The organism is Shewanella basaltis (genome assembly GCF_023283885.1).
Taxonomy (GTDB): Bacteria; Pseudomonadota; Gammaproteobacteria; order Enterobacterales; family Shewanellaceae; genus Shewanella; species Shewanella basaltis.
This window is the reverse complement of sequence record NZ_JAKILA010000001.1, coordinates 230,687-288,357: the sequence shown is the minus strand read 5'-3', so window position 1 is coordinate 288,357 and position 57,671 is coordinate 230,687. Positions and strand designations below refer to the sequence as shown.

The following is a 57,671-nucleotide window of genomic DNA, read 5'->3' as shown; positions in this document are numbered from 1 at the left end:
AGGTTAATATCATCATGTTATCGGGTCATGGCCGTGTAACAGATTTTGTCTGATACCAATCAGGATAAATAAATGATCAGAAAATGCGGCGAGCGAGTTGTTACACCTTCAACTGTTGAACGCAGTGATAAGTGATGTTATCCCGTAAGCATGATCACATTATTGTGCTTATTGGGATTAAAACAGTCGAAAATTGAGCCTTAAATTCGTGGTATGCTATGGTGTAAAATGTAAGCGTTTACTTTAAAGTCATCATTAACATAAAAGACAGTGATACATTAAAACCGCAATGGTTTTTACCCTTACTGATCAGGTCAAATGACTGTGAGCAAACGGTCAAAACAGCGTAAAATCAGTAGGAGAATTAACAGAAATGGGTCAAAATAGTCATGGTGGTAATGTGAGATTGATCTCGTTTTTAAGTTTTTCTTCCCGGAGTTCGTGTACATGAGTGATTCAGTAGAATCAAGCAATGTCATTAAGATCCCTGTTGATAAACTTGCCCTCGGCATGTTTGTTACGGCCATCGATCGCCAGCAAAATAAAGTCGACATTCGCAATCCTGGTCAAATTAAGCATCGGGACGCGATTGTTAAACTTAAAAAGAACAATATTGCAGTTGTGTGGGTCGATATAGAGCGATCGTCAGATACCTGTGGGTTAAAGAAAAGCGATCGAGCTAGTGGCTCATCGAACCCATTGGCTCGTAAAGCGACGTCAACTCGCGATGGGCAACAGGCTCAAGCTAAAAAGTTGCTTGCAGAAGCCAAGGGCTTAATTAAAAAGGTGATGTCTGAAACCTTCGAGGGTAAAGCAATCGAAGTCGGAGAGTTTGAAGACGTTGCCGATAAAATGATTGAGTCGGTAATGGCCGATGCCGATGCGTTTAAATGCATTTCGGCGCTGCGTACTAAAGACGCCTACTTGCTTGAGCACTCTATCAATGTTGCGTTCTTACTGGTGACGTTCGGTAAACATTTAGGGCTTGATCGTGAACTGCTTAAGCAAATGGCAGTGGGCGGTATTTTGCATGATATTGGCAAAATTAAAGTCGACAATGAAATCTTGCATAAGCCTAGTCGTTTGACGCCCGAAGAGTTTGAACACATGAAATTGCATCAAGTGTATGCAATAGAGATTATGAATGACACTCAAGGCTTGTCGCAGGTCAGTAAAGATGTGTGTTTAATGCATCATGAAAAGCTTGACGGCAAAGGTTATCCTAATGGTTTAACGGAAGACCAGATCCCTTTACACGGTCGTATGAGTTGCATTGTTGATATTTTTGATGCATTAACCGCGACGCGTTGTTACAAAGAAGCCATGAGTCCTGCTGCAGCATTTAAAATTTTACTCAGTTTGACTCCGTTTCATTTGGATCAAAAGTTGGTTTATGAGTTTATCCGATGCGTGGGAATTTACCCTGTTGGTTCGCTGGTACAATTGTCTGACGAGCGTATAGGTATTGTATGGGACTCAAAGGGGCGTGATGCATTACACCCCATTGTAAAATGTTTTTATTCTTTAAAACATAAGCGCTATACCGATGTGACCATGATCGATTTGAATAAAGAAGAGGTGTACATTGAGCGTGGCGTCTCACCGGGGGCACTCGACGTCGATCCAAGTCCTTTTTATTAACGATTCTGGTGTTACGACCAACTGCAACGGGCCACGTTAATGGTAGGTAATGTCTTGGTACATTGGTGCCAGTTTGGCAAGTAATGCGTTACGGGTTGCAATAGGTACATTTTGTTGCTTGAGCGCGTTAATTAAGTGGCCGACAACGGCGTCAAAATCCGCTTGATTAATGTGCAACCCAATATGAGCATCATACATAGACGCCCCGTTGTACTGACACTCCCCGCCACTAATTACACATAAATGTTCAATTAACCGTTGACGAAATATCTCAATATCAGTTTGAGCAAAATGGTGCACTATGCGTTTATCTTGTGACAAGTTGACTAAAAAGCGATCGGTGATTTGCGCTATCCCCTGGGTGCCGCCGAGTTGTTGGTAAAGCTGGCTGGGTTGGCTTGCGCAAGCCGTTAGCAGCAGTAATAGCCCAAGCATTAACGCGCTAAAATAGTGGCGGGTAGTCAACATTACAGCGTCCCCTCAATCGATAAATACCACCCTTTTTGCCGCTCAAAGCCTGCAATGCTGCCTAAATTGGCATAAGCACCTACAAGGGATAGGTGTTTGTTGATAAACCAGGCCATAAATATATCCTGCCAATCGTCTTCTTTAGCAAAACTCAGTTGATTTGGTTTTTGTTTATACTCATACCCCAAAGCAATATTGTCGGTTAATAACAGTGCAACTGAAACTTCAGTTTGTAGGTGATAATCATTATTGGTTGTGGTGCCAAATCCCAGTAATCCGGTTTGATTCGCTTTGGTCGCCCTAAGTGTTAAATTTGTCACCAGGTTGCGGCCCGCTATCGCGTCAAAATACACTTTACTGGCTGCTAGGTAGGCATCGAGCCCCCAATCATTACGTGCACCTACCGCGTTGGGAATCGTAAAGTCATCAACGCGTTTATACTGCAAGCCTACGCTAATTTGTGGCAGGCTAGTGTAAAGTAACTCACCTGCAAGTTTATATTTAATGCCAATAATATCCTGGCCAAGCTTGCCGCCCATGGTGTCGAGGTCAAAAGTTTGTTTGGTTAAGCTTACCTCAAAGCGATTATCGACACTGAGCGAGGCTCCTACTGCTTGTAACGTAAAGTCATCAACTGTCACCAAAGTGCTCATTGCCGTTGCAGACCATTGTTCTGTGCTGGCATAACCGTTGATAACAGCCCACGGCACTATTCCGCCGCCCGCGGCACCTTCAATGGTGGTGGCACCAGCAGTTGCAATCACTTTACTGGTATCTGCTATGACGGGGTGATGAATACCTGCCACAACACACAGACAGAGTATTAATATTTTTTGCAACATTAGTTCACCGTATCCTTGATGTTAGCGCTCAGATTGGGCTGATTAAATTGGCTAAACCATGTTGTAAATTCATCGGCTTTGAGCGGTTTTGAATACACATAACCTTGTACAATATCGCAATCGAGTCGGCGTAAAATATCGATACCTTCAGCGGACTCGACCCCTTCGGCAACAACAGATAAATTGAGCCCTTTTATTAGCCGAATACTGGTGTCTACAATCATTAAGTCTGTTGCATCTGTATGAATATCTTTAATAAAGCTGCGATCAATCTTAACCTCGTTTACGGGCAACATTTTTAAATAGGCCAGTGACGAATGGCCTGTGCCAAAATCATCAATGGCAATAGCGATACCTATGCCCTTAAATTGTTGCAACACCGCAATCACCGTTTGAGCGTCTTTCATTACCGCGCCTTCAGTTACTTCTATCGACAGCGCTTCAATAGGTAAATGGTTATCGGCTAAAAGCTGTTTAATGTCCAGAGGCAACTGGGCGTTGGTCAGGTCGTGGGCCGATAAATTGATGGCTACGGTTAATGCTATTCCTTGCGCTTGCCATTGGGCCAGTTGCTTAATTGTTGTGTTAAGCACCCAGTCACTGATCATCGAAATATTCCCCGAGTTTTCCGCTAGGCGAATAAATTCATCTGGCGGAATAAAACCCAGTTGCGGGTGTAGCCAGCGAATGAGCGTTTCGGCGCTGTTACAGCTATTACTATGGATATCCACTTTGGGTTGAAACACCAAGTGCAATTGTCCCTGGCTGATGGCAATAGGTAAATCGCGAATAATCATTAATTCGCGAAGATAGCGTTCATCCTCACCTTGCAGGTATGTGGCAATGGTTTGAGATTCGATACGCGCCTGATTTAATGCAATTTCTGCGTGACGGATTAATTTGTCGATATCATTGTGGTTATAGTCACAGCTCAACTCGACCAGACCAACCCGAACATTTACGCTGATTTTAGAACCCGCAATATCATAAGGTTTAGTCAGTTGGCGTAAATACATGTCGAGCTGTTCACGGCTAATGCTTGGTTGAAATAACAATAAAAACGAGTCGCCATCTAAACGCGAAAGTAATGTTGGTAAAGGGGATAAACTTTCTAAACGGCTCGCAAATAGCATGAGTAAGTTATCCGCATTCGCAAAGCCGATAATGTTATTTAAATGACGAAAGTTTTTAATGTCTATCATTGCGATACAGCCATGCATTGACATTAATAGCTGACCGAGTTGCTGTTTCGCAGCAGCGCGATTATATAAGCCTGTTAAGTTGTCGTGCTGTGATTGATAGACCAACTCATGCTCACGGGACTCGATATTTTCGCGCATCACCGATAGGGTATTGGCTAACACTTGCAACTCTGCAGGGGCGCCCGTTATGGGTTGTGGGTTTTCGCCTTGACCCACTTTACGGGCAAAATTGACCAGCGCGTAAATTGGCCGTGTTATGCCGCCAGCAAACCACGCAGCAATTAAGAATGCCAATAAACAGGTGAGTGCAAATATCATCAGCATATTATTGCGCAGTGCATCGTAGCTTTGTTGCCATTTTGCATTTGACTGGTGCAACACCGCCCATTGGTGATTGCTGTTTCTATCGAGGGCAATGGTTGTAGATAAATACTCGTTTGGAAGCGTATCGCTAAAGTTACCGACATTTTGCGCTAATTGAGCGATATTGCTTAACACCTCTTGCTGCAACCCTTCTGGCAAGGTTGACACTATGTCGACTCTACCCGATTGGTTAATAAAGCTAATATCTATTCCTGTTATGGTTTTAGCTTGGTCGGCAACGGTTTTGTCCATCGTAAAGCCCATGCCCACCCAAGCGATTAAGGTGGGGGCTTTTACGGGTTGTAGCACAAATTGGTAGCTACTATGGTCAAAGTTAAAAATATCGAAACTGGTTGAGCGGTTTTGCGTTAGGGCAAAAAGCTCATTAATGTTTTCTGACGTCAGCCCTTGTAAACTTGATGATAATAATTTGCCTTCTGGCGACAGTAAAATCACGGCACTGGCATTAATTCGTCGCCCATGATTGGCTAATACCGATGAAATGGTGTCTTGCTCGCCTGTAGCAACCGCACGCTTAAAACCAAAGTCTGCGCTTAATAAAGACAAACTCTGGCTGAGCTGGTTATTACGATTTGACAGCATTTCAACAAAAATATTAGAACCAATATTGAGGTTTTGAGTTTGCTGCTGTCGATAGTCTCGTTGGGTTGCGGTCAGCACAAACAGCGCCGTAGTTAACTGCATCAGCGTTAGTATCAGTAAAAAAGCAATTATCAGCTGGTTGCGAAAACTATTTGGCATGTTGTCCTGCGTGTGAGCTTGCATTGAAGGAGGCGCCAAAGCCGCTAGGCGGTGAAGAAGGCTTATTTTGTCTATTTACATCGAGTGTTAAGGTCACCGCGTGACTCGACTCGTTAATGATGATATTTGTTGGTTGTGGCTGAACATTTTGCCAGGGGTGCCAAAGCGTGACGGTATATTCGCCAGTGGGCAAATCGGTAATGCTGGCTAATCCGTTGTCATCGCTTGAGGCAAAATAAGGGCTTTTTGCCACGTAAATAAAGGCTTGCATATAGTCGTGAATATTACAGCCAATAGCGACTAAACCTGGTTGGTCAAATAAAATGGGCGCTTCTGCTTGGCCAACATACAACTTTAATTCAAATTGCTTGGCTGGAGAAAAAGAATAAACATGATGGCGAGTACGGTCTAGGTTAGGAAAATCGACTTTAGCGCCTTGAGGTACAGCAAGCACAAACGGTGAAAAAACGCGATTTTCTTGGCGCATTTCGTAGTGCTGTGGGGCTTTAGGAGGCATTGCCGATGCCGTAACAGGGGTTAGTTCTACAACGGTATCACCTAAGGCAACGCCCTGAGTATCAGTCATGTTTACCGATAACGAGGCAGCAGTTAGCGAGGTGCAAACAAAATACGATAAACACAATAAACAGTCTGTCAGTCGAATCATTGGTTTTTATATGCCTTCTTCGTTTGTGTGACACACAAAAGTTAACCCTCTACGCTGGTAGTTATCATAACTCACAATACGGATAAATACTTCATTTCTATGTGGTTTAGACTACGTAATACAGCCAACATCAGTACATGATATTGACCGCTAACACTATAACAATAAAACCAGCGTTTCTTTTAGTTTAGCGTAAATATTGAAAAGGTCGTGTGTCAGGGTGGCTAAGTAAAGTGATAAAGGCACAATGACATTACTGCAGTGAGTATTAGGTCGCGATATTTCGTGACTTGGCTATACTATGGTCATTATTGATTTAACTTGTGGCGATTATGGCTGATTCAAAAAACGATTTAACAGCACCGGCTAACCACTTTTTACCTGAAAACACCTTGTTGTTAAATGCTATGACCGAAGGGGTATACGGTTTTGACTTGGCTGGAAATGCGGTATTTATTAACCCTGCCGCAGAGCAAATGACCGGCTGGAAGAGTGAAGAACTGATAGGCAAAAATATCCATGATTGTCACCACCACAGCCATGCTGATGGTAGCCATTACCCACAACATGACTGTCCTATTTACCGTACATTACACGACGCCATACCGCGCCAGGTATCTGATGATGTTTTTTGGCGCAAAGACGGTAGCAGTTTTCCGGTATATTACAGCTCGACCCCTGTTTATCATCAACAAAAGCTGGTTGGTGTAATCGCGATATTTCGTGATGTCAGTATGCAAAAACATACCGAGCAATCACTTAGGCAAGCCTTGGCGCAGGTGCAAGCCTTGTCTGAGCGCCTCGCATCTGAAAACCAATACTTACTCACCGAACTACAAGGTCAGCAAGGCGCGTTAGGCCTTTCAGGTAATAGCCAACCGATTAAGCAGTTAATTCAACAAATTAATTTGGTGGCAAATACCGACAGCACGGTACTTATTTGCGGTGAAAATGGCACAGGCAAAGAGTTAGTGGCTCGCAGTTTACATCGCTTGAGTCATCGCAAAGATCAGCCCATGGTCAGTGTTAACTGCGCGGCTTTTTCCAGTGCATTATTAGAAAGCGAGCTCTTTGGCCATGAAAAAGGTGCCTTTACTGGGGCGACAACAAGACGTAAAGGTCGGTTTGAGTTGGCCCATAATGGCACCTTATTTTTAGACGAAATTGCCGAGCTGAGTTTATCTGCCCAATCTAAATTGCTACGAGTGATTCAAGAGCAAAGCTTTGAGCGTGTTGGCAGTAGCGAAACCATCCGTGTCAATATTCGCTTAATTGCAGCAACTCACCATGATTTAGCCGCGCGAGTTGAACAAGGCTTATTTCGCATGGATTTATATTATCGCTTAAATGTGTTTCCCATTACGGTGCCGCCGCTGCGGGAGCGACGCGAAGATATTCCCCAATTAGTGAGCGATTTGACGGCATCATTGAGTAAAAAGTTAGGTAAAAAAATCACCAAAGTGAGCTCAAAAGGGCTGCAAAACTTACAGCAGTACAGTTGGCCCGGTAATGTACGAGAGCTGCAAAACTTGATTGAGCGCGAAATCATTTTGTCGACTCATGGCCTGCTCTCTTTTCATACCCTGCCTGCCACAGTGACATCACCACAAGCAACGGGCGCCCTTACCATGGCTCAAGCGGAAGCGGCCCACATTGTCTCTGTGCTCAATATGACGCACTGGCGCATCTCAGGTCCTCAAGGCGCCGCAGCCATGCTCGACATGCCTGCCAGCACCTTGCGCTCACGGATGAAAAAGCTCGCCATAACACGATAAATCACCCAAGAGTGGAAATGTCAGCCACGATATATCGCTACTATCGCGGTATATCGTGACTTGTTGCGGCCGGGATTAATTTTAAATCTATTTAAATCAGTGGGTTGAAACTTATTTTTGGTTGGCTTGGTCTTTGCTATAGCAGGGGATTACTGTGTTATAGGAAATCCGTTATGCCCAATTCATCAACTCACGCCGCATCTCCGGCTCAGCCGAATACCCATGTCGGTACATCGCAACGTATTCCGGTGGTTGAAATCGCCCCAGTGTCGAATAAAATCCATGTCCGGGAACAAAAAGGACTATTCCAGCGCTTACGCCAATACAGTAATAGTTGTTTGATTGCGATTTTTTTCATTTTGCCGTTTATCAATTACCAAGGCCGACAAGCGATTTTGTTTGACGTGACCGAGCAGCAATTCTTTTTCTTTAATCTCACCTTATGGCCGCAAGACTTTACCTTACTCGCGTGGTTTTTTATGGCTGCCGCGTTTGCACTGTTTTTTGTCACCGTGTATTGGGGTCGAGTGTGGTGTGGATTTTTGTGCCCACAAACCGCCTGGACCTTCATTTACATGTGGATAGAAGCCAAAATAGAGGATAATCATCATCACCGCGCCGCATTAGATAAAGCGCCATGGTCAATCAGTAAATTTCGTAAAAGACTGACCAAGCATGCATTATGGATTGTGTTTGCCTTACTCACAGGTTGCGGGTTTATTAGCTATTTTATGCCTGCCCGTGAACTGTATATTGATATATTTACTGCAAGCAGTGGTTTTTGGACCGGTGCCTGGGTATGGTTTTTTGCCCTCTGCACCTACTTAAATGCCGGTTGGATGCGCGAAATGATGTGTTTGCATTGCTGCCCATATTCACGTTTTCAGGCGGTGATGTTTGACGCAAACACTAAAACGGTTAGTTATGATACTGAACGGGGTGAGTCCCGTGGGCCACGTAAACGTGCTGAAAAAACCGAGTTAGGTGACTGTGTTGATTGCAATTTATGTGTGGATGTTTGCCCCACAGGCATTGATATTCGCAATGGCTTGCAATACGAGTGTATCAATTGTGGCGCTTGCGTTGATGCCTGTAATCAAACCATGGAAAAGTTTGGTTATGCGCCAAATTTAATTAGTTTTACCAGCGAAAACGCCTTAAAAGGCCAGCCGCAAACCAGTGTGTTTTCACTCAAAGCCCTAGGATATGCCAGCGCACTGCTAATAATGATTAGCTTAATTATTATCGATTTAAGCCAATTAAGTCATATTCAGCTTAATGTCATCCGCGATCGTCAAACCTTGTACCGTGAAGTGGGTGCAGATAGGGTTGAAAACAGCTATCAGCTTAAAATTCGTAATAAAACTCAACAAGCTGCAGTGTATCAAATTGCAGTGCGCAGCGATAAAACGCCCTCGTTGACCATAGTGACCGACACTGTGGTGCAGATAAAACCAGGCGAGCAATTAGATTATCCGGTGACGGTTAGTGGTCGTCGTAGTGAGCGCGTTGATGGCACTAGCCAGCAAACATTGCAATTTAGTGTGACTCAAATTAACAGTGTGGTTAACTTAACCCCAGTGGAGCCAGAAAATCAGGTGACGCAGCAATCACGTTTTTTTTGGCCGTAAATATCAGTTTATTAATTTGCTACTAACGCAATAGCAAAAGGCTTCTCGCATCATATATGGGAGAAGCCTTTTTATAGGGGTGCGAGCGTTAGCTCAGTATCTATTAACGCTGATGCAAGGCGTAGTCTGTGCCATCTTTAGCGGTGAACACTTTACAGTTACCTTCAGTAGGTTGGCAGCTGGTGTGCAATAAGCTTATCCACTGCTTGTAAGGTGTAGGTAAGTTTTTAATTGGCATAGACACTTGAATATCTTCAATATGTGCACAATCTTTTGCGCCTAGTTTACCAAGGCGGTCAAAACAAATTTCTACATGGGTATCGTTATTTTTTAATACCACAGAGGTCGGTTCATTTTTGTGGCCCGTTAACGCCACAAACTGACATGGATTTTGTAAGCCACACTGGGTGCCATCTTTTAAGAAAGCCAGTAAGTGGTTGTAGTAAACCACGTAACTGCATACATCTTGATGTGAACCATTGGCTAATGGAAATTGCGCATCCAAAAAGTCTTTTGCATTTGCACTACGATCATCTTGATTGGTGGTCGCCACAAATTGCTCACCGATGAAGCGGTTAAGGTTTTGGGTGGCTGTGTTGCTTGCTTGAGTAGACATATTCATCGCCTTATCCTCTTCTTGTGTTGTAGGTCAGAAATTAATTTTGTTATTTGTTTATTATTAAGCCTTGTTAGCAGCTTGATTTTTAGTCTATGCTATTTTTACAAAGAATTTCACAATAAAAATTTTACACTGTGAATTATACAAAATGAGAAATGAAAAAAGCTTAATGCGAAAGACCCATTTTTTGGGCACAAAGATAAGAAACTTGCGTAAACGCAATAACTTAACCATGGAAGACTTGTCGGCTCGCTGTGTGCGAGTCGATTCGAGCAATGCACCTTCTGTGTCATATTTGTCGATGATAGAGCGCGGAAAACGTGTTCCTAGCGCCGATATGTTGGCTGTTGTGGCGACGGTTTTTCAAAAAGAAGTGGAATGGTTTCTTGATGATGTGCCAGAAGATGAAGCCATTACACCAGAAAAAGGCAATAAAGGTGGCGTGAGCGGAATGCCGCTGGAGCCGAGCTTTCTGTTTTCGAATGACATTTTGCAAATCGCCATTCCTGAAATGTTATCGCAAACCGGCACAAGTGGTCGTCAATTTGCGCATTTGCTTATTCGTGCACACCAAGAACATCACCAAAACCACTTTCCTGATTTAGAGCGTGCTGCTGAAGAGGTTGGCTTAAAACGCATGCCATTGGCCATAGAAGACATTATGGATATTGCCAAAGGTATGGGATTAAAAATTAAGTGGATTGATCGTGCGCCAAAAGAAGTGATGGACGAAATGGGCATGAGTTCAAAACAGTTGGTTACCTCCTTTTTTGAACCGCCTGGCACCATTTACATCAGTAACATTCTCAAAACGCGGCCTAATCGGCTTAAATATGACTTGGCGGTGCATATTGGCCACTGTGTTTTGCACAACAAAGACGGTTTAAAAAGCGTGATGATGTCGGGGCGCCGAGAAGACTCAGAAGATGCCTACGCACCACAGTCTAACACCTTAAATGCGCAAGATATTTTACACGCCTGGCGTGATTTTGAATCCAGCTTTTTTGCAGGTGCGTTATTGTGCCCCAAAGTGCCGTATCGGCAGTTACTTGACCGTCACGGCTATGAAATTAGCGTACATAAACAATTGCAGGTTTCTGCCTCTGTTGCCATGCGCCGCATGACAGTTGTGTCGCCTTATCCTCACTGGCATTACTTTGATGCCTATGCACCAGGTAAACTTAAAGCAGTGTATCGCGGTAATGGTATTCCATTGCCATGGGGCAATATGCGTCTGGTGGAAGATCCGTGTCAGCATTGGGCGGTATTTAGAATGATTAACGAGCCGGTTGTTGGTACGTCGGCACAGATTTCCATTTTAAATGTCGGCAATGAGCCGCGGATCTATTGTTGTGAGTCGATTAAGGTTGATGACTCGGCAGGTAACCCACATGTGTTGTGTGCCGGTATTGATTTAAATCCAGCAATTGAGGCGCAAGGTAAAGACGCGCAGTCGCTTGCTCACGACTTAAAGCAGGCGTGTGCTGGTAATGGTGGCTCAATTGACATCCCTAAACACATTAAAAAAGACCTCACCAGTGTCGCTAAAATATTGAACATTAACTGGATTGAACGTGGGATTAAAAACGAAGCTCGGTTAATTTGTTCTCGCGGCGCAGTATGCCCGCGTCAACCCAGTTGTTACGCTGCTGGGCGCAATTTGTGTGAAGATAATTAATTCACACCAAATTGCGCATCAAGTAACTCAAACAAAAATTGTTCAACTGGGGGGTGATATTGCTCGGTATGTGGCCCTATGGTTATTGGGCATTCATCAGCAAAAACCTCAGTTAATTGCTCAATTTGTTTAGTATCCCACTCGGGGTGAAACTGTAAGCCAATAGCATGCTGGTGGCGAAACATTTGCACTGAGCAACGTGGGCTAGAGGCTACTATATCGATAGAAGTCGGCAAGGTAATGGCTTGATAATGCCATTGTGGAACGGTTAACACGCTGGCGTCATTAAAGCGAATATCTTGCCATCCAAGTTCGGGCTCAGGCATCTCAACCACCTGTCCACCAAGTTGTGTTGCCAGCAATTGTGCCCCTAAACATATGGCTAAAATTGGTCTTGGTAATACTAGCGCCTGTTGGATGAGTGTTAACTCAGCCTGCATCCATAGCGGGTTATCTGCTACATTCATTGGCCCGCCCAATACCATCAACCCGTCATAGTCTGCCAACGATTTTGGTAAATCATCAGGTGCATAAAAGCAAACCAGCTTAATGTTGCGATGCTGCGCCCATAATCCAATGCGGCCGACCCCTTCTGCAGGGTGATGCTGAAATACAGCAAGAGTACGATGGCTCATTTTAATTCACCGAGCTCAAGGTATATCCGCTGCACACTGGTGTGAGCTGGCAATACTGATGACAATTGCGCTTCAGTGTTAAATAAGTGCGGCTCTGCGGCGAGAATTATCGTTTTAGCCAAGGGAGTTTGTACTTCATCAAGGCGCACAATGTGGTCTGCATCTGGGCGAGATGTGAGTGTGTTAACTAAAAATTGAACCTTGTCATTTGGCTGATAATTGAGGTTAAGGTAATGATTGTTAGCCTCTTTCACTAAACCGCTTTCAAGAGGTAATGGATTAAATAACTCCATTTTATCGACATTGATTGTTTGCGCCTGCCATTGCATTTTACCGCCGCGCTCAAAGTGCCCTTTTACTACATCTACCGTAAGTTGAGAGATGTGTTGTGGATGCTTGGGATCTAATAGCGATAAATCAAAAGTGGTAGGTACTATGGTCCACACGGGGTCATTACTGTTTGCGGACGCGCGGATCCCCTTAACGACTTCAGCCTGGATTTTGGGGTCCGCAAACGACAATTTATACACAACTTGGGCATTATGTGGTTGATGAAACATAGGTAAATGTGAGGCAAAAAGACCGTATTGGCTGCCAAAGAGTAACATTCCATGCAAGCCCATTTTGACCGGATACTCATCATGTTGACCGTGATCTTGTCGCCCTGTTGCATGGCTATTTATGCTCGACAAGCTCAATATCAACATCAAGTAGGGTATGAATTTAAACGCTTTTATTATAGGGGATTGGCCGATATCGCCAATTTTATTTAAAGATAACATTGCAGTGAATTTGCAATAAAGCAGCATGGTGATGGCTCCTGTCTGAAACTGAACAGATGGGGCCGTCCCCGGGTGAAATCCTAAAGATGTGCTTAGGCTGAGGTCGTCCTCAAGGTAACTATGTTAACGTTTTGCAGCCTAAAAAACCAGTCGCACAACTTGGACTTTATTCCAAAACAGTCACCAGTTAACAGTTTCTCGTAAAGTAATACCTACAATTGATTAGTTAGCATTGAGCCGTCTTTTCACCAAACATTAACATTAGTTCCCATTTTGGAATTGATTCCATCGTTATGATGAATCGTCAATTATACAAAAGGGGTGATGACCTATGAGCAATGTAGATCTGTTGGGGCGCCGTAAGTTTATTGCAGGGCTTGGTATTGCTGCAGGTGCAGCAATGGTAGCACCGGCAATGGCAGTGTCTGAAAAGGCTGACGGTGTTAAGTGGGACAAAGAAGTTGAAATCGTTATTATTGGTTCTGGCTTTGCAGGTCTAGCGGCCGCAATTGAAGCCACCAAACATGGCGCAAAAGATGTCCATATTTTTGAAAAAATGTCGTACTTTGGCGGTAACTCAGCCATTAACGGGGGCTTATTTGCAGCACCTGGTACGCCAATGCAAAAGAAAGAAGGTATAGAAGACTCCGTCGATAGAATGGTTAACGACCAATTGCTATCTGGTCGAGGTATTGCTGACGAAGCGTTACTAAGACACGTTGCTTCTCATGCCGTTGAAGCACTACAAATGACCTTAGATGCCGGTGCGCAATACCACCCATACTTACAACAATTAGGTGGTCACTCGGTCGCACGAACTTACCAAACATCAGTTAGTTGTGGTGCAGGTATTACCCAACCTTTATTTAAAGAATGTAAGCGTATCGGCGTACATACTCACAATCGTTCAAAATTTGAAGGCTTCCTTGTGGGTAAAAATGGCGAAGTGGTAGGTGTTAAAATGCGTACCAACTACCACTTTGGTGAAGACCAGCCAGGTAAAGTGTTAACTATTCGCGCCAAAAAAGGTGTGATTATGGCAACAGGTGGTTTTGCACAAAACGTTAATTTACGCATGGCACAAGACCCAACCTTAACTGCCGAAGTGGGGTGTACCAACGCGCCAGGCGCGACCGGTGAAGGCATGTTCGAAATGTTTCGTCTAGGTGCTGTGCCTGTGCATTTAGCCCATATCCAGTCGGGTCCCTGGGCATCGCCAGACGAAGGTGGCTTTGGTTATGTGTCTAACTATGCCATTTTTAACTTTCCGCATTCAATAGCGATTAACCGTTTAACCGGCCAGCGTTTTATGAACGAAATTGCAGACCGTAAAATCCGTGCTGACGCCGAATTAAGTTGCCGTGATGAGCAAGGTAGACCCTATCCGCCAATCTTGATTTCAAGCTTTAAAGATTCTAAAGCTCACCCCAATACTGAGAAAGTGATTAAGTACAATGTGGGTTGGAAGTTCGATACCGTTGAAGCGCTCGCCCAACACTTTAATGTGCCTTTAGCGGCGTTAAAAGCTCAAATTGAAGAATATAACGGCTATGTGAAATCGGGTAAGGATACGCAATTTGGTAAAGACATGACCCTAGCCAAAAATAAGACTATTGAAGCCCCGTTTACTGTGGTTCGTTTATGGCCAAAAGTGCATTACTGCCAAGGTGGTGTGCAAATCAATACAAAAGCAGAGGTAAAAGACAGCTTTACCGGTAAGCCAATTGTTGGCCTATATGCCGCAGGTGAAGTGTGTGGTGGGATTCATGGCATCAGTCGCCTAGGTAGTTGTTCAATTCCTGAGTGTATGGTGATGGGTATGACAGCAGCCCGCAGCATCATGAAAGCTTAACTAGACCAGTAAACAAGAGGAATCATTAATGAAAAATTTTAATATTATACTTGGGCTGGTACTACTTGGATTAACCAGCTTATCAGTACAAGCGGTTGAAATCCGCGACTACCATAAAGAGGTGATTGGTAAAGACTGTAAAGCCTGTCATGACAATGGCATTAAGCAGTTCCCGTCGGATCAATCTTGTCTACAGTGTCATGATGTTGATGAACTGGCAAAGAAAACGGCTAGAAGCGAAGAAGACAAGTGGCAAAACCCACATGATAATCTTCACTATGGTAAAGACTTGCCTTGCCAAGAATGTCATTCAGAGCATAAAACCAAAGAGCCGCTATGCAGCAACTGTCATACTTTTAAATATGACAAGCATAAAAAATAGACTTGGTTTGTTGGGGGCCAGTTGATCTTTCAAGGTTGTTTTTACAGCAAATTGTTGGCCATTACTTAAACAGGCCCTAGGGTGTAAATTATTCAGTGTTACCAAATGCCAATCAATGATTGGCATTTTTCGTGCTGTAGATTTGGCGGCTGTTAAAATGAACGACACTGGCTCGACTCAAATCGGCAACCATCCATTTTTGATACCTAGAGTGGTGATCATTACATTTAGTTATTAGCGTTTTTGTTTGGTTGTGTGATGCTGTATTGACGCCGCAACAACATAGTTGCAAAGGTTAGTCGAGTTGATAACCTTTGTGCTCAACATTGGCTTTGATCAAATTAATCAACTGTAGCGTGGCGTAGGTTTGTGTATCTGGATTGAGGTAAAGCGATTCATTAAACACGGGCAGTGTTGGTAAACCATGCTCAATGGGATCAAGCACCTGCATCTTGTCGGTGATTCTAAATTCGGCTATTGGCGCGACCACTAAGTCATTTTCGACAGCCATGCACAAGGCTTGGGGTGAGGGGGTCGACAGTAGCACATTAATCGGCCGCATCGACAGCCGATGGTTGGCAAATACTTGTGCTCTAATGGGGCAGTTTTCTGGATATAATCCCATCGGAATCGTCTTGCGCGTATGGGCATTGCCTTTGAGCGCGGCAACCCACTTAAAACGCCGAGTAAACAGCAACTCGCCATTTGTTGGTATTTGCCAATGGGTTGCAACAATGACGTCAAATTCGCCTTGGTGTAATTTTTTGTACAGATTACCGCTCACATCGGTGTCGATAACAAGTTCTATGTTAGTAAACTCACGTATAAATTCTAATAAGCAGCTGCTTAGGTAGCATTTTATAAAGTCGGTTGGTACGCCAAGGCGAATGACTTCACGGTTTTGGCCTTCTTTTAATTCATCCAGTGCTTGTGAATTTAACTGGATCATTTTATAGGCGTAATTAAGCAGTGTTTCGCCAGACTCGGTTAAGGTGACGCCTTTGTTGTCTCTTATTAGCAATGTTTGCCCAACACTTTCTTCAAGTTTTTTAACTTGCAGGCTCAGTGTTGATTGGGTTCGGCAAATTTTATCGGCAGCTTTTGATAGGTTGCCGCATTCAGCAACAGCAATAAAACTTTCTAATAATTCAATTTTTAACATGGGCTATTGAAAAAGTTCATAATGGCATCAGTATTACTCAATATGGCGTATCTAAAAAGCTTGCTATGGTGTAACTGTGAAGTTGAAAAGATTTTAGTTGGAGCTTGATATGACGTGCTGGGAAAAACGTGAAAACTACTTAATTGAAGTATCGCAACGTTGTTTAAAAGGGCACAAGACCTTTGATTTGTGCCGCTCGCATTTAGTTGAGGCAAGCCAAATATCCAAAGGTACCATCTATAATCACTTTACCTCTGAAGCCGACTTAATTATTGCTGTTGCCTGTGCCGATTACCACACCTGGTTAATGCAAGCTAAACAAGATACCGTGCAATACCGCGACCCTTATTTACGGTTTATTTTTCATCACTGCCAACGTTTGTATCGTATTTTGTCGGAGCAAGCTTTTGTCATTGCCAGGGTGGTGCCTAACGAGGCGGTGTTGGCCCAGGCGAGTGAATATTATCGTGAGCGCTTTAATCGTGTACTTGAGCAATATAAGCAGTGGAATGCACAAACATTAATGGAAATAGGTGAAGTTAGCGGTTTTAATCGCAGTGAGTTATTGTGCGATTATTTACGCGGTGCGATGATCAATAGTGATGACGCGCAAAAATATTACAACGATGCAGAAATGTACTATCAACATAGTTTTGCGATGACACACCTGATGGGGCATTCACAAAAACGTCCACCGAGTATTAAAGTGTTTTTGCTGTGGTTACAAGATAAAGACAGCAGCAAAGCACTTAGTGCATAAACGCGATATGCATTAGCAAATATGCTGTAATAAAAAAGCCGTGTTAACCCTAACACGGCTTTTTAGTCTTATTTTTAATTGCTTATTTTATCGCATTGTGACGAATTCTTCAGCGCCCGTAGGGTGGATTGCCACAACCGAGTCAAAGTCTGCTTTGGTTGCGCCCATTTTCATCGCAACGCCAAAACCTTGGAGTATTTCATCCATACCAAAACCGATACCGTGAATACCCACAACCACTTCGGTATCGCCAGCACACACCAGCTTCATTTTACATGCTTGGCGATGGCTAGTAACAGCGGTGTACATCGAGGTAAAGGTAGAGGTGTAAACCTTGATGTTGTCTTTACCATATTTCTCGACGGCTTCCGGCTCAGTTAACCCCATAGTGCCTATCGCTGGGTGACTAAAAACCACGGTAGGAATTAAGCTATAGTCCATTTTGGCATTTGGCATATTGCCAAATAAACGTTCAGACAATAAACGACCGGCTTTTACGGCTACAGGGGTTAATTCAACACCGCCTGCCATAATGTCGCCAACACAGTATACCCCTTTAGCTGTTGTATTTTGTTGCTCGTCGGTAATCACATAACCTTTAGCATCCAGCTGTACATCGGTATTTTCAAGGCCAATGTTACCCGTAGCAGGTGAGCGGCCAATGGCCCAAATCAGGCAATCAATTGTTAAGCTTTCACCGTTTTCAAGCGCTAAGGTTAAGCTGCCATCAGCATTTTTGCTCACTGACTTTGGCACGCTATGTGTGTGTAATGTTGGGCCGTCGGTAGCCATTGCCTCAACCAACCCATCAACTAAAATAGGGTCAAAGTTGCGCAATGGAGCATGTTTGCGTACCAATAAATGCGTTTCGCTGCCCAGTGCATGTAATACGCCGGCAACTTCAACGGCAATATAACCCGCCCCGACCACTGCCACACGTTTAGGTTGCTCACGCAGTTCAAAGAAACCGTCAGAATCGATACCGTATTCGGCACCCGGAATATCAGGTATGGTCGGTGCACCGCCTGTCGCTACCACAATGTGATCGGCGGTGTAGTGTTCGCCATTCACTTCAATGGTGTTGTTATTTACAAAGCGGCCATAGCCATTTAGCAGGGTAACTTTATTATTTGCAAAACCACGGCCATAGGCATCATGAATACGGCCAATATAAGCTTCGCGACTGTTAACCAAGGTATTCCAGTCGAATTTGTTGACGCTCACATCAAAACCATAATCTTTGGCGTAAAGGTTCATTGCTTCAGCAATATGTGCGCCATACCACATCACTTTTTTGGGGACACAGCCCACGTTAACGCAAGTGCCGCCAACGTGCTTTGCTTCAATAATTAATACTTTTGCGCCACGCATTGCTGCACGGTTTGCTGAGGCGATGCCGCCACTGCCTGCGCCAAGCGCGATATAGTCAAAATGTTGAGCCATGATGTTCTCCACTGCGGTTAATGCTTCCATTGTAGGGGGGATTAGCTTTGTGATCTAGTTGTTCTATTTGAGGAAACAGTTGCTTATGCCATTGCGTATTAACGTTTATATTGGCATTCACCGCGGTCAACGTCATTAGGGCCGCTGGTGGCGCACTTTAGGCAGGCCCACTCATCTTTTCTAATATCGATTTCATCTTGGTAATGACTAAATCGACTATTTTGCACTTGTTTTTGCTTTTTTTGTAAGTGTTTTATGCGACTGTGAAGCCAGCGACAATTGGGGTCATCTGCGACAGGCGTGCTTGCTTGACGTGATGACGATGCCACGGCTTTATTGTCGTCGATATATTGTTGCAGGCTAGGTTTAATAAAAATGTCGTCGGCATTGTATTTTAAGGCTGCGCGGTCTTCTGTGGGGAGGGTGAGGTGATTGCCCTGACTGTCGGTGGCATATTGTTGTGGTAAATGGTGTGCATGGTCATTATTGAGTTCGGTCGGGTTATTGGAGGTGCCCTCTATTAACTGGCTAAATTCAGAGGCGAGGGGGGTAGGCGTTATCCATAACAGGCCGAGTAACAATACATAACACCATGTGGCGGTTAGTTGCAGACGGGTTAGCATGTGCGTTCCTTGCGCGGTGAAATATTAACCCGTTAGTGTAGTCGCTCAATGTCAAAACGCGAGTAAAAGCCGTTAAAGGATTAAAAGTCCCACGCTAAAGAGACGCCAGCATAGGTTTCATTTAGGCTCCCTTGTTGGTTATTAACAGCAGCTTGTTGTTTGATGTCGTCTAAGGCAATGCTGTGGCTAATGTGGGCTAAAATGCCAAGGTTGTCGCGATATTGATACTGTGTCTCAAGGCCAAACTGAACATGGTTAGCACCGTTGTGGGTGTCGCTACTGTAACCAAAATCAAATCCTTGCTGTACATAAGGGCTTAGCGTTAGTTGTGAGTTTATTTCCCATGGGCTATGAGCGCTAAAAGTGACAAAATAGCCAGAGGCTTCGGTGGCATAAGTGTAGTTCACTGCGGGCACGAGCCAATCAATACCCCTGTAGGTCATTGAACTAAAAAACTCATTATCTGAAGCGCGCTCAGCACCGTAAAATTCTAAGCGCTGATAACCCAAGGTTGCTTCAACGTCATCGCGAAGTGCCAATGTATATTCTAGCCCCGCATTCCACTCGGTGTAGTGCACTTGGTCTGCGCGGCCAACCACAGCAAAAAACACCATGTTATTGCGCTCTACACTGGCAGCTGCCCATGCTATACCGCCTTTCTCAAGGTTATTACGACCCTCGGTAACATAGTGGTTTTCCCAACCCCAATGTAAACCAATATTGGTTTGTGTTTCATCTGCAGCAAAGGCGGGGTGTACCGCCACTAGACTTAAGGTGGCGAGCAAAGAAATAAACACAGCATTAAGATTGTTGGTACAGCAAGTCGTTAACCCAGTTAAGTTCATATTTTGCAGCCCAAGGTAGTGCGCTCTACTAGATAAGAGGTATAAGTAAAGGAGCTAAAAGATTTACATAATGCGTATGGTAGCCTTTTAAATATCAAATTAAATGATAACAACTCTCGTTTGAGATCTTGCTGTCAATAATAAAATGGTAAATTAAGTGTAAAGTAAATCTGTGGTTGTCGTCACTTTTTGATGATGGTAAATCCGATAGGCGTAAAAATAGATAGGGTTATACCATTGCGTATTAAACATGATTGCTGCAAAGCTTGAAAACGCAGTAAATTACCCCAATATATAAGCTAATTGACCTTATTGATAAATGTCACACGCAGTATTTAGAGGAATCTTTAATGAGCAATCCATTGCAAAATAGCGCAGCGTTACCCGAGTTTTCTAAAATTAAACCAGAACACATCCAGCCTGCGGTTGAGCAAGCCATTGCTAAGTGTCGCGACACCATTGAAACGTTATTAGCCAGCAACAGCGAATATACCTGGGATAACCTTATCGCCCCCCTTGAAGAAGTAGACGACGAATTAAGTAAAGTTTGGTCGCCAGTGTCGCACATGAACTCAGTTGTCAGCAGCGATGCTCTGCGTGATGCTCATGATGCGTGTTTACCATTACTGTCTGATTACGGCACTTTTGTTGGCCAGCATCAGGGCTTGTATGACGCTTATAAATCAATTCATCAATCAGCTGACTTTGCCTTGTTAACTCAAGCGCAAAAAAAGGTTATTGAACAAAGCTTACTCGACTTTGAATTGTCGGGCATTGGTTTAGATGATAGCCAAAAAGCACGTTACGGCGAGATTGTTAAGCGTTTATCTGAGTTAACCAGCAACTTCTCTAATCAATTATTAGATGCTACAGAAGCCTGGACTAAACTGATTACCAACGAAGCCGACTTAGCGGGTTTACCTGAGTCGGCAGTGGCGGCAGCAAAAGCCATGGCCGAGGCCAAAGAGCAAAAAGGCTGGTTGTTTACTCTTGATTTTCCTTCCTATTTACCTGTGATGACCTACAGCGAAAACCGTGAGCTACGTGAAGAGTGCTACCGTGCATTTGTTACCCGCGCCTCTGATCAAGGCCCAAATGCGGGTGAGTTTGATAACACCAACAACATGAACGAAATTGTGGCATTACGCCATGAATTAGCCAATCTACTGGGTTTTGCCAGCTATGCTCATAAATCACTGGCGACCAAAATGGCAGAGTCTCCAGAGCAGGTGTTAGGCTTTTTAAATGAATTAGGCCAGCGCTCAAAAGGCCAGGCGGCAACAGAATTGGCTGAACTACGCGCCTTTGCGAAAGCGCACTATGATGTTAGCGAAATGGCGTCATGGGACTTAAGTTTTTACGCAGAAAAACTGCAGCAACATAAATACGAAGTGTCGCAAGAAATCCTGCGTCCGTACTTCCCTGAAGATAAAGTGTTATCGGGCCTGTTTTATACCGTTAATCGCTTATTTGGACTCACGATCAACGAGAAAAAAGGCGTTGATACTTGGCACAAAGACGTGCGTTTCTTTGATATTTTTGACGCCGACAACGTGCATCGCGGCAGCTTCTATTTAGATTTATATGCCCGCAGCGGTAAGCGTGGCGGCGCATGGATGGACGATTGCCGTGGTCGCCGAGTGACGAGTTCGGGTTTGCAAAAACCAGTGGCTTATTTAACCTGTAACTTTAATGGCCCGGTTGACGGCAAACCGGCATTGTTTACTCACGATGAGGTCACCACATTATTCCACGAGTTTGGTCACGGCATTCACCACATGCTAACCAAAGTGGATGTTGGCGGTGTGTCGGGCATTAACGGTGTGCCTTGGGATGCGGTAGAGTTACCCAGTCAATTTATGGAAAACTGGTGCTGGCAAGAAGAGGCCCTAGCAGAGATCTCTGGCCATTACGAAACTGGCGAGCCATTGCCAAAAGCGTTACTCGACAAAATGTTAGCGGCAAAGAACTTCCAGTCAGGCATGATGATGGTGCGCCAACTTGAGTTTTCATTGTTCGATTTTAGAATGCACCACGAGTTTGACCCTGCAAAAGGTGTCGATATTCAAGGTATTTTAGACGAAGTACGCAGCCAAATAGCCGTATTAACACCGCCAAGCTTTAACCGCTTCCAGCATGGTTTTGCCCATATTTTTGCTGGTGGCTATGCCGCAGGTTATTACAGCTATAAATGGGCTGAAGTGTTATCGGCCGATGCGTTTTCTCGCTTTGAAGACGAAGGCATCTTTAACCCAGAAACCGGTAAGAGCTTCTTAAATAACATTCTTGAAATGGGCGGCAGCGAAGAGCCAATGGAGCTGTTTAAACGCTTTATGGGCCGAGAGCCAAACACAGATGCATTACTACGCCACAGTGGTATTGCAGCGTAAGTCATTAACATAAATACTTAAAAAAACCGACATTGAGTGTCGGTTTTTTTATGCCTGCGATTTGAAACTCTAAGGTGTTTTTTGTTGATATAGTCATCTCATTATCGTTTATCGATAATTTATTGTCGAATAAAGTTAATTGTGTTAGCGTTAATTTAACATTTGGCCACGATAGAACCACCATGGATAGAATTGTCTCGCTCAGTAAATGGATTAAATTACTCATCGTTTTATTAGCTCTATTACAAGTCAGTAGTTATTGCGGCGCCATGATGTTTGGCGAGTTTCAAGCGGGCGAATATGTCCTCACCATTGACTGGTGGGGCTGGTTTAGCAGTTACCTTGCGGTCGATTTTGGCTCTCCATGGCAAGCGCTTGCACAACGCCTTTATGATGCGGGTTTTCATCCGGGGCTCATTTTGGGGAGCGTTGAAATACTGCCTTACCTGTTTATTTATTATTTTCTGTATCAACTGTTTGGTTTGTATCAACAAGGGCAGGTGTTCACTGCGGCTAATTTTCGCTGTTTAAGCCATATTGCTTTGGTGTTTTTAGCGTGGATTTTACTCAGCCTTTTTTACCCAATGCTTGTTGCTTCTACCTTGCATTTTAGCGGCATTTCAAGTGCGGTTCCTATGTACTTTAGCCTAGGTAGTCAGGAGCTCAAATACGCATTGTTTGGGATGGTGTTTTACTGCGTCGCATGGGTGATGAAGCACGCGACAGAGCTGCAAGAAGAAGCGGAGTTAACCATTTAATGGCCATTATTATTGAGCTAGACGTCATGCTGGCCAAGCGCAAAATGAAGTCAACAGAACTGGCTGAGTTAGTGGGTATTACACCGCAAAATTTATCGGTATTACGCAGTGGCCGTGCGAAAGCGATTCGGTTTTCAACGCTCGACGCCATTTGCCAGCACTTACAATGCTCGCCAGGGGATATTTTAATCCACAAGGAAGATCAATAATTAAGGACAATAATATGCAAAATACAGTAAAACAATTTATTACAGTAGTGATGATTAGCACGGCGATGTTGATTATTTCTGGCTGTACGGTGCGCTTAACTGAAGCGAGTTTTATTGCCCATGATAAAGCGCCAGTGGCCTTTAGCACTGAGTTTACGCAAGCATTGCAGCTAGCCATGCCAAATAATGCCATTATCCCACTGAGCCTAGAGGCGAGCGATCACGTTAAGCTGAATGGTTTTTTTATCGACAACCCAAACAGCAACACAACCTTAGTGTTTTACCAGGGCAATGGTATGAAGATTCAACCCCATTGTTTATCAGCCTTAACCACGTTGTCGACACTGAATACTGATATTTTAGTCATGGATCGCCGTGGCATTGGCGCCAGTGAAGGCAAGCCGCAGATTAAAAATATTCTCTCGGATGCACAGCAACAACTGGACTACTTACAGCAGCACTTCCAACCAGAAAAAATTATCTTGCACGGTTACTCGTTAGGCAGTTTTATTGCCGCCGATTTAGCCCGAAATAACAAAGTCGATGCACTCGTGTTGCAAGGTTCGGCCACCAATGCCGACGATTGGGTCGATGAAAAAACACCTTGGTATATGGCACCGTTTATGACCCTAGAAATGCCCCAAGACTTTCGTAATATCGATAATCAACAAGTTGTTGCACAATCATATTCTGGCCCATTATTGGTGATTGCCGCAGAAGATGATAAAGAAGTGCCGCCAGCACTTGCTGAAAAACTGTTTGCCGCAAGCAAGTCTGCTAACAAACAGTTAATTATGGTGCCCAATGTCGGTCATCAGGGCATGTTAGATGATGTAACCACCATGCAGCAGTATCAAGACTTTATTACCGAGCTTTGATTTGAGCTGAAAAATCGACATAAAAAAGAGGCGCAATGCGCCTCTTCGTTTGGTTAACAGTTGTTACGCTTTGAGCAACAACTTATGCTAACTTCAAATCATACTGGTTGCGGTACATCACCATGTCTTCGATGGTGAGTACGGGCATATTGTGCTTTAAACCAAAGGCGACGATTTCTGGCGTTTTAGCCATGCTGCCATCTTCGTTGGTCAGTTCACACAACACGCCTGCTGGCATTAAGCCGGCCATTTGCATTAAATCAACCGTACCTTCAGTGTGACCGCGACGAGACAATACACCGCCTGCGCGAGCGCGTAGCGGAAATACATGCCCTGGGCGGGCTAAATCAGATGGTTTAGCATTGCGGTTAGCGGCGGTTTTTATGGTGGTCACACGGTCTTGTGCAGACACGCCCGTTGTTACGCCTTCTTTAGCTTCAATCGACACAGTAAACGCGGTTTGGTTGGCACTGTTGTTGTTGGTCACCATAGGTGGTAACTCAAGCTTATTGGCGTGCTCGTCGGTTAAACATAAACACACAATGCCGCTGCATTCGCGGATCATTAATGCCATTTGCGCTGTGGTTAAGTGCTCAACTGAATAAATAATGTCGCCTTCGTTTTCGCGATCTTCATCGTCGAGTAACAAAACGCCGCGGCCTTCTCTAAGCGCTGCAAGGGCATTTTCGACACGGGTGATGGGTTCGCCAAATTCGGCAAGTAGTGATAGCTGATTCATGGTTGTACTCCTAAAATGACCAGAATCAGGGCTTGTAAAGAGGGATATTAATCCAAAACAAATTGCACCAAAAAGCCGAGGCTAATTGATGTCTCTCTATTCTCTCTCATCCGGACTATAACCGTCGGCTCTGGACTGTTAGTGATTACGTTAAGGTAATACTAAGTCACCAGATCTGCTGACCTCGACGAATCGAGCGCTCGCGGGCTTACTTTTTCAAGTTTACCGCCGGTGGGGAATTGCGCCCCGCCCTGAGAATTATAAATAATCTTGTTTGCGTTTATTTCAGCTTATTGGCTTATTTGCCAGTAAGTAGAAATTGCGTTGCTATGGTAATCAGTTAAGAGTGAGATTAAAAGGGTGTGAGTCGCAAAAAGAGTAACAAAATACCGTGTTGCATAGCCTTGCGCATTCGCCAATCGGTATAAAGATAATAAAGCTTCTTGCTCACTGGTATGACCTTTGTTAGCCTGTCGCGCTAACAATAGGAGTAGTGGTAGATGAATCTGTATTTTCGTTTTGCGTTGTTGTTTTTATGGCGAATAGGCCATTGCAAGCGTATTGATTTTTTAGGCACCAGTAAAATTAATTATCGCGTTTTACCGTTAGATTGCGACATCAACTTACATTTAACCAATTCGCGTTACCCGGCTTTTATGGATTTAGCCCGTACCTACATGATTGCCGAAATCGGTTTAATGAAGCAGTTTTTAAAGAATAAATGGCTGCCAATCGTGAACGCCGCCGAGTTTACGTACATCCGCGATATTAAACCGTTTGAAAAGTTTACTATTGAAACCAAAATTGTTGGTTGGGATGAAAAATATTTTTACATTGAGCACCGTATCGTGACCGCACGTGGCTTGCATTGTATTGCCCATGTACGTGGGGTATTTGTGTGCCGTGGTAAGCAAGTGCCTATCGAAACCTTAATTGCAGCAGCGGGTTACACGGGTGACACGCCAGAACTACCGGCCGAAGTGGTTAAGTGGAAACAATTTTTACAGCTCAAAAAAGAGTGTAATACATAACCAGGATTGATTGTTGGTATCAATATTTATCTATACAGATCAATCAACCTGAGTTTGCCGTATTAGCAAGCCTAGGTTGATTAGGTAATAGATTGATTAGGTAATAGGAGTGACAAGGTGGCATTAGAAACATTCAGTGATATTTGGGCGCGCGCTTGCGAACGTAAAGGCGGGCCTGCAATCGTCAAGTCGCTGCTACCAGACACACTCAGCGCCGCTGAAATCTGTGAGTATTCTGATGCACAATTGCTTTCTGTGATGAGTAAACGTGTGTTTCAAAGTGGTTTTGTGTGGCGAGTGGTCGATAATAAATGGTCAGCTTACGAACAAGCCTTTTTTGACTTTGTGCCGATGAAAGTATTAATGCTGTCACCCGATCAAATTCAGCAGCGCGCTAGCGATCCGGCCCTTATTCGCCACCAAAAGAAAACCCAGGCCATTGTCGATAATGCCTACATGATCCAGCAAATCAGTGCAGAACACGGCAGCTTTGCTGAATTTATTGCCAATTGGCCAACAGATAACATTACCGGATTATGGCAAGTGCTTAAAAAACGTGGTGCACGTTTGGGCGGCAACACTGGGCCATACTTTTTGCGCGCGATTGGCAAAGACACCTTTTTACTTAGCCAAGATGTGCAGTCATATTTAACTGCGCATAAAGTGGTGGATGCTGGCTTTACCTCGCAAACAGCACTGCGCCAAACGCAAGCGGCGTTTAATCAGTGGCAACAAGAGTCTGGCATGAGTTTGGCGCAAATTAGCCGTACGATTTCATTGGGTGTGGGTGACAATCGGGTGTAGTGGCTATCATGTTTGATAGCGACACAAAAAGACCTTCACGATTTCAGCGGCATGCTGATCTTTTTCTTTGTCAGTAAAAGGCTCGTTCATTTGAAAGATTAATGGCCAAAAACATTGGCCTTTAATTAAACTGTGCACTTGGTCCTGAGCCTGTTCAATGTCGTCAACATTGATTCGACCATCTTTGTTGGCTGCTTTAATCCAGCGTGAAATGGCGTTTTCTTCTTTGATGATCTTTTTTATTTCTTTTTGCATTTCAGATGCATAAAACAAATGACCAATCACCATTCTTGACACTTCAATGTGTTCTTCTGACTGAATATATTCAATATCATCGCGGACTAATTGTTGTAACTGCGGCGCCAATGGCTTGTTTGGGTGATAAGGCTCAGAAGGGTGCGACAACGCTTTTTTCCATAAGTCGGTCATTAAGGTCATCACTAATGCTTCTTTGGTCGCGAAGTGGTTGTATACCGTGCGTTTAGACACGCCAGCCTCTTCGGCTAATTTGTCCATGCTCGTCGCTGTAACCCCTAATGCTTTAAAGGTTGTTCTGGCGGCTTCAATAATGGCCGCACGTTTAATTTGGCTACGCGTTTGTTTTTCTTGAGTCATGGTCAGCACAGTATCGAGTTTATGAAAGAGATTTTACACTGAGTAGTTTACTTTTCAATGGGAGATTATTAAACTACACCGTGTAGTTTACTTTATTGGTGTCAAAATGAAAATATTAGCTGGTGTTATTGTTGGATTTGTACTGTTAGTTGCCATTGTGTGGCTCACTAAAACATGGTCAACTGCCAATAAAGGCAAGCCGTTCACGAATAGTGAAAAAGCCTACCAGGCGGGATTAAGCAGTTTATGGCCGATAGCTAAAGCTTATTGGAACACCCAGCGCCAAGCGCCTGCTCCAGTAGATGCTGTACCATTAATGACCTTAACTCAAGACATCCTCGCGCAAACGCAAGACGATGCGATATATCGTTTAGGCCATTCAACAATATTAATGCGCTTAGATGGCGAGTACGTATTAATCGATCCGGTATTTAGCGAACGTGCATCGCCTGTGCAATGGGCTGGGCCAAAGCGCTTCCATGAGTCTCCTATCAGTATTGCAGATTTACCGGCAATAAAAGCCGTCATCATTAGCCATGATCATTATGATCACCTCGATAAAGCCGCCATTGAACAATTAGCAGGCAAAGTGCAGCACTTTGTTACGCCACTAAAAGTGGGCGAATATTTAACCGCATGGGGTGTTGAACCTATTCAGATCACTGAACTTGAGTGGTGGCAATCGGTTGAGTTAAATGGGCTAAGCATTACTGCCACCCCTGCGCAGCATTTCTCTGGCCGAGGTTTACTCGACCGAGACCACACATTGTGGGCCAGTTGGGTTATTCAAGGTTTGCACCATAAGATTTTTTATAGCGGCGACAGTGGCTATTTTGGTGGCTTTAAAGACATTGGCGAGCGATATGGGCCTTTTGATGTGAGCATGATTGAAACGGGCGCCTATAATGAATTATGGAGCGATATTCACATGTTGCCAGAGCAGAGCTTGCAGGCACATATTGATGTGAATGCCGGCGCAATGTTACCTGTACATAACGGTACATTTGATCTTGCATTGCATGACTGGTTTGAACCTTTTGAACGTATTAGTGAGCTTGCAAAACAGCATGGCGTTAACCTATTAACCCCTAAATTTGGCCAAGCGGTTTTGTTAGCGAACCCTCAAGCAAGTGAGCGTTGGTGGCAAGAGATGATGCCCAATGCAGCCACCAAAGCGAGTGAACCAGGTGTGCATTCACCAAAGATGGTTGAATTAAATGAGGTTGTCACGAACAGCCAGTAAATTATGCTGATAATGTGGCTTGTTTCTGTGGCCCACAGAGCTTGAGTTGGTCAATTTGTATGGGTGTCGATAAGTGAGTCGATTGTATTACTTTGTTTAATGACTAATGTGTCTATTAACAAACCATCAACAAAAAACCAAATTATAACCTAAGCTTATTATTTATTTACAATTTATAGCATCAGTCTGTGTTGTTTGAATTTTATACTTGTGCGATAAAGAATACAGAAAATGTAACAGTTTGATTTTAATTATTTCAGATGCGCGCCTCACGGTTGAGAATGCCATATTGAACAAAAATTTGGAGTAGGAGCACACATGCATAAAGCATTAAAAGTCGCTGCGGTGATATCTGCGGCAATATGGATTACCGCTTGTGGCAAAGCAGAGGATGCCGCTCAAGCGCAACAGCAGCAACCTCCTACTCCTGTAGGTGTTATGACAGTTGAAGCCGTATCACAGGCCATTACTGTTGAGTTACCTGGTCGTAGCCGTGCTTTTTTAGAAGCCGAAGTACGCCCTCAGGTGTCAGGCATTATTACCAAGCGCGCCTTTATTGAAGGCAGTGAAGTGACCCAGGGCCAATCGCTGTATCAAATTGATTCGGCCACATACAAGGCCGCATTAGTCAGTGCAGAAGCCGACCTCGCCAGTGCCAATGCCTCGTTAGCCTCGGCAAAAGCCAAAGCGGATCGCTATGCCAAATTGGTCAAAACCAATGCGGTGAGTAAGCAAGACTTTGACGAAACCGAAGCCGCCTATAAAGAAGCTCAGGCTGCGGTGACTGTGGCTAAAGCCGCGATTAACACTGCCAAAATTAACCTTGAATACACCGAGGTAAAAGCGCCTATTTCAGGCCGAATTGGTAAGTCGTCCGTTACTGCTGGTGCGTTAGTGACAGCGAATCAAGCAACAACGCTTGCGACGATTCAGCAACTTGATCCCATCAATGTCGACATTGTTCAATCAAGTGCGCAATTGCTGCGCTTAAAGGCTAAGTTACGCTCAGGGCAATTGATTAAAAGTGATAACGCTAAAGTGACGTTAATACTAGAAGACGACAGTGTGTATGAACATGAAGGCACACTGCAATTTGCTGAGGTCAATGTAGACGAGTCGACAGGTTCGGTAACATTGCGGGCAGAGTTTCCAAATCCAGATGGCACTTTATTACCCGGCATGTATGTGCGTGCACAGTTAAATGCAGGCCAAGACCCTCAAGCGATATTAGTGCCACAGCGAGCCATTACACGTAACAATAAAGGCCAAGCGGTGGCAATGCTTGTAGATAAAGACAGCAACGCTGAAATGCGTATTGTCACAACGGCAGAAGTGATTGGCAGCCAATGGCGAATTGTGGATGGCCTAGCTGTTGGCGATAAGCTTATTGTCGAAGGGTTGCAAAAAATCCGCCCAGGTGCACCGGTTTCTCCGCAAGTGTTAACGGCCGACCAACCACAAAAATAGGGATATATTATGGCTCGCTTTTTTATTGATCGCCCTATTTTTGCCTGGGTGATTTCACTGTTAATTATGCTTGCTGGGGTGTTGGCCATTAAAGGCTTACCTATTGCCCAGTATCCGAGTATTGCGCCGCCAACGGTTGTGATCAGTGCATATTATCCGGGTGCCTCGGCCAAAACCATGGAAGACACGGTAACCCAGGTGATTGAGCAGCGTATGACCGGGCTTGATCACTTACGGTATATTTCGTCCACCAGTGACAGCTTTGGTAACGCATCAATTACCTTAACCTTTAATGCCGAAGCAGATCCCGACATTGCTCAAGTACAGGTGCAAAACAAACTGCAAGCTGCAACGCCGCTATTGCCCGCTGAAGTACAGCAACAGGGGGTGACGGTTAACAAGTCGACGTCTGGCTTTTTAATGGTACTTGGTTTTGTGTCTGAAGATGGCTCAATGGGTAAAAGCGATATTGCAGACTATGTAGCGGCCAATATTCAAGACCCTATGAGCCGTGTTGCAGGGGTAGGGGAAATCACACTTTTTGGTGCCCAGTATGCGATGCGTATATGGCTAGACCCACTAAAACTAACCCAGTACAACTTAACCAGTATTGATGTCACCGCGGCCATTAGTGAACAAAATGCGCAAATATCGGCAGGGCAATTAGGTGGTGCGCCATCAGTTGCAGGGCAAGAGCTTAACGCGACCATCACTGCGCAAAGTCGTTTGCAAACTCCTGAACAATTTAGACGTATTATTCTAAAATCGGATTCTTCTGGTGCGAATGTGTATCTTGAAGACGTGGCAAAAGTCGAATTGGGCGCAGAAAGCTACGCGGTTGATTCTTACTACAACGGAATGCCTGCTTCTGGTTTGGCATTTAGTTTAGCCACCGGTGCCAATGCGCTTGATACCGCTGAAGGGATTAAAGCCAAAATTAACGAGATGAAAGACTTTTTCCCGCAAGGGCTTAAAGTGGTTTATCCCTACGACACTACGCCATTTGTTGAACAGTCTATCGAAGGTGTTGTGCATACATTATTAGAAGCCATTGTGTTGGTATTTTTAATTATGTATCTGTTTTTGCAAAACTTTAGGGCTACGTTAATCCCCACTATTGCGGTTCCTGTGGTATTGCTTGGCACCTTTGCAGTGTTATCGGCATCTGGCTTTACCATTAATACCTTAACCATGTTTGCCATGGTTTTGGCCATTGGTTTGCTGGTGGACGACGCCATTGTTGTGGTGGAAAACGTTGAGCGGGTCATGTCTGAAGAGGGTTTAAGTCCGCTAGAAGCTACCCGCAAGTCGATGGACCAAATCACCAGTGCCCTGGTGGGTATTGGCTTAACCCTGTCTGCGGTGTTTGTGCCTATGGCATTTATGTCGGGGTCGACAGGGGTTATTTACCGCCAGTTCTCCATTACCATTGTATCGGCAATGGCCTTATCTGTGTTTGTGGCAATTGTGTTAACACCGGCATTATGTGCCACCATGTTAAAACCGATTAAAAAAGGCCATACCCATGCAGACACCGGGTTCTTTGGCTGGTTTAACCGCAAATTTGATGCAATGACCTCGCGTTATGAGTCGAGCGTTGGCAGTATTTTAAAACGCTCATTCCGTGTGATGTTAATTTACATTGGTTTGGTTATCGCGGTGGGTTGGATCTTCTTACGTATGCCAACGGCATTTTTACCCGATGAAGACCAAGGTATCTTATTTACGCAGGCTATTTTGCCCACAAACGCAACTCAGGAAAGCACTGTTAACGTACTTAAAGAGATTAATGACTATTACCTCACAGAGGAAAAAGACATCGTTAATTCTGTATTTACCGTAGCAGGTTTTAGTTTTGCCGGTTCTGGTCAAAATATGGGTATTGCCTTTGTTAGCTTAAAAGATTGGTCTACCCGTGAAGCACCAGGCGAAGATGTGCAATCGTTAGCTGGGCGTGCAATGGGACGCTTTATGCAAATTAAAGAAGCCTTTGTATTTGCATTTGTGCCACCCTCGGTGATTGAGCTTGGTAACGCTACAGGCTTTGATGTGTACTTAAAAGACTTAAATGGCCAAGGTCATGACAAGCTGATTGAGGCACGTAATCAGTTGCTAGGTATGGCCTCACAAAACCCTAACTTAGTGGGGGTAAGACCCAACGGCCAAGAAGATGCGCCGATGTACCATATTAATATCGATCATGCCAAACTGCGTGCATTAGACATTGATATTAATAATGTGAATAGCGTGATGGCAACGGCGTTGGGTGGGTCTTATGTGAATGATTTTATTGACCGTGGCCGGGTTAAAAAGGTGTACGTGCAAGGTGAAGCAAAATACCGTATGCAGCCAAGCGACCTAGACACCTGGTATGTGCGTAATAGCCTGGGTGAAATGGTACCGTTTTCGGCGTTTTCTTCGGGTGAGTGGCAAATAGGCTCGCCGCAATTACAGCGCTTTAACGGTGTGCCAGCGGTTAATATTCAAGGCGCCACCGCTCAAGGTTTCAGTACTGGTGCTGCAATGGACGCGCTAGAAGAAATGGCCAAACAATTGCCGCCAGGCTTTGGTTTAGAGTGGAATGGGTTGTCGTACGAAGAACGGTTGTCTGGTAACCAGGCTCCGAGCTTATACGCACTGTCTATCTTGATTGTATTCTTGGTACTTGCGGCATTATACGAGAGTTGGTCGGTGCCGTTATCGGTTATTCTGGTGGTGCCCTTAGGTATTATTGGGGCACTGCTTGCCATGAATGGCCGCGGTTTACCTAACGACGTATTCTTCCAGGTTGGCTTATTAACCACAGTTGGGTTAGCAACCAAAAACGCCATCTTGATTGTGGAGTTTGCTAAAGAATACTTTGAGAAAGGCTCGGGCTTAATTGAGGCAACACTGCACGCTGTAAGAGTGCGTTTACGCCCAATTTTAATGACGTCCTTGGCCTTTGGTTTAGGTGTGGTGCCATTAGCCATTAGTTCTGGTGTTGGCTCTGGCAGTCAAAACGCCATCGGTACAGCTGTACTGGGCGGGATGATGTCATCGACCTTCCTGGGTATTTTCTTTGTACCGTTATTCTTTGTGGTGGTTGAGCGCATCTTTAGTAAGCGTGAAAAACTAACCGAAGAAGATGAGCAAAAGATTGACGATGATAGAAAATCGATTTAATCGTTAGCCAGCTGTAAAAAGCCCAGATATCTGGGCTTTTTTGTGTCTATAGTCATCGGTTTTTTTGGCAGTGATGTGGCCAGAAAAGGATATAGCACGTAAAACCTAGTTTAACGCTAATAAAACGATACTTAAATCGCGCTAATTGATTCATTTTAATAAAGTAAACTTAAAATGTGTTTAAAAAAACACCTTAGCATTTTTGCTTTAGGTTGTTGATAAAAATAATGATTAAAAATGTAACTGTGTAAATATCAACCAGATGGCTGTTGATATTTGTGTTATGATTAAGATCCTAATCAAAACAGTTTTTTAACATTGGTATGCGTAAGGTAAGCATGGATGTGGTTATTTTTTAGTGAAGATATCACCAATAAAGATGAACTTTTGATTAAATTATGATTATGATAGTGAATAACAATAATAAAGGAAAACACCATGCAGGCGCTGCTTATTAGCCTCACTTTAGCCGCTATTCTGGCTTACCTTTGGTATGCCAGCCTACTTAAAAAGCGTACTTCAGCCATTGAAGCGCTCAAGGTTATTGATTCTAAAATTGATAAAAGACTGACATTGTTTACTGAGCTGTGCCAAGAGCGTGAGGCTTACCCGCACCCATTAACCGACGAGCAGCAAGCGCAATTGGCCTATTTAAAGCAATTACAACCTCAACACGATTGGGAACAACCCATTGAAGAGTCTAATGTGGCTGGTGGTTCGTTGTCTGTGTCTATTGCCGCATGGCAGCAAATTGATCAGGGGTTAGAGTCGTTATTGTCAACGGTCAACAAAGACAAACTGGCAGCAGAGAAGCTGGCAGAATACCTTCAGCTAGAATTAGACTTTGTGCACGCAGAAGACTTTTACCGTCAAGCAGTAGAAGAGCTTAACAGCGGGGTGAAAATTTTTCCGGGCTCGGCTGTTGCTAAATTTGCGCGTATTGCCCCAATGCCGATATTTGATCAAGTGCAGGAATAACCCGATGATGTGGCGTAATATGTCGGCGCTCATGATCACCGGTATACTGGCGGTGAACCAACAGGCATACGCTAAGCAAGTGGTTTATCCTGAAGTGTCAGACGTTGAAAAACCACAAATAAAAGCCAAATATACTGCTGAGCAACCCAATATAAAAAAACAATTATCTATTGGGCCAACACAAAGCAATACACCCACAACTTACAATCAGCCCACCCTTGAGCCCTTTAATGTATTGCAACAAACTGCATCTACGTTAGGGAGCCAATCATCGTCTAACAGTGGTGGTTATGTAGGTGAAAAACCGCAAACCCGGGTATTAACTAACGATTATCCATTACGCCAATCGAGTTCAGTGCCAAGCAAACCTACTGTTAGAGCCAAATATTCTGAACACGGCATTGTGAGCGATCTTGGCGTTGAAAAACGCAAAGTGTACCAATACAAGCAGGCCAATGGTGTGATGGTATTTAGCGATCAGCAACCCTTAGATGCCGACTATCAAGTGTTGTTGTACGAGTGCTTTGCCTGCCGACCAGACTCCACCATTGACTGGTACAAAATCCCGTTATTTACGTCGCACTTTGCTAGTGATGTGGCATTAGCCGCACGGCAATACCAATTAGACCCGGCCTTAATTAGAGCCGTGATTCATGCAGAGTCGGCATTTAAACCCAGTGCAATTTCAAAAGCAGGTGCCAAAGGTTTAATGCAATTAATGCCCGGCACCGCCAGTGACATGGGCGTAGACAATCCATTTAATGCCCAGCAAAATATTCGTGGTGGTAGCCGTTATTTAGCACAGCTATTAGCCCAATTTAATGGTGATTTAGACCTAGCGTGTGCCGCATACAATGCTGGCCCAAGCACAGTTACCCAATACCGTGGCATTCCGCCATACCCAGAAACTCAAGCTTATGTGAAGCGCGTAAAAATATTATTCAAACGCTACCAAAAAGCATTAGCCAGTTAATCGAGGTCATATGAAGTATTTTATCCACAAAGCAGCGCCAAAGCGCGTCAAACTCAGCCCTAAGAGCGGTTACTGTTTAGCGGGCCTAGCAGGGTTATTAATTTTAGGTGCGGCCACGGTTCCTGCTATGGCGGCAACCTCAGCAACATCAGTTGCACCATCGCAAGAAGACATGCGCTTATACGACATTGCTAACGCGCCACAAGCGCAGCGCATTGAGCAAGATATTCGTACCCTGGTTGATTTTGGCACTCGTCATACCTTATCTGACACGCAGTCAGACACCCAGGGTATTGGCGCAGCAAGACGCTGGATAGAAGCCGAATTTAAGCGAATTTCAACACAGTGTGGTGGTTGTTTAGAGGTTGTTACCGTAGCCAAAACGGTTGAAGGCAAGCGTATCGCCAAGCCAACAGAAGTGGTCAACGTTATCGCGATTCAACGCGGTAAAACAGATCCTAAGCGTGTGGTGATGATGAGCGGTGATATTGATTCGCGTGTTACCGACGTGCTGGATGCCACTTCTATTTCACCAGGGGCAAACGACAATGCCTCCGGTGTGGCAGGTGCATTAGAAGCTGCACGGGTGTTATCAAAATATCAGTTTAACGGCACCATAGTGTACGCGGCCTTGTCGGGTGAAGAGCAAGGCTTATACGGCGGCAATATTTTAGCCGACTATGCCAAAGCACAAGGCTGGCAAGTGCAGGCTGTGCTCAATAACGACATGATTGGCAACATTGCCGGCATTAATGGCGTGGTCAATAACAGCAGTGTGCGAGTGTTTTCGGAAGGTGTGCGCTTTGCCGAAACCGCCGACGAAGCAAAAGAGCGTTATTTTAGTGGCGGCGAAAACGATTCTGCCTCACGTAATTTAGCCCGTAAAATTAAATCATTAGCCGACCAGTACATGACGAACCTTGACGTCATGTTAGTGTATCGCCTCGACCGATTTGGCCGTGGTGGGCACCATTTACCGTTTAATCAAGCCGGTTTACCCGCGGTGCGCATTATGGAAACCAACGAGCATTACGACCGCCAGCATCAAGATATTCGGGTTGAAAACGGCATTGCTTACGGTGATGTGATTGAAGGGGTCGATTTTGACTTTACCGCCAAACTCACCGCATTAAATGCAATTAGTTTAGCCGCACAGGCGTGGGCACCAGCGCCGCCTACTAAGGTGAGCATTGAAGGTCAGGTGTCACCCAGTACTACGCTAAGTTGGCAAAAAAGCACTGATGACACGGTAGTAGGTTATCGGGTGTATTGGCGCTCAACGACCGCGCCAGAGTGGACCCACAGCCGCTATGTGGGCAAGGTTGATAGGTTTACTTTAGATAACCTAGTGATTGATAATTATTTATTTGGCGTGGCAAGTGTTGCTGCTAATGGCAATGTCAGCCCGGTGGTATTTCCTGGGGCGGCAGGCGCGTTTTTTAAGTAACCTCAGCTCTGGATAACAAACGCCTTTCAAGCAGTCCTTTGCCTTCCTCACTGCGTTGAATTAACTTGCAATAGGCTAGCTATTGACGCGTTAATTCGCCTTGTTAGCAAAACAAATCACAAGCTTGACAGTGGATTTTAGTCAATCTATTGATTTATATCGTTATCAATACATCTCTTATCCAGAGTTGAGGTTAAGTAATGATTTAAGTTCGCTATAAAAAAGCCCGGTTCAATTCATGCACCGGGCTTTTTATTATCTTGTAAGGGATCGATTACTCGCCAACTTCCCATTTGACTGTTGTGTGGCCGTCAGCATGGCCCAACAATGGCGCTAAATACTCGAGTGCTTCTTTGGCCATAACATCCATTTGCCAAGGCGGATTGATAATCCATAAACCCGCAGCTGTCATGCCAAATTCATCGCTATCTGCATGAATGGCTTGCTCAATACGCAGTTGTTTTTTAATGCCGCTGTTTTTAAGCAGTGTCAGCATGGCTTCTGTTTGCTCGCGCTTTACTACCGGATACCACAACATAAAAATACCCGTTGCAAAGCGTTTATGGGCTTTAATCAGGGTTTCTGCGACATCAATATAATCGGTTTTAATTTCATAACTTGGGTCAATTAAAATCACCCCACGACGCTCTAAAGGCGGCACGGCAGCAATTAATCCGGCTAAACCATCGTTATTAATCACTTTTACTTGTTTGTCTTGAATAAAGTAACTTTCAAGTAACTCATGGTCGGTTGTGTGTAGCTCGTGCAATACCATGCGATCTTGCGGACGTAATTCTACATCTACAAATGCAGGCGAGCCTGGATACACTCTAAGCTCACCGTCATATTCAGCATTAAAGTGGCGTACCGCTTCAACATAATCGGCTAAGGCAACAGGCAGGTTTTCATGCTCCCACAGTTTGGCTACGCCCTCTAAATACTCGCCGGTTTTTTGCGAAAACTCATCCGTTAACGAATACGCGCCAGCGCCTGCATGAGTGTCGATATACACATAAGGTTTTTCTTTTTTCTGCATGGCTTTTAATGCTTGGATGAGCATTGAATGTTTAAGTACATCGGCATAATTGCCTGCATGGTAACCGTGGCGATAACTAAGCATGGGCGTTTCCATTAACGAATGAACAGTAAAAACTGTGTAATACCATCATTATAAGTTTTCTCAGGCGTGAGGTATAGGTATTCACTGGTGATGGCTTTTGGCATAATGAGGTAGTTTTTATTTTGGCATGGTATTTATCTTGTTGCAGACACCTATCTTTTTTAATCAGCAGTACCCAACATTGGTGGATATCGCTACTCGCTGGCAACTCGTGTGGGACAAAGACGCCGCATTTGAATTGCGCTTTGAGCAAAACTGTTTGAGTTTGTACAAACGAGATGAACCCAAATTAGATGGTATTAACGTTGATTTTGTCTCAGGTGCTGTGGCACACCGGCGCAAATTTGGTGGTGGGCGCGGGCAGTCTATCGCCAAAGCGGTTGGGTTAAAACAAGGTGTAACGCCAACGGTTGTCGATGGCACAGCAGGTTTAGGCCGCGATGCATTTGTATTGGCAAGCCTGGGCTGCAAAGTGATTATGGTTGAGCGCCACCCTGTGGTTGCTGCACTATTAGAAGATGGCCTGCGCCGCGCCTATGAAGACGCCGAAATTGGCGGGTGGATGCAGGATTTAATGAGTCTGTTTCATGGTTCAAGCTTGGATGCATTAGCTGATGCTGCGCAGTCATCAGGTACCGAAATAGACGTAGTGTATTTAGACCCAATGTACCCACATCGCGAAAAGTCAGCCTTAGTCAAAAAAGAAATGCGCGTATTTCAAACCTTAGTGGGTGCCGACCTCGACGCCGACGGCTTGTTAGCGCCGGCAATGGCACTGGCCAGCAAGCGCGTAGTGGTAAAACGCCCCGATTATGCCGAAGACCTTGCCCGGGTAAAACCCAGTATGGTTATCGCGACTAAAAAGAATCGCTTTGATGTGTACGTGAAAGCCGCGATGAAATAGTGGTGTTGAAATAGCAGCGATTAGGCGTTAACAATAAGGATGTTGCTGTGGATTTAATTGAAATCTTAATGAATGCTGCTCTCAACGTTTGGTATATATTCCCTGTTATTTTATTGACCTATATCACCACAACACCTTGGTTTAAAGGTCTTTGGGGTGAGTTTCAGGTCAATTTGATACTCAAGAGGTTACCGCATAACGAGTATCGCAGACTTAAAAATATTACCCTGCCAACTGACAATGGTACCACTCAAATTGATCATATTGTTGTATCTAAATTTGGTGTGTTCATTATTGAAACAAAAAACATGAAAGGCTGGATTTTTGGCTCTGCTAACCAAAAACTGTGGACACAGAAAATATTTAAATACTCATCTCAATTTCAAAATCCAATCCATCAAAATTATAAGCATCTAAAGACACTAGAAGCGCTGCTTAATATCAATATTGATGCACTCTTTTCGGTTGTTGTATTTATCGGTGATAGTCAATTTAAAACAGAGATGCCGGAGAATGTCACTTATGCAAGTGGTTGCTTATCATACATTCGTTCACACTCTGCTGAACTACTGAATCAGCAGCAAGTTTTAGATATCATCAACAATATTGAATCAGGTCGCTTAGCGCGAGGGTTTTCAACAAACCAAGCCCATAAAGCGCATGTTAAAGAAATCATTAAGCAAAAAACTACCGACAAGCTTTGCATAAAATGTGGATCAGATATGGTGTTACGTGAAGCTAAAAAAGGCCAAAATGCGGGCTCTAAATTTTGGGGTTGCTCGAGCTTTCCTAAATGCAGAGCGGTGGAAAAATTTAATTAACTGTTGTTTTGCTATGGTCTACGGCCAACGAGGTTGTGGTGCTTCGACCTGCTTTATCATTATAGTCACCAAGCGTTGTTTCAATTTGTCAGACTCTGGTTATATCTTTTAGCTAAGCTATTGAAAACTTGAGGCTGCCTATGTCAGGCTTTACTTCCAGCGACACGTCTGCCGCAGCCCCCATACATTGACTTAATGAGCTATGAGTCGCCATTTCTAGCGTTAGAGGGGGATTCATTTGGTGAGATAACATTGATTGTTTATTCTTGTTGACTGACGAGGGTTGTCTTGTCTCTCCCTAAGTGACGCTTGTTGTGACAATTTGTATTAGCCAACCTCATTAACTTTAACCGATAGTGGGATAAAACCATTATGACAACACCAATACCTTTGCGCCCGAGCGGCGTGCTGCGTGGCGATAAAGCGGCTGAAATTACCATAGATGCGTTTATTGATCTTCAATGCCCCCATTCACGTGCGATGTGGCCAACGTTGCTTAGTGTGATGCAGCATTACAACAACAGTTCGGTCAACCTTAAAGTGCATTTAATAACGCTAAGTAATCATCGACAAGCGTGGGATATGAGCCTTGGACTATTTGCTTTTGCTGATGGTGATGCCGAGCGGTTTTACAGCTTTGCCACATACCTGTATGAACGTCAGGAAGAGTTTTACAATGCTGCGTTTACCGATAAAACGCATCATGATTTGCAGCAACTCATTGCCGATAAGGCCGAAGAGTGCATGAGTATCAATCGTCAACAATTTCTCAGTAGAATGAATGACGGTGACATTTACACCTTAGCCAGAACTCCGATCCGCTATGCAGCGACAAAATCGGTCTGGGCAACGCCAACGGTTTTTATCAATAATGGCGGGAATGTACCGCTTAATCACCAATCAAGGTTAGCAGATTGGCAAGGTACTATTGATCCATTGTTAAGTATTGAAAAAGGCTAAACATGGCTACTGCATTGATATCTTAAGAGTGATACAGGCCTGAACTCGTTAAACATCACTCTGATTTATGATGTTAATGTGATTCGCACAGGCATAGCGGTTATGCCTGTGCGGGGTTAAAACTCTCGGTTCATCTTTTCAAAGCAGGTTTTTAGTACATCAATCGCATCGTTGTCTAGGTGGCGAGTAATGTCTTTGGTGAGCTGCATATGCATACGATTATGGTGTGCATGAAGTTGAGTGCCTTCGCTGGTGAGCCCGACCAAAATTGAACGCCTATCGTCTTCGTGTGCCGCGCGGCTCACTAAACCCAAATTGACGAGTTTTTCAATTTGAACGGTTAATGTGCCCGTGGTAATACCAAGCCTGTCGGCTAATTCTTTCATTCTCATTGGTCCGTGAGACCCTAACACTTCTATTGTGTGTACCTGCGCCAATGAATAGCCTGTGTCTTTAACGACCGATTGTTCCCAAGAAGATAATTTGTCGTAAAATTCGATAATTAGGTTATTCAAAGAATGCATAAATGGCCTCAGCAATGATTCACTTCAATCGTAAAGTGGCTTAGCTTATCAAACTTATGTAACGCGTGTTTAATTGATTGCGCACTGGCATCTGTCTTGGTGCAAACAGCAATTGAAGCAGAGTAGTGGTCGGCACTGATTTTCCAGATATGGATATCAGTCACTTGAGTGTTTTCATCTTCAATCGTGTTAATGATGTCTGCCTGATAGGCTTTGTCGATGTTTTCATCTAACAAAATCGGGCTGGTTTGTTTCATCAAGCCTAATGCCCACTTAGTAATAATCACCGCGCCAACGATTCCCATCATTGGGTCTAACCAGTACCAGCCAAGATATTTACCCACTAACAGCGCACAAATAGCTAGCACAGAGGTTAATGCGTCTGCTAATACATGGAAATAAGCCGCCTTGAGATTATGATCGTGGCCGCTATGATGTTCATGGTGTTCATGGTGTTCATGGTGTTCATGGTGTTCATGGTGTTCATGTTCATCATGATGAGCGTGGCTGTGGCTATGATCATGAGAATGGTCGTGGCCGTGATGGTCGTGGCCTAAAATAAACATGCTGGCAATGTTGACGACAAGCCCAATGATAGCCACTAAAATCGACTGGTTAAACTGAATGTCAACGGGTGACAATAATCTATGCACCGATTCGGCTAACATAATGATTGCCACAATCCCTAATGCGATTGCGCTGGTATAGCCGCCAAGTACGCCCACCTTACCAATACCAAACGAGAACTTGTCGCTCTGTGCATGTTTTTTGGCATAACTGTAGGTAAACAGTGTGATACAAAACGCCGCAGCATGTGTACCCATGTGCCAGCCATCAGCGAGCAGCGCCATTGAACCGTATAAGGTGCCGGCTACCACCTCAACAGCCATGGTGATGACAGTAATAATCAGGACATACCATGTGCGTTTGACATTTTGCTCGTTAACGGAGGCAAAATTGTGGTGATGGGTATATTTTGCTGCAATATTGTTCATAATATCTTAGTTTGATTGCCAAATAATTATCGATTTTATGTTGTTTGATTATCAAAGTAAATATTTGATTGAGGCTGACAGATATCGGTATGTTCTGTGAGCGAAAAATACACTGGAGGTTGGTTTAATACCATAGTGTATTAAGACTGTGTTCAGCCGTTTTTGATTAAGACGTATCAGTGGGCCTAAAGACGCAAAAAATAGTCATTATTTAACCTGAGTTCGGGATGATGGATGAACTTATACTATTTAAAATCAACATGTTACCCATTCTCGCTTTCAAGCTTGTCATTTGTTTTGCTAACAAGGCGAATTGACGCGTCAATAGCTAGCCTATTGTAAGTCGATTCAACGCAGTGAGCAGGGCAAAGGACTGTTTGAAAGGCATTTATTATCCCGAACTCAGGTTATTTAAATTACGCCTTTGTAAAATATGGATTAAGGATCAGTTTCGCAGTATGGTGATGTGCAAATCAGTGTCGATGAGCGTTGAACATTAAGGAGTGTGGCATGAGTGATAAAATGAGTGAATCAGCATTACAGGCATTGAAAATTGCCTTTACCTATATGCCAAAAGCAATAGAAGTCACCAAGTATGAGTATGGTGATAATTACCAAAACACATTAGATCATATTGAAACCGTAAGAGAGATGTTATTGATTAATGATGTCGACCCAGAAGAAGTATACGGCGACATTAACCCTGAAAGCACACCTAACTCAACGTACTGATTGCACTACGTTGCATAGCCGGCCAAAGGTAATCCACGGTTAGCTCAGGCAACAAATACTCTACTGAATATGGCGTAGCTCGGACAATATAAAAGGGAGCGGTAAATGAGGTTACGTGGTACATCAAAAACAAAAGAGTCTAAGTACAATTCTACTGTGGGGCTTTTTATTAGTCTTGGTATGCTGATTGTGGTGTTTATGGCATTTGATTTTTCAGAAATGCACGGCGCAGGTAAAGTCTTTTTGGTTTTTTGGGTAGTCGGCGTGTGCGCGCAGGCTTATCAATCTTATCGAAACTCAGTATTTTCAAATAAAAGTTTGCATCATGAAGAAACTGATCATGATTTGCAGCTTGAGGTTACTAAAGCTCGCACATCGGTCAACGTTAAAAATAGTCATGATTTTGCCAAAAAGTTGCGTGACTTGGAGCAGTTGTATCTTGATGGTTTGCTCACTACCGCAGAGTATGAAGCTAAAAGAAAAGATATTTTGGACGAAGATTGGGGTCGTTAGTTGATGTTTAATTGTGGCAGGCCGCTGTTGTGTGTGACTCAGTGCTGGAGAGCAAAGTGAAAGTGTTTAATGCGTGTGTAAGTGCAGTGTTGTTGCTGATGTCTGTGGTTGTGAGTGCGGCAGAATTACCGATACGCGATATTAGTCATATTATTTCTAAAGAAATGTTTTTGTCTTATCACAATGTCGCTGACTTTATTGAGGACTCGCCTAAAGTCACCGTGTTTGTGGCACCTGAAGCTGACGATATCGCAAAGTATGGCTCAGATGTGATGAAGACTTTAACCGGCTCAGACTGCGATAGAGATGGTAAAATGGACAGTAATTCAGTGTGCAATGCGGTTTTTTACACGTTGTGGATGAAGTATCAACGCTAGGCGTAAATATGCCCCCTTTATTTAATCAACAGTCCTGTTTTTAAATGGTAATAACGCCTCTTGCATGGCTAATGGGTCGAACTTAGCCAAACCATTATTGATGATGTCGCGCCATTTTTTTCCTTGCGGATTGTCAATAAAAGCCACGTGTAAGCTTTTATGTTCGATAATCTTAGCGTTGATTTGCAAGCGCTGGGCGACGTTTGCCACCTGCGGATCGGTCGATGCTAAATATTGATAAACATGGGCATCGATTAAAATGGCATCAATACGCCCAGCGGCCAATTTTAAGATGTTTTGCTTTTCATCACTGGCGGTCTCGGATGGCTGGCTGCCATTTAAAATCATTTCATCGATTTCTTCAGTATTAATAAAACCGTTGATGACCCCTAATGTGTATCGGTTTAAATCGCTGACAACATGCCATTTAATGGGGTGATTTTTGCGTTCAAGTAGCACTATTGGGCTAACACCAATAGCGTCTGAAAACAGTAATTCACTTGACGGGTTTAGGTATTTAGGAAAATAGCCTAATGTTTGGCCTGTTTTAACGGTTCTGTATGCTCTATTCCAAGGAAAAACAGCAATTGCTAATGTGTGGTTTTCGTAGCTCAATGCCTGGCTAATGATTTGGCCATTAATGCCGTTTTCTGGCAGGTTACTTCCTGAAAAAGGCGGCCACTCAAGCGTTGCCAACTCTAACGTATCGGCAAAAAGTTCATTTGAAAAGCATAAAGTGATTAGGATACACAAACCTAATCGTTTCATTTTTTTAGCCGTCACAGTCATATTGTGTCAATCCATTGTAAGTCTACTTAGCCCATCAATTGATTATAGGCATAAATCGACGGCTGTTTAGCGCATTTTTACCGGCTTAAATAGGGTAAAACGCAGTGGTTAAGATGTTTATACGCCTTAATGGCAATAAATTGTGTTGATGATGAAAATAGTTGGAGTAAAAGCTTAAAACAGCTGAGTAACCTAACCCGATATTCATGTGGCTTATTCATTACCTTGTTACATATCCTTTCACTCATGCTGATAAAAATAGACGCTCGCAATTTAAACAAGGTGCTGAATATTTTGGATGAAAAGCCAGTAAACACACCATTTTTAGGGCTTGCATTGTTTTTTATCTGCTCTATGTTGAGTGCTCAGTTGTAACAAGATGTATAAATCTGATAACAAAATTATAAAAAATGGTTAACAGCCTGGTTGGTGCTGTTACAGATAAAAATATGAGGACAACCCATGAAAAAATCGATTTTCTTATTGTTAGCAGGCTTACTCAGCGGCGCAGCGCAAGCGGCCGTTGGTGGTTACCCAGTGGTATTAGTGCACGGTTTTCAGCCTGACAACTTACAAAGCAAACCTGTTGGGGCGCAGGTGAGCAATAATGGTGCTGATTATTGGGCGCAATATTGGCGCGATAGAGCCGACGAGCGTATTGATTGGCCTTCGCAAGAGCGTATTGCTAATAAAATTACCAGCCAGTATGTATGGCCTAAATTACAACAAATGTCGCGTGATGGCACCTGTGCCAGTGGTTGTATATTTGTGTCTCACTCAACGGGCGACTTAGTGACTCGTTACATTATTGATAACCAGGCGTTGTGGTTACAAAATGCCGGCTTACAGCCCCTAAATATTGTGGCAACATTTGACTTTGCGGGCGCTGGTGGTGGTGTGGAATTAGCCGATCTTGCAGTAAACGTCGCCAATGGTTCTGGTTTAATTAACTCCACGGTCAAACTCGCGGTATCGTTATGGCTTGGTGCGACACCGTCATCATCTAACATTGGGGTGTTAAATGATTTACGGGTAAATACCGCGCGTCAATTGGCAGCGTTTCCAGATAGCCGAGTACCACGCTTACGCTTTGCTGGCGCAGGTTCTGACTTTTTAGGGGCCACTGGGGCATTTTTGCCGGGTGAAGATGACGGTGTGGTCGCAAGCCATTCTAGTTGTGGTGCGGCTTCTGCAACCAGTTATGACAGTTGTTCACGCAGTGTTGCGTTTGACGGTAAGTTAACCTCGGTAAGCGGTCCAAGTGCATTTATGCCTTATCATTATCCTATGTTGATGAGTGAGGGATATAGCCACAACGACACCATTGGCAGCAGTGCCAAAGACGAAGTCACTACTGCCAATAATAGCTCGGCATACTTAAATGGCGACAACATAAAATTTACCACTTATGATGAAAAACGTGGCTGGTGGGTTTTTAGTTCGCGTTATAGAGTTGTGAGTAATTCGAGCAAAACCAGTATGTCGTCATTGGTATATCAGGCTGCAAATTAATTTATCTTCAATATGGGCAAATCGATGAAGCATAAAAAAGTTGTCTCAGTTGTCGCCTTGCTTGGTGGATGTGCTGCATATTGGTATGTTTCGTCTGAGCCAGCACCAACGCTGGCTCAGGTTGATACGTCGGTGCAAGCTGCAATTGCGACTTCGTCATCTAAGGTGGTAAAGCCGATGGCACCTAAGCAAGTAACCATTAAAGAAACGTTACCTGAGTCGATGAGCGAGCGTTTTTCATTGCTTGCGCAAGCGTATGCAAAAGAGTTGAGCTTGCCAGCCTATTCGTTACCGATTGGGGTTGATGATGTTCATATCCTTAACCCAAATCGTTATGTGTCTCAGCCTGTCTTATTAGAAGGAGGCGCCAGCGCGAGTATTATCATGCCTCAGTATCGCTTTAGTTTTCCTCAGCCTGTCACAATCATGCTAGAGGTTAATGGGTTAACGGCAACAGAGGTTAGCGCTTCTATTTATAGTGAAATGGACGCTGGCGCTGAGAGGTTAGCCGAGGCTGATATGGCCCTAGATGGTGACGGTAAGTGGACAGTGCGACTTGATGCCACACCGCAATGGGATGGCCCAATGGCGGTGAATGTGACTTTTAGCGCCAAAGGTAAAAAGCAAACGTTAACAACGGGTATTGAATACAGTTACCCAACAGCGACAGTCACCGGGGTAGGTGCAGTACATGCTGAAGGGCACGACATGGTAATCCCAGTAAAGTTAGAGGTTGAAAAAGCAGGTTATTATCGGCTTCGCGCCAATTTGTATGCGGCTAATCAGCAGCCTGTTGCCCTGCTAACTCAATCTGAAAAGTTGTCAGAAGGTTCTGCTGAGATAACGCTGAAAGCCTATAAGGGCGTGTTACCAGATCAGGACGGTGAGTTTACACTAGGCAGTTTTGTGCTAGAGCGACGCCCAGCGGTACCCGGTGAGTTAACTCGTTATGGTAGTAGTAATGAGCCCAGCTACAACTTAGGGGAATTTGCCGTACAGCAGTTATCTGACGAGCCTTGGCAGCCAGACGAACAAGAAATGCAGCGTCTGGAGTTTTTACAAAAAATGGCTAATGAATAGCGCTATTTGATTTTATTGTTGAGTTATATGCCCGTGTGAGCAAAGCTAGCGTGTTAATTATGGCATGGTTTTTTGCGATATTTAGGGGTATTAATCGCCAACAATGCTAAATTTACTTCTTCATGTTCAATATTTTCTTGTAAAAATATGTTCAGCCTATAATAATAAATGAAAATTGTTATCATTTGCATTTATTGGTTGGATGATTATGGAACTCATTAGCGTTTCTTCTTTATGGGTTGGGTGTTTGTTTGCTTATTTAGCCTCAGATAAGCAGCAACTTATTAGCCTGCCTTTTCCTAAACTGCTTGCCTGGAGTCTAGGGTGTGCAGCCATGCTATTTTCAGCATGGGGATTTAGCCATACCTACAGTGTGCTGGTGTCTTGTTTGTTAGTGATCATTTGTGTCATGACCATGTGGATAATGATGGTGTTGTTAGCTGCACACTTTAAGGGCCGTAGTATGTGGGTGAGCTCATTAGGTTTTGCTTTATTTGTCAGTATTATGCTGGTTGGTGTTAAGTAAGACTCGGTAAGGTTAATCAAATGTGGTTTAAGTCTTTTGCAGCCTTTGTTTGGGGGTTATTACTGGCCGTCTGCTTAGCGTTGTTGCTTTTTCGTTTGTTGCCCTTTGCGGCAGATACCAAATTATTTGTCGGAATGATGCTGGGTTTTTGCTTATGGGTGGCCGTGATGATTTATTGTTACAGCCGCAATAATGCCAAAGCGGCCAGTATGGTATGTGGCAAGTGGTTTGTTGTAACCGCCATTGCCAATGTGTTGTTGTTTTATATTCCTGTTTATTAATGAAGTCCTCAATGAATCCTCGCATTACCTCACCGCATAAAGTGATTAAAAACCTGGTCGAAGCCCACAGTTGGCTTGGGCTGATCATTTCGCCATTGTTGTTTATCGTATTTTGGGCGGGTGCGATTACCCTGTTCCATGACGAAGTGGCGCAATGGGCAATTACGCCGCATCATCCGGTGCAAAGCAGTCAGCAAGATTTGCCACTTGGCAGCCTAGTTAAACAAAAAATGGCTGAATATCCTGTTGCTGAAGACGGGCGCTTTAGAATAAACATGCCCACTGCATTAGTGCCTTACTATATTTTTTATCTCGAAGTGGTTGACCCAACAACTGACAGCGGACGCCAGTCTTTTCCGATCTTGGTTGACCCTAAAACCGGTGAAACAGTAGCCGGTAAAGATGACTTTTTGTTGTCGCAATTTATCTATCGATTGCATTACAACCTTCATTTACCTGGTGGAAGTTACCTCATCGGGATTGTCACATTAGTGTTTTTGTTTGCCCTGGTGTCAGGGGTGTTTATTCATGCACGTAAACTGTTTAAGCATTTTTTTCAGTATCGAATAGATAAGCAGCGGCGCGATCATTTATTGGATTTACATACTGTGGTGGGCGTCATGTCGCTACCGTTTACAGTAATGTATGCCTTAAGTGGATTGGTGCTCAATTTAGCCATTGTGTTTCAATTGGCATTTGTGACGTTTATTTATCAGGGCGATCAACAAGCCTTGTTTAATGATGCGGGTTTTAAGCGGGTGGTTGAGCCGCGCAGTAAAACCCCGATGGCAATGGACAATGCGTTTACCTTGATTGAGCAAACCAAACAACAAGCCAATTTTGAGTTACGCAATGTGATTTTTCATCATTACGGTGCTGACAATGCATTAGTGCAAGTGCGTGGCACTGATACTGCCAGTTTTGCTCAGCGTGACGAAGTGACTTATCGTGTCGCCAACGGTGCCGTGGTCGATAAAGTTAATGCCGAGCAATACAACGTATTTCGTCAGGGGCGTGATGTGTTAGTGACATTGCATTTTGGTGATTTTGCCGGCATGGATGTGCGCATTTTATACTTTATTTTAGCGATGGCAGTCAGTGCAATGATTGTTGCAGGCAATATGCTGTGGATTAATCAACGTCGTGCACAGCGCCATTCTTCGCCACGCAGCATTGCCATTGCAAGCACCATCACTATTGGAGGATGTGGCGGCATTATTGTCGCTACCGCTGTTGGGTTTTTATGCGAGCGACTATTGCCTGCCACCTTAACGGCTCGCGGTGACTGGCTTGTAAGTTGTTTTGTCGTGGCTTTGTTAGCGACCATGTTAGTGAGTATTAACATTGGCAATATTAAACGTCATATTAGCCGCTTATTACTGCTTACCAGTGCATTGCTATTAACAACATTGATAGCCGATTGGCTGATGTTTGCCGAGCAAATGATCACTCTGTGGCAAAATGGCTTTACTGCGGTAATTGGGGTGCAAGTGGCAATGGTCTTTATGGCGGTTATTGGTGTGTATAGTGCGCTAAAGCTAAAAGATGCAAAGCCGATGGCGACTACTGATAACCTGAGCAATCCACTTGTGAATTAACAGCTTAAGTGCCTGCAATGTTGTTATTGCAGGCATCACGAGTGTTGGTATTAAGGCAAATCAAACAGCAGTGCAGTAGACTGGTCGTCTAGTTCATTTTTAAAGGTGATAGTGTGTCGCTCTGTTATTTTTGCACCATCACCGGCCGCGAGTCTTTGCGACTCGACCATCAGCTCTCCTGCGACTTGATGCACATACACTTTTCGCCCGGCAGCAATGGTGTACGTCAGCTGTGAATTCGGCGCTAAAATCAGTTGTGACAGGGTGGCATTTTGCTTTATGTGCAGGGTGCCATTTTCACCTGTTGGCGTGGCAATGGGGGTTAATCCTACTGGCTGGCCAAAGTTTTTTTGCTGATACCCCGGCGAACTACCTAAGGTATTGGGCTGGATCCAAATCTGTAAAAAGGTTAATGGGTCGGTTTGAGATGCATTGTATTCACTGTGCGTAATGCCGCTGCCGGCAGACATAAGCTGGAACTCACCTGCGGGTAACACTTCAACATTACCTTCACTGTCTTTATGGGCTATTGAGCCTTGCAGCACATAGCTGATGATTTCCATGTCGCGGTGACCGTGAGTGGCAAAGCCTGCACCGGGGGCTACGCTGTCATCGTTAATGACTCGCAGGGCTGAAAAGCCCATGTGCTCTGGGTCGTAATAACGGCCAAATGAGAAGCTGTGTTTGCTGTCTAACCAACCAAAATTGGCGGTACCGCGCTCGTTTGCTGGGCGTAAAGTGATCATGATGTACTCCTAACGCTTAATGTAGCTTGATACCAATCAGATGTGTGTTTGGATCTGATTGGTATTATCGAAATGTAGGTTTGCTCATTAGCACTGAAATTACTTAACCTGAGCTCGGGATAAGGGATGAACTTATACTATTTAAAATCAACAGGTTACAAATTTCTTACTTTCAAGCTTGTCATTTGTTCTGCTAACAAGGCGAATTGACGCGTCAATAGCTAGCCTATTGTAAGTCGATTCAACGCAGTGAGCAGGGCAAAGGACTGTTTGAAAGGCATTTGTTATCCCGAGCTCAGGTTACTTAGCCCATCGACGGGTTAACGCGTTGTCTAGCGCGACTTTTCCTGAGCCTGATAACGCCAATGACACGCTGGCGGCTAATAATGCCAAAGCGAACTCATAACCGTTGTTAGACATAAACAAGCCGTTACTTAAGTGCACACTGGCAATGGCAACCACCATGGTAAAAGCCAGTACAACAGCGGCTGGGCGAGTCAGTAAACCGAGTAAAATAAATAAGCCACCAAACAACTCAGCGCTGCCTGCCATAAAGGCCATTAGCACACCTGGTTCCATACCAATCGATGCCATCCATTGTCCAGTACCTTCTAAACCGTAACCGCCAAACCAACCAAATAATTTTTGGGCGCCGTGGGCCATAAAAATAATCCCCACCGGTACACGCAATGCCAATGTGTTAACGCCTGCCGTAGAGTGGGTAATGTGTTTAACGAGTGCTTTCATGGTATTTATCCTCAATATTTTTAAACTATTCTGTGATGACTGATAAAGGGCTTATTTAGCCTATCTCAGCGATTGATAAGGAGTATATTGAGACTTGATTGGATAAAAAATCGGAATAAACTGAGGTGATAGTTCAATTTTTTTGAATAGGGATAATTTTATGCACCAAGCGATTACCATCGATGCACTACGGGCCTTGGACGCCATTGAGCGCAAGGGCAGTTTTGCTGCAGCTGCGGCATCACTGTACCGCGTGCCGTCAGCATTAACTTACACAATCAAAAAACTTGAAGACGACATGGGTACGGCGTTGTTTGACCGTAGCAAACAACGGGCACAGCTCACCCCTGCGGGTAAATTAGTGTTAGAGCATGGTCGCGATATTTTGTTGGCCACTAATCGACTCATTGACTCTGTACAGCAGTTAGAGTCGGGCTGGGAAACTGAAATTAGGTTGTCGCGCGATACGGTTATTCCGCAAGCACCGCTGTTTCAGTTAATCGAGCAATTTAATCAGCTCGAACACTCAGTAGATATTAGTATCGATGTGGAAGCTGTTGGGGGTGGCTGGGATGCACTGCACAGTCGCCGCGCCGACATTGTGATTGGCGCTTCAGGCGAATTACCTCGGGGTGTATTTCAAACCCACAAAATAGGCGAGATTGAATTTGTATTTGCAGTGGCGCCGCATCATCCATTGGCCTTTGTTGATGGCATATTAGAAGCCGACAAACTTACCGAATATGCCTCGGTTGTGGTGGCAGATACCGCGCAAGTGTTGCCGACACGCAGCAGTGGCCTGTTTAAAACCAAGCAAGTGATTAAAGTGAACACCATGGAAACCAAAATAGCGGCCCAGCGCCAAGGTTTGGGGATTGGTTTTTTACCGCGGCACATGGTGCAGTACTATTTTGACAGTGGTGAGCTAATTGAAAAACAATGCTCAATTCCACGGCCTAACCAGAGCTTGTATCTTGCCTGGCATAAAGATCATCAAGGCCGAGGCTTTGAATGGTTTATTGAGCATTTGCCTAAGATTGATTGGGGATTAAGTTAGGTAGAACTGAAAATACTCAAGGGCATAAACCATGCCCTTGAGTTAACGAGTTCTAGCTCAGAAATATCTATTATGCCGTTGCCTGAGATACTGCAGTGCTATTGGTTTTATTGTCTAGCGAGCCACTGTAGCGGGTTAACGCTAATGCCAATAATACAATCACCGCGCCAACCCAGGGAGTATGCATTAAGCCGGCTTGTTCAACAATTATCCCTCCGCCCCAAGCGCCCAGTGCAATCCCCACATTAAATGCGGCAATATTGAGGCCAGAGGCTACATCCACTGCGTTAGGGGTGTGCACATGTGCCAGTTTTACCACATACACTTGTAAGCCTGGCACATTACCAAATGCAAATGCGCCCCACACCAAAATGGTAATAACCGCTGCAATAGGGTTAACCGCAGTAAAGTTAAATACCACTAAAATGGCGGCTAAACCGATAAAGATAATACTCAGCGCTTTGATTGGGCCTAACTTGTCGGCCATTTTTCCGCCCCAAATATTACCGATAGCCACTGACACGCCGTAAACCAACATGATTAGGCCAATCGCATGAGACTCAAAGCCAGACACTTGCTCTAAAATGGGGGCTAAAAATGTAAACGCGACAAAGGTGCCGCCGTAGCCTAATGCGGTAATGGCATACACTAATAATAATCGTGGCTGAGTTAATACCTTAAGTTGCGCTGATATTTTGGTGGCCGCAGGTTGTTGTAAATTGTTTGGTACCAATAAACTGCTGCCTATCAATGCAATTAAGCCTAGCAGTGCTACCGTTAAAAAGGTGGCTTGCCAGCCAAATGTTTGGCCAATATAGGTGCCCAATGGCACGCCTGTCACCAATGCGACAGTTAAGCCGGTAAACATAATCGCAATGGCACTGGCGGCTTTTTCTTTGGGCACCAACCCGGTCGCAATGGTTGAGCCAATAGAGAAAAACACCCCGTGAGCCAACCCGGTAATAATGCGCGCGGCAATTAAGGTTTCATAGCCTGGGGCTTGCCAGGCTAATACATTGCCTGCCACAAATAATGCCATTATGGTTAACAGTACATGTTTACGATTCCATTTACCTGTCAGTGCGGTTAATACCGGTGCGCCAATGGCGACACCTAGGGCATACAAGCTGACAAGTAAACCTGCTGAGGGCAATGAAACATTAAGGTCGTGTGCCATGGTGGGCAGTAATCCCACAATGACAAATTCGGTAGTACCGATGGCAAAGGCGCTTAGCGTCAATGCGAGTAGGGCTAACGGCATGATGTGTTCCTCGGTGTAAATAATATGGATGGGTGTTGCTTAATGCTGGCTATTATTCACGGTAAGTGTGTTGTAAAAAACAGTGTCTTTAGCAAATGACTTTTGTGTAAAATAAAGGTAATTAGACCGTGTATTAACCCGAGGCGTACATGCTGACTCGCTCAGATGATCTTGATATTTTATTAACTGTGGTCGACAGTGGCGGCTTTTCTGCGGCGGCTGATACGTTAAATATTCAGGTGGCTCGCGTATCGCGCGCCGTCAGTAAAATCGAGCAGCAACTCGGGGTCACCATATTAAACCGCACCACTCGGCGTATTGAACTGACCGACGAAGGCAGGCAATTTGTGGAGTCGGTAAGAACGGGCTTACTGCAATTACAACGGGCAGAAGACGAGTTAGTTAAGCGAGGTGAGTTACCGCAAGGGCGATTGCGTGTCGATGCAGCAAGCCCATTTGTGTTTCATCAACTGGTGCCGCTCATGCATGATTTTAGGCAAGCGTATCCAGACATTATGCTCGAGCTCACTTCAAATGAAGGGTATGTCGACTTATTGGAAAAACGCACAGATGTCGCCATTCGTATCGGTAAATTAAACGACTCTACCTTGTACGCTAGACCATTAGGCAAAAGTGCTTTACATATCGTCGCCTCGCCAGCCTATATTGCCCGTCGAGGCGCGCCGCAAAAAGTGGCCGACTTAGGCAGCCATGAGTTGTTAGGGTTTACCGAGCCAAAGGTGCTTAACCGCTGGCCGTTAAAAGGTAGTGAGGTAATGACACCAACGATGAGTAGCAGTAATGGTGAAACGCTGCGCCAATTGGCATTAAGCGGTAATGGTATTGCGTGTTTGTCTGGTTTTATGATTAACGACGATTTAGCCGCAGGGCGATTGGTTACCTTGCTTAATCATGACAAAATCACTGGCAGCGACCGCGAGCAAGTAAATGCCATGTATTACAAATCATCTACTGTGGCGCGCCGTATTTCAGCCTTTATTGAGTTTATTCAGCCCAGATTAACCTTGTAATACCATTGCGCGTTAGTAAGTGTTCTCTTTGCGAGAATTTAAAAGGGCTTAAACAAGGCGAATGACTGAATGAATAGTGATTCTCTTTCGACGTCATGCAACGCAGTGTAAGCCTTTTTAACACTCGCCTAAAAGGAATGCCCCAGCCGCTTTTGCTTTACGTTCTCGCTATTTGAAAGGGAACCACCATGACGACATAGCGACGCCTTAATCAAAAACCGCTGGACGCATTCTGAGTGGTCACTTATTAATGCGCAATGGTATAATCTGGACCGTAAATTAACATCAGTTTACTTATCGATACAGAGGATGCGTAGTTTACTGATTGGTGATATTGTGGCGTTTGTGAATTTCTCTCTATCTTAGCCGATGACATCATGATTAAACATTTAATGGATTATCTGCGCTTAGTGTTGTTTGTTTGTGGCGTATTGATTGGTATTCAAGTTCCTGGTTTTGTCGATCAATATGGTCAGCGTTTAGAAGCTCACCAACTAGAAGCCAAACAAAGTTTGGCCGAGTTTCAGCATGACGCCGACCGCTTTTTTGCGGGTGATATCAGCAAGCTTATTCGCCATTATCGTCAAAATAATGATCCGGTTTTCAGTGCCGGTGGCGAAAGTATTGAATCAATTTATCAACGTTATGTGGCGCTAACCGACGCATTAACGCGCTTTCGTCAACACAGTTACAGCCCATATCAGCAGTTGATTTTTGCACCGCAAACAGACATTCAAGCTGAAGTGTGGAAAAACTATTCGCATGTGATTTTATTAAAGCCCGAAGCCATTGCCATCGGCATGTTACTTGGGCTGTTGATCGCCATTTTATGTGAGTCAGTATTATCTATTTTGTATGTAGGCTGCCGTAAAGTATTGGCGCCCAAATAACCTATTTATTCACCCTAAGGAAATATGATTATGATCGCTAAAGGACAATCTCTACCAAAAGCTACATTAAGCCAACTGACAAAAGACGGTATGGTGAACCACGATGTAACAGAATTATTTGCGGGTAAAAAAGTGGTATTATTTGCCGTACCAGGTGCCTTTACGCCAACCTGTTCAGAAGCTCACTTACCTGGCTTTGTGGTACAGGCCGATGAGTTTAAAGCCAAAGGTGTTGACCTTATCGCGTGCGTGTCGGTAAACGATGCATTTGTTATGAAAGCATGGGGCGAAGCACAAAATGCCTCTGAATTAATGATGCTAGCCGACGGCGATGCCAGCTTTACTAAAGCGCTCGGCCTAGAAATGGACACCGCAGGTTTTGGCGGTATTCGTTCACAACGTTACGCGATGATTATCGATAACGGCGTAGTGACATTATTGAATGTTGAAGCGCCAAAATCATTTGAAGTGAGCACTGCAGAAGCGGTAATGGCTGCACTGTAAGCCAGGTTTCAACTCGTTTGAATTAACAATGGGCGCCTAATGTGGCGCCCATTTTTATAGAAAAAAGAGTCTACGCTTTGGCTTCGCCGATCCCGAGGTTTTGTTCAATATTGTTAACGCTGTTGCTCACTTCAAGTGCGATGGTTTCACTTTGTTCAAAAGCATCTTTTGCGCGTTGCATTAAGCTGTCCATTGCTGCGACAAACTCATCAAGATAATGCACTTGCTGCTTAGCGTGTTCGCTGCCTTGGCTGGCGCTGTTGGCCATGGCACTGGCTTGTTGTTGTACCTGTTTGGCCACCGTGAGCAGGCTTTGGGCGCGTACCTTTTGTTGTTCAGACGCGGCGCTAATGTCATTTACACTGGTGCTTAGTGCTGTGTTAGACGTGGTGAGCTGAGTTAATATCGCCATAATATCTTTGAGCGACAACTGGGTGCGATGGGATAAGTTACGCACCTCGTCAGCCACAACCGCAAAGCCGCGACCTTGCTCGCCCGCTCTGGCCGCTTCAATGGCCGCATTTAAGGCCAGTAAATTGGTTTGGTCGGCAATGTTACCGATGACATCCACAATTTTAGCGGCATCATTCACCGAGGTGCTAAGTTGATTAAGTGATTGATTACATTGGTTTACTGTTGCCAATGTATGTTCGGTTGCTGTTAATACGCCCTGAGCTTCATGCTGGCTGGCTAACATGTCTGTCATGGTTTGTTGGGCACGGTCGGTTAATTCACTAGACGACTGGTTTACTTGGTTTGCTAATTCAATTAAATCAGTGGTTTGCCCCTGCGCTTGTTGTACCACGTCTTGAGTTTTTTGAGTGCTGTTAGACAGCGAACCAATACGTGACACTAACTCACTTAATGATTGCGACACCGCAGCCATATTGTGTTTTTGCTGCTCGTCTTCTTGCTCAAACCGCTGTAGTAATCGATTAAAATGCGCGGCAATTTGGCCGGTTTCACATTGGCTGGTCACCGCTAAAGGTTCACGTTGATTGGATTCGCTCAGCATTGAAAAGGCTCGATTTAAGCGCCTTAGCGGCGTGACAACACGACGCTGTTGCAAAATAAGGTAACAAACGGCAAATAACGCTAGCACGCCGACCATGCCATACAATAACCACTGCAAGTTGAGCTTTAATTGCTGGTCTGTTTGGTTTTGTATCTCGGCTAGGGCTACCAGTTGTTGCTCTACTTGGCTGGTGGCATTAATCAGCGCTGTTTGTACCGCCTGATTTTCGTTAAGCATGGCCTCAGTGTTGCTGACTTCTTTGCTGTAGCGCTGGCTTAAGCTCAGCAGTTCTGCTCGAGGTGTTTCGCCAATTTCGATTTGCTCTGGCTCATCGTCACCTAGGGCAAATTCGTCGACTTCTTCAGTGCGATAAATCCCCAGTAAAGGCAGTTGTTGTAATTGGTCGTGCCAGGTGTTTAACGCGCCAATGGTAAACGTGACGCTATTGCTAACTCGCGTATCTTTATCAATTAATAGGGCTTGAGTGAGCTGCGATAACTGATACACCATGCTGGGTAATTCTGTGCTGAGGGCAAGATATTGTTGTGCCACGCTATTATCTTGCGGCGCCGATTGTGCGTAACGGCTTAAACTGCGGCTGTAACTGAGCATCTCTGACTCTGCAAACGCCAATAATTGACGCGGATTACCAGCTAACTTACCCGCAGCGCGATATTTTGTGTCTAAATCTTGTGTGAGCTGCACCATTAATTGGGTTAGCGAGGCACTGTCGAGTTGTGGATGAGCTTGCTGTAGTGTGCTGATACTGTCGGTAATATTATTGATGTCTGTGCGGGCTTGCTCGAGATAATTGCTTTGGCCTGTTTGCAAATATTTGTCGATATTACGGCGTACATCA

54 protein-coding genes, 1 pseudogene and 1 riboswitch (1 of these 56 cut by a window edge) are annotated in these 57,671 nt (G+C 44.3%); of the genes and pseudogenes, 34 read left to right on the top strand and 21 right to left on the bottom strand.

Going from position 1 to position 57,671, the window contains the following annotated elements; genetic code table 11:
• The first annotated feature begins 447 nt into the window (after positions 1 to 447).
• Positions 448 to 1,641, top strand: a complete 1,194-nt coding sequence (locus tag L2703_RS01325; RefSeq protein ID WP_248969349.1) for a cyclic di-GMP phosphodiesterase — start codon at positions 448 to 450, stop codon at positions 1,639 to 1,641.
• 36 nt (positions 1,642 to 1,677) lie between these two features.
• Here the strand turns inward: L2703_RS01325 and L2703_RS01320 are convergent, their stop codons facing one another.
• From L2703_RS01320 to L2703_RS01305, 4 genes are read right to left on the bottom strand one after another with little or no spacing between them, the layout of a single operon-like run.
• Complete coding sequence (locus tag L2703_RS01320; protein WP_248969348.1) at positions 1,678 to 2,109, bottom strand: group I truncated hemoglobin; 432 nt, start codon at positions 2,107 to 2,109, stop codon at positions 1,678 to 1,680.
• Positions 2,109 to 2,951: a DUF3034 family protein gene (locus tag L2703_RS01315; RefSeq protein ID WP_248969347.1), complete on the bottom strand. Its 843-nt coding sequence runs from the start codon at positions 2,949 to 2,951 to the stop codon at positions 2,109 to 2,111. The genes L2703_RS01320 and L2703_RS01315 overlap by 1 nt, the downstream gene beginning before the upstream one ends.
• On the bottom strand, positions 2,951 to 5,278 hold the full coding sequence (locus tag L2703_RS01310) for a GGDEF domain-containing phosphodiesterase (RefSeq protein ID WP_248969346.1): 2,328 nt from the start codon (positions 5,276 to 5,278) through the stop codon (positions 2,951 to 2,953). Before L2703_RS01310 ends, L2703_RS01315 begins: the two co-directional genes overlap by 1 nt.
• Positions 5,268 to 5,942 carry a methylamine utilization protein gene (locus L2703_RS01305; protein WP_428848637.1) on the bottom strand — a complete coding sequence of 225 codons (675 nt, stop codon included), beginning with the start codon at positions 5,940 to 5,942 and terminating at the stop codon, positions 5,268 to 5,270. Before L2703_RS01305 ends, L2703_RS01310 begins: the two co-directional genes overlap by 11 nt.
• A gap of 335 nt (positions 5,943 to 6,277) precedes the next feature.
• Between L2703_RS01305 and L2703_RS01300 the strand changes: the two genes are divergently transcribed.
• Together L2703_RS01300 and ccoG are read left to right on the top strand one after the other, a co-directional pair.
• On the top strand, positions 6,278 to 7,720 hold the full coding sequence (locus tag L2703_RS01300; protein ID WP_248969344.1) for a sigma-54 interaction domain-containing protein: 1,443 nt from the start codon (positions 6,278 to 6,280) through the stop codon (positions 7,718 to 7,720).
• Positions 7,721 to 7,893: 173 nt separating this feature from the next.
• On the top strand, positions 7,894 to 9,351 hold the full coding sequence (gene ccoG, locus L2703_RS01295) for a cytochrome c oxidase accessory protein CcoG (protein ID WP_248969343.1): 1,458 nt from the start codon (positions 7,894 to 7,896) through the stop codon (positions 9,349 to 9,351).
• A 103-nt stretch (positions 9,352 to 9,454) separates the two neighbouring features.
• On the opposite strand, the gene L2703_RS01290 is transcribed toward ccoG, so the two are convergent.
• Positions 9,455 to 9,967: an aldolase/citrate lyase/malate synthase family protein gene (locus tag L2703_RS01290; RefSeq protein ID WP_248969342.1), complete on the bottom strand. Its 513-nt coding sequence runs from the start codon at positions 9,965 to 9,967 to the stop codon at positions 9,455 to 9,457.
• Between the two features lie 151 nt (positions 9,968 to 10,118).
• Here L2703_RS01290 and L2703_RS01285 point away from each other — a divergent pair, with 151 nt between their 5' ends.
• Positions 10,119 to 11,648: a DUF3612 domain-containing protein gene (locus tag L2703_RS01285; protein WP_248969341.1), complete on the top strand. Its 1,530-nt coding sequence runs from the start codon at positions 10,119 to 10,121 to the stop codon at positions 11,646 to 11,648.
• Here the strand turns inward: L2703_RS01285 and L2703_RS01280 are convergent.
• Both L2703_RS01280 and L2703_RS01275 read right to left on the bottom strand, forming a co-directional pair.
• Complete coding sequence (locus L2703_RS01280) at positions 11,645 to 12,283, bottom strand: type 1 glutamine amidotransferase (RefSeq protein ID WP_248969340.1); 639 nt, start codon at positions 12,281 to 12,283, stop codon at positions 11,645 to 11,647. The two genes, L2703_RS01285 and L2703_RS01280, sit on opposite strands and share 4 nt — an antisense overlap.
• Positions 12,280 to 13,092 carry a hypothetical protein gene (locus L2703_RS01275; protein ID WP_248969339.1) on the bottom strand — a complete coding sequence of 271 codons (813 nt, stop codon included), beginning with the start codon at positions 13,090 to 13,092 and terminating at the stop codon, positions 12,280 to 12,282. The genes L2703_RS01280 and L2703_RS01275 overlap by 4 nt, the downstream gene beginning before the upstream one ends.
• Before the next feature lie 304 nt (positions 13,093 to 13,396).
• Between L2703_RS01275 and ardA the strand changes: the two genes are divergently transcribed.
• Positions 13,397 to 14,917, top strand: coding sequence for an acrylate reductase flavoprotein subunit ArdA (gene ardA, locus L2703_RS01270; protein ID WP_248969338.1), 1,521 nt, complete (start codon positions 13,397 to 13,399; stop codon positions 14,915 to 14,917).
• Between the two features lie 28 nt (positions 14,918 to 14,945).
• Positions 14,946 to 15,299, top strand: coding sequence for an acrylate reductase cytochrome subunit ArdB (ardB, locus tag L2703_RS01265; protein ID WP_248969337.1), 354 nt, complete (start codon positions 14,946 to 14,948; stop codon positions 15,297 to 15,299).
• Between the two features lie 295 nt (positions 15,300 to 15,594).
• Here the strand turns inward: ardB and L2703_RS01260 are convergent, their stop codons facing one another.
• Complete coding sequence (locus L2703_RS01260) at positions 15,595 to 16,461, bottom strand: LysR family transcriptional regulator (RefSeq protein ID WP_248969336.1); 867 nt, start codon at positions 16,459 to 16,461, stop codon at positions 15,595 to 15,597.
• A 109-nt stretch (positions 16,462 to 16,570) separates the two neighbouring features.
• Here L2703_RS01260 and L2703_RS01255 point away from each other — a divergent pair, with 109 nt between their 5' ends.
• Positions 16,571 to 17,221, top strand: a complete 651-nt coding sequence (locus L2703_RS01255) for a TetR/AcrR family transcriptional regulator (protein ID WP_248969335.1) — start codon at positions 16,571 to 16,573, stop codon at positions 17,219 to 17,221.
• A gap of 87 nt (positions 17,222 to 17,308) precedes the next feature.
• Here the strand turns inward: L2703_RS01255 and gorA are convergent, their stop codons facing one another.
• The 3 genes from gorA to L2703_RS01240 all read right to left on the bottom strand — a co-directional run bounded on the left by gorA (position 17,309) and on the right by L2703_RS01240 (position 20,132).
• A complete protein-coding gene (gorA, locus tag L2703_RS01250; RefSeq protein ID WP_248969334.1) occupies positions 17,309 to 18,664 on the bottom strand; it encodes a glutathione-disulfide reductase in 1,356 nt (451 codons plus the stop codon).
• Positions 18,665 to 18,762: 98 nt separating this feature from the next.
• Positions 18,763 to 19,287 (bottom strand): hypothetical protein, encoded by a 525-nt coding sequence (locus L2703_RS01245; protein WP_248969333.1) that lies wholly within the window; start codon positions 19,285 to 19,287, stop codon positions 18,763 to 18,765.
• An 80-nt stretch (positions 19,288 to 19,367) separates the two neighbouring features.
• Positions 19,368 to 20,132 carry a hypothetical protein gene (locus L2703_RS01240; RefSeq protein WP_248969332.1) on the bottom strand — a complete coding sequence of 255 codons (765 nt, stop codon included), beginning with the start codon at positions 20,130 to 20,132 and terminating at the stop codon, positions 19,368 to 19,370.
• A gap of 350 nt (positions 20,133 to 20,482) precedes the next feature.
• On the opposite strand from L2703_RS01240, the gene prlC reads away from it, so the two are divergent.
• The 4 genes from prlC to L2703_RS01220 all read left to right on the top strand — a co-directional run bounded on the left by prlC (position 20,483) and on the right by L2703_RS01220 (position 24,367).
• Complete coding sequence (gene prlC, locus L2703_RS01235; protein ID WP_248969331.1) at positions 20,483 to 22,522, top strand: oligopeptidase A; 2,040 nt, start codon at positions 20,483 to 20,485, stop codon at positions 22,520 to 22,522.
• 182 nt (positions 22,523 to 22,704) lie between these two features.
• A complete protein-coding gene (locus L2703_RS01230) occupies positions 22,705 to 23,280 on the top strand; it encodes a DUF2975 domain-containing protein (RefSeq protein WP_248969330.1) in 576 nt (191 codons plus the stop codon).
• Entirely contained in the window at positions 23,280 to 23,489 is a 210-nt protein-coding gene (locus L2703_RS01225; RefSeq protein WP_160052104.1) for a helix-turn-helix domain-containing protein, read from the top strand. The genes L2703_RS01230 and L2703_RS01225 overlap by 1 nt, the downstream gene beginning before the upstream one ends.
• Positions 23,490 to 23,503: 14 nt before the next feature.
• Complete coding sequence (locus tag L2703_RS01220) at positions 23,504 to 24,367, top strand: alpha/beta hydrolase (protein ID WP_248969329.1); 864 nt, start codon at positions 23,504 to 23,506, stop codon at positions 24,365 to 24,367.
• 82 nt (positions 24,368 to 24,449) lie between these two features.
• Here the strand turns inward: L2703_RS01220 and ribB are convergent, their stop codons facing one another.
• Positions 24,450 to 25,106, bottom strand: coding sequence for a 3,4-dihydroxy-2-butanone-4-phosphate synthase (gene ribB, locus L2703_RS01215; protein WP_248969328.1), 657 nt, complete (start codon positions 25,104 to 25,106; stop codon positions 24,450 to 24,452).
• Between the two features lie 94 nt (positions 25,107 to 25,200).
• Positions 25,201 to 25,369, bottom strand: a riboswitch (FMN riboswitch).
• A gap of 237 nt (positions 25,370 to 25,606) precedes the next feature.
• Between ribB and L2703_RS01210 the strand changes: the two genes are divergently transcribed.
• Both L2703_RS01210 and L2703_RS01205 read left to right on the top strand, forming a co-directional pair.
• Positions 25,607 to 26,137: a thioesterase family protein gene (locus L2703_RS01210; RefSeq protein ID WP_248969327.1), complete on the top strand. Its 531-nt coding sequence runs from the start codon at positions 25,607 to 25,609 to the stop codon at positions 26,135 to 26,137.
• 117 nt (positions 26,138 to 26,254) lie between these two features.
• A complete protein-coding gene (locus tag L2703_RS01205) occupies positions 26,255 to 26,941 on the top strand; it encodes a DNA-3-methyladenine glycosylase I (protein WP_248969326.1) in 687 nt (228 codons plus the stop codon).
• A 6-nt stretch (positions 26,942 to 26,947) separates the two neighbouring features.
• Here L2703_RS01205 and L2703_RS01200 read toward each other — a convergent pair whose 3' ends face one another.
• Complete coding sequence (locus tag L2703_RS01200; RefSeq protein ID WP_248969325.1) at positions 26,948 to 27,556, bottom strand: TetR/AcrR family transcriptional regulator; 609 nt, start codon at positions 27,554 to 27,556, stop codon at positions 26,948 to 26,950.
• 106 nt (positions 27,557 to 27,662) lie between these two features.
• Here L2703_RS01200 and L2703_RS01195 point away from each other — a divergent pair, with 106 nt between their 5' ends.
• The 6 genes and pseudogenes from L2703_RS01195 (at position 27,663) to L2703_RS01170 (ending at position 36,829) form a co-directional block, all read left to right on the top strand.
• Entirely contained in the window at positions 27,663 to 28,799 is a 1,137-nt protein-coding gene (locus tag L2703_RS01195; protein ID WP_248969324.1) for an MBL fold metallo-hydrolase, read from the top strand.
• Positions 28,800 to 29,117: 318 nt separating this feature from the next.
• Positions 29,118 to 30,266: an efflux RND transporter periplasmic adaptor subunit gene (locus tag L2703_RS01190; protein ID WP_248969323.1), complete on the top strand. Its 1,149-nt coding sequence runs from the start codon at positions 29,118 to 29,120 to the stop codon at positions 30,264 to 30,266.
• Between the two features lie 9 nt (positions 30,267 to 30,275).
• The gene (locus L2703_RS01185; RefSeq protein WP_248969322.1) at positions 30,276 to 33,431 is read left to right on the top strand and encodes an efflux RND transporter permease subunit; all 3,156 of its coding nucleotides are present in this window, start codon (positions 30,276 to 30,278) and stop codon (positions 33,429 to 33,431) included.
• Positions 33,432 to 33,869: 438 nt separating this feature from the next.
• A complete protein-coding gene (locus tag L2703_RS01180) occupies positions 33,870 to 34,409 on the top strand; it encodes a hypothetical protein (protein ID WP_248969321.1) in 540 nt (179 codons plus the stop codon).
• Between the two features lie 343 nt (positions 34,410 to 34,752).
• A pseudogene (locus L2703_RS01175) lies at positions 34,753 to 35,382 on the top strand (lytic transglycosylase domain-containing protein); the annotation flags it as partial.
• A 127-nt stretch (positions 35,383 to 35,509) separates the two neighbouring features.
• Positions 35,510 to 36,829 (top strand): M28 family peptidase, encoded by a 1,320-nt coding sequence (locus tag L2703_RS01170; RefSeq protein WP_248969446.1) that lies wholly within the window; start codon positions 35,510 to 35,512, stop codon positions 36,827 to 36,829.
• 274 nt (positions 36,830 to 37,103) lie between these two features.
• Here the strand turns inward: L2703_RS01170 and L2703_RS01165 are convergent, their stop codons facing one another.
• The gene (locus L2703_RS01165) at positions 37,104 to 37,949 is read right to left on the bottom strand and encodes a 23S rRNA (adenine(2030)-N(6))-methyltransferase RlmJ (protein ID WP_248969320.1); all 846 of its coding nucleotides are present in this window, start codon (positions 37,947 to 37,949) and stop codon (positions 37,104 to 37,106) included.
• Positions 37,950 to 38,076: 127 nt separating this feature from the next.
• On the opposite strand from L2703_RS01165, the gene L2703_RS01160 reads away from it, so the two are divergent.
• The 3 genes from L2703_RS01160 to L2703_RS01150 all read left to right on the top strand — a co-directional run bounded on the left by L2703_RS01160 (position 38,077) and on the right by L2703_RS01150 (position 40,634).
• The gene (locus L2703_RS01160) at positions 38,077 to 38,853 is read left to right on the top strand and encodes a class I SAM-dependent methyltransferase (RefSeq protein WP_248969319.1); all 777 of its coding nucleotides are present in this window, start codon (positions 38,077 to 38,079) and stop codon (positions 38,851 to 38,853) included.
• A 47-nt stretch (positions 38,854 to 38,900) separates the two neighbouring features.
• Positions 38,901 to 39,674, top strand: a complete 774-nt coding sequence (locus L2703_RS01155; protein ID WP_248969318.1) for a nuclease-related domain-containing protein — start codon at positions 38,901 to 38,903, stop codon at positions 39,672 to 39,674.
• A gap of 372 nt (positions 39,675 to 40,046) precedes the next feature.
• Entirely contained in the window at positions 40,047 to 40,634 is a 588-nt protein-coding gene (locus L2703_RS01150) for a DsbA family protein (RefSeq protein ID WP_248969317.1), read from the top strand.
• Between the two features lie 116 nt (positions 40,635 to 40,750).
• On the opposite strand, the gene L2703_RS01145 is transcribed toward L2703_RS01150, so the two are convergent.
• The gene (locus L2703_RS01145) at positions 40,751 to 41,158 is read right to left on the bottom strand and encodes a MarR family winged helix-turn-helix transcriptional regulator (RefSeq protein WP_248969316.1); all 408 of its coding nucleotides are present in this window, start codon (positions 41,156 to 41,158) and stop codon (positions 40,751 to 40,753) included.
• 8 nt (positions 41,159 to 41,166) lie between these two features.
• Positions 41,167 to 42,153 carry a CDF family Co(II)/Ni(II) efflux transporter DmeF gene (gene dmeF / locus L2703_RS01140; protein ID WP_248969315.1) on the bottom strand — a complete coding sequence of 329 codons (987 nt, stop codon included), beginning with the start codon at positions 42,151 to 42,153 and terminating at the stop codon, positions 41,167 to 41,169.
• Positions 42,154 to 42,663: 510 nt separating this feature from the next.
• On the opposite strand from dmeF, the gene L2703_RS01135 reads away from it, so the two are divergent.
• From L2703_RS01135 to L2703_RS01125, 3 genes are all read left to right on the top strand, one after another.
• A complete protein-coding gene (locus tag L2703_RS01135) occupies positions 42,664 to 42,885 on the top strand; it encodes a penicillin-binding protein (RefSeq protein WP_248969314.1) in 222 nt (73 codons plus the stop codon).
• A gap of 105 nt (positions 42,886 to 42,990) precedes the next feature.
• A complete protein-coding gene (locus L2703_RS01130) occupies positions 42,991 to 43,398 on the top strand; it encodes an SHOCT domain-containing protein (RefSeq protein ID WP_248969313.1) in 408 nt (135 codons plus the stop codon).
• A 56-nt stretch (positions 43,399 to 43,454) separates the two neighbouring features.
• Complete coding sequence (locus tag L2703_RS01125) at positions 43,455 to 43,775, top strand: hypothetical protein (RefSeq protein ID WP_248969312.1); 321 nt, start codon at positions 43,455 to 43,457, stop codon at positions 43,773 to 43,775.
• Positions 43,776 to 43,796: 21 nt separating this feature from the next.
• Here the strand turns inward: L2703_RS01125 and L2703_RS01120 are convergent, their stop codons facing one another.
• On the bottom strand, positions 43,797 to 44,543 hold the full coding sequence (locus L2703_RS01120; RefSeq protein ID WP_248969311.1) for a substrate-binding periplasmic protein: 747 nt from the start codon (positions 44,541 to 44,543) through the stop codon (positions 43,797 to 43,799).
• A 483-nt stretch (positions 44,544 to 45,026) separates the two neighbouring features.
• Here L2703_RS01120 and L2703_RS01115 point away from each other — a divergent pair, with 483 nt between their 5' ends.
• The 5 genes from L2703_RS01115 (at position 45,027) to L2703_RS01095 (ending at position 49,561) form a co-directional block, all read left to right on the top strand.
• A complete protein-coding gene (locus tag L2703_RS01115; RefSeq protein ID WP_248969310.1) occupies positions 45,027 to 46,076 on the top strand; it encodes a hypothetical protein in 1,050 nt (349 codons plus the stop codon).
• Between the two features lie 24 nt (positions 46,077 to 46,100).
• The gene (locus L2703_RS01110; RefSeq protein WP_248969309.1) at positions 46,101 to 47,156 is read left to right on the top strand and encodes a hypothetical protein; all 1,056 of its coding nucleotides are present in this window, start codon (positions 46,101 to 46,103) and stop codon (positions 47,154 to 47,156) included.
• Between the two features lie 208 nt (positions 47,157 to 47,364).
• On the top strand, positions 47,365 to 47,682 hold the full coding sequence (locus L2703_RS01105) for a hypothetical protein (protein WP_248969308.1): 318 nt from the start codon (positions 47,365 to 47,367) through the stop codon (positions 47,680 to 47,682).
• Positions 47,683 to 47,702: 20 nt separating this feature from the next.
• Complete coding sequence (locus tag L2703_RS01100) at positions 47,703 to 47,963, top strand: hypothetical protein (RefSeq protein WP_248969307.1); 261 nt, start codon at positions 47,703 to 47,705, stop codon at positions 47,961 to 47,963.
• A gap of 11 nt (positions 47,964 to 47,974) precedes the next feature.
• Positions 47,975 to 49,561, top strand: a complete 1,587-nt coding sequence (locus L2703_RS01095; protein WP_248969306.1) for a PepSY-associated TM helix domain-containing protein — start codon at positions 47,975 to 47,977, stop codon at positions 49,559 to 49,561.
• Between the two features lie 50 nt (positions 49,562 to 49,611).
• Here the strand turns inward: L2703_RS01095 and L2703_RS01090 are convergent, their stop codons facing one another.
• Positions 49,612 to 50,307 (bottom strand): pirin family protein, encoded by a 696-nt coding sequence (locus L2703_RS01090; protein ID WP_248969305.1) that lies wholly within the window; start codon positions 50,305 to 50,307, stop codon positions 49,612 to 49,614.
• Between the two features lie 300 nt (positions 50,308 to 50,607).
• The gene (locus tag L2703_RS01085; RefSeq protein WP_248969304.1) at positions 50,608 to 51,054 is read right to left on the bottom strand and encodes a DoxX family protein; all 447 of its coding nucleotides are present in this window, start codon (positions 51,052 to 51,054) and stop codon (positions 50,608 to 50,610) included.
• Positions 51,055 to 51,214: 160 nt separating this feature from the next.
• On the opposite strand from L2703_RS01085, the gene L2703_RS01080 reads away from it, so the two are divergent.
• On the top strand, positions 51,215 to 52,111 hold the full coding sequence (locus tag L2703_RS01080; protein ID WP_248969303.1) for a LysR family transcriptional regulator: 897 nt from the start codon (positions 51,215 to 51,217) through the stop codon (positions 52,109 to 52,111).
• Positions 52,112 to 52,181: 70 nt separating this feature from the next.
• Here the strand turns inward: L2703_RS01080 and L2703_RS01075 are convergent, their stop codons facing one another.
• On the bottom strand, positions 52,182 to 53,372 hold the full coding sequence (locus L2703_RS01075) for an MFS transporter (protein WP_248969302.1): 1,191 nt from the start codon (positions 53,370 to 53,372) through the stop codon (positions 52,182 to 52,184).
• A 149-nt stretch (positions 53,373 to 53,521) separates the two neighbouring features.
• On the opposite strand from L2703_RS01075, the gene L2703_RS01070 reads away from it, so the two are divergent.
• The 3 genes from L2703_RS01070 to L2703_RS01060 all read left to right on the top strand — a co-directional run bounded on the left by L2703_RS01070 (position 53,522) and on the right by L2703_RS01060 (position 55,797).
• A complete protein-coding gene (locus tag L2703_RS01070) occupies positions 53,522 to 54,403 on the top strand; it encodes a LysR family transcriptional regulator (protein ID WP_248969301.1) in 882 nt (293 codons plus the stop codon).
• 377 nt (positions 54,404 to 54,780) lie between these two features.
• Complete coding sequence (locus tag L2703_RS01065; protein ID WP_238104800.1) at positions 54,781 to 55,293, top strand: DUF2937 family protein; 513 nt, start codon at positions 54,781 to 54,783, stop codon at positions 55,291 to 55,293.
• Between the two features lie 30 nt (positions 55,294 to 55,323).
• Positions 55,324 to 55,797 carry a peroxiredoxin gene (locus L2703_RS01060; RefSeq protein WP_238104798.1) on the top strand — a complete coding sequence of 158 codons (474 nt, stop codon included), beginning with the start codon at positions 55,324 to 55,326 and terminating at the stop codon, positions 55,795 to 55,797.
• Between the two features lie 70 nt (positions 55,798 to 55,867).
• Here L2703_RS01060 and L2703_RS01055 read toward each other — a convergent pair whose 3' ends face one another.
• Positions 55,868 to 57,671, bottom strand: partial view of a methyl-accepting chemotaxis protein gene (locus L2703_RS01055; protein WP_248969300.1) — the 3' portion only. 152 nt of this gene lie beyond the right edge of the window; the window shows 1,804 of its 1,956 coding nt (coding positions 153-1,956); its start codon lies off the right edge, out of view; the stop codon is at positions 55,868 to 55,870.

Coding starts and splice junctions, on each gene's coding strand:
- L2703_RS01090 (WP_248969305.1), bottom strand. CDS start 50,307: ATGATCACTTTACGCCCAGCAAACGAGCGCGGTACCGCCAATTTTGGT.
- L2703_RS01230 (WP_248969330.1), top strand. CDS start 22,705: ATGGATAGAATTGTCTCGCTCAGTAAATGGATTAAATTACTCATCGTT.
- L2703_RS01200 (WP_248969325.1), bottom strand. CDS start 27,556: ATGACTCAAGAAAAACAAACGCGTAGCCAAATTAAACGTGCGGCCATT.
- L2703_RS01320 (WP_248969348.1), bottom strand. CDS start 2,109: ATGTTGACTACCCGCCACTATTTTAGCGCGTTAATGCTTGGGCTATTA.
- L2703_RS01290 (WP_248969342.1), bottom strand. CDS start 9,967: ATGTCTACTCAAGCAAGCAACACAGCCACCCAAAACCTTAACCGCTTC.
- L2703_RS01240 (WP_248969332.1), bottom strand. CDS start 20,132: ATGAACTTAACTGGGTTAACGACTTGCTGTACCAACAATCTTAATGCT.
- L2703_RS01165 (WP_248969320.1), bottom strand. CDS start 37,949: ATGCTTAGTTATCGCCACGGTTACCATGCAGGCAATTATGCCGATGTA.
- L2703_RS01085 (WP_248969304.1), bottom strand. CDS start 51,054: ATGAAAGCACTCGTTAAACACATTACCCACTCTACGGCAGGCGTTAAC.
- L2703_RS01185 (WP_248969322.1), top strand. CDS start 30,276: ATGGCTCGCTTTTTTATTGATCGCCCTATTTTTGCCTGGGTGATTTCA.
- L2703_RS01080 (WP_248969303.1), top strand. CDS start 51,215: ATGCACCAAGCGATTACCATCGATGCACTACGGGCCTTGGACGCCATT.
- dmeF (WP_248969315.1), bottom strand. CDS start 42,153: ATGAACAATATTGCAGCAAAATATACCCATCACCACAATTTTGCCTCC.
- L2703_RS01075 (WP_248969302.1), bottom strand. CDS start 53,372: ATGCCGTTAGCCCTACTCGCATTGACGCTAAGCGCCTTTGCCATCGGT.
- L2703_RS01220 (WP_248969329.1), top strand. CDS start 23,504: ATGCAAAATACAGTAAAACAATTTATTACAGTAGTGATGATTAGCACG.
- L2703_RS01310 (WP_248969346.1), bottom strand. CDS start 5,278: ATGCCAAATAGTTTTCGCAACCAGCTGATAATTGCTTTTTTACTGATA.
- gorA (WP_248969334.1), bottom strand. CDS start 18,664: ATGGCTCAACATTTTGACTATATCGCGCTTGGCGCAGGCAGTGGCGGC.
- L2703_RS01110 (WP_248969309.1), top strand. CDS start 46,101: ATGAAGCATAAAAAAGTTGTCTCAGTTGTCGCCTTGCTTGGTGGATGT.
- ccoG (WP_248969343.1), top strand. CDS start 7,894: ATGCCCAATTCATCAACTCACGCCGCATCTCCGGCTCAGCCGAATACC.
- L2703_RS01285 (WP_248969341.1), top strand. CDS start 10,119: ATGAGAAATGAAAAAAGCTTAATGCGAAAGACCCATTTTTTGGGCACA.
- L2703_RS01245 (WP_248969333.1), bottom strand. CDS start 19,287: ATGCTAACCCGTCTGCAACTAACCGCCACATGGTGTTATGTATTGTTA.
- L2703_RS01210 (WP_248969327.1), top strand. CDS start 25,607: ATGAATCTGTATTTTCGTTTTGCGTTGTTGTTTTTATGGCGAATAGGC.
- L2703_RS01060 (WP_238104798.1), top strand. CDS start 55,324: ATGATCGCTAAAGGACAATCTCTACCAAAAGCTACATTAAGCCAACTG.
- L2703_RS01095 (WP_248969306.1), top strand. CDS start 47,975: ATGAATCCTCGCATTACCTCACCGCATAAAGTGATTAAAAACCTGGTC.
- L2703_RS01300 (WP_248969344.1), top strand. CDS start 6,278: ATGGCTGATTCAAAAAACGATTTAACAGCACCGGCTAACCACTTTTTA.
- prlC (WP_248969331.1), top strand. CDS start 20,483: ATGAGCAATCCATTGCAAAATAGCGCAGCGTTACCCGAGTTTTCTAAA.
- ardB (WP_248969337.1), top strand. CDS start 14,946: ATGAAAAATTTTAATATTATACTTGGGCTGGTACTACTTGGATTAACC.
- ribB (WP_248969328.1), bottom strand. CDS start 25,106: ATGAATCAGCTATCACTACTTGCCGAATTTGGCGAACCCATCACCCGT.
- L2703_RS01315 (WP_248969347.1), bottom strand. CDS start 2,951: ATGTTGCAAAAAATATTAATACTCTGTCTGTGTGTTGTGGCAGGTATT.
- L2703_RS01275 (WP_248969339.1), bottom strand. CDS start 13,092: ATGCTGCTTTATTGCAAATTCACTGCAATGTTATCTTTAAATAAAATT.
- L2703_RS01070 (WP_248969301.1), top strand. CDS start 53,522: ATGCTGACTCGCTCAGATGATCTTGATATTTTATTAACTGTGGTCGAC.
- L2703_RS01120 (WP_248969311.1), bottom strand. CDS start 44,543: ATGAAACGATTAGGTTTGTGTATCCTAATCACTTTATGCTTTTCAAAT.
- L2703_RS01115 (WP_248969310.1), top strand. CDS start 45,027: ATGAAAAAATCGATTTTCTTATTGTTAGCAGGCTTACTCAGCGGCGCA.
- L2703_RS01160 (WP_248969319.1), top strand. CDS start 38,077: ATGGTATTTATCTTGTTGCAGACACCTATCTTTTTTAATCAGCAGTAC.
- L2703_RS01065 (WP_238104800.1), top strand. CDS start 54,781: ATGATTAAACATTTAATGGATTATCTGCGCTTAGTGTTGTTTGTTTGT.
- L2703_RS01255 (WP_248969335.1), top strand. CDS start 16,571: ATGACGTGCTGGGAAAAACGTGAAAACTACTTAATTGAAGTATCGCAA.
- L2703_RS01170 (WP_248969446.1), top strand. CDS start 35,510: ATGGCGGCAACCTCAGCAACATCAGTTGCACCATCGCAAGAAGACATG.
- L2703_RS01190 (WP_248969323.1), top strand. CDS start 29,118: ATGCATAAAGCATTAAAAGTCGCTGCGGTGATATCTGCGGCAATATGG.
- L2703_RS01135 (WP_248969314.1), top strand. CDS start 42,664: ATGAGTGATAAAATGAGTGAATCAGCATTACAGGCATTGAAAATTGCC.
- L2703_RS01100 (WP_248969307.1), top strand. CDS start 47,703: ATGTGGTTTAAGTCTTTTGCAGCCTTTGTTTGGGGGTTATTACTGGCC.
- L2703_RS01280 (WP_248969340.1), bottom strand. CDS start 12,283: ATGAGCCATCGTACTCTTGCTGTATTTCAGCATCACCCTGCAGAAGGG.
- L2703_RS01260 (WP_248969336.1), bottom strand. CDS start 16,461: ATGTTAAAAATTGAATTATTAGAAAGTTTTATTGCTGTTGCTGAATGC.
- ardA (WP_248969338.1), top strand. CDS start 13,397: ATGAGCAATGTAGATCTGTTGGGGCGCCGTAAGTTTATTGCAGGGCTT.
- L2703_RS01105 (WP_248969308.1), top strand. CDS start 47,365: ATGGAACTCATTAGCGTTTCTTCTTTATGGGTTGGGTGTTTGTTTGCT.
- L2703_RS01225 (WP_160052104.1), top strand. CDS start 23,280: ATGGCCATTATTATTGAGCTAGACGTCATGCTGGCCAAGCGCAAAATG.
- L2703_RS01195 (WP_248969324.1), top strand. CDS start 27,663: ATGAAAATATTAGCTGGTGTTATTGTTGGATTTGTACTGTTAGTTGCC.
- L2703_RS01150 (WP_248969317.1), top strand. CDS start 40,047: ATGACAACACCAATACCTTTGCGCCCGAGCGGCGTGCTGCGTGGCGAT.
- L2703_RS01130 (WP_248969313.1), top strand. CDS start 42,991: ATGAGGTTACGTGGTACATCAAAAACAAAAGAGTCTAAGTACAATTCT.
- L2703_RS01180 (WP_248969321.1), top strand. CDS start 33,870: ATGCAGGCGCTGCTTATTAGCCTCACTTTAGCCGCTATTCTGGCTTAC.
- L2703_RS01145 (WP_248969316.1), bottom strand. CDS start 41,158: ATGCATTCTTTGAATAACCTAATTATCGAATTTTACGACAAATTATCT.
- L2703_RS01325 (WP_248969349.1), top strand. CDS start 448: ATGAGTGATTCAGTAGAATCAAGCAATGTCATTAAGATCCCTGTTGAT.